The 57,671-nt window shown below is 43.4% G+C and carries 53 protein-coding genes (1 of these 53 only partly in view); 5 read left to right on the top strand and 48 right to left on the bottom strand.

The genetic code is table 11. From position 1 onward, the window contains the following. The 9 genes from proB to PGQ38_RS04405 all read right to left on the bottom strand — a co-directional run. Positions 1–51: the 5' end (the start) of a glutamate 5-kinase gene (proB, locus tag PGQ38_RS04440; RefSeq protein ID WP_173715582.1), read on the bottom strand. 807 nt of this gene lie to the left of the window's left edge; the window shows 51 of its 858 coding nt (coding positions 1–51); its start codon is at positions 49–51; the stop codon falls past the left edge of the window. 342 nt (positions 52–393) lie between these two features. After that, entirely contained in the window at positions 394–1,407 is a 1,014-nt protein-coding gene (locus PGQ38_RS04435) for a DUF3048 domain-containing protein (protein WP_226814800.1), read from the bottom strand. A 371-nt stretch (positions 1,408–1,778) separates the two neighbouring features. Next, a complete protein-coding gene (gene ybeY / locus PGQ38_RS04430) occupies positions 1,779–2,276 on the bottom strand; it encodes an rRNA maturation RNase YbeY (RefSeq protein ID WP_226840922.1) in 498 nt (165 codons plus the stop codon). A gap of 171 nt (positions 2,277–2,447) precedes the next feature. Then, a complete protein-coding gene (locus tag PGQ38_RS04425; protein WP_118578388.1) occupies positions 2,448–3,467 on the bottom strand; it encodes a PhoH family protein in 1,020 nt (339 codons plus the stop codon). A 76-nt stretch (positions 3,468–3,543) separates the two neighbouring features. Next, a complete protein-coding gene (locus tag PGQ38_RS04420) occupies positions 3,544–4,743 on the bottom strand; it encodes a sporulation protein YqfD (protein ID WP_195477558.1) in 1,200 nt (399 codons plus the stop codon). A gap of 17 nt (positions 4,744–4,760) precedes the next feature. Continuing rightward, the gene (locus tag PGQ38_RS20445; RefSeq protein ID WP_368356834.1) at positions 4,761–4,835 is read right to left on the bottom strand and encodes a DUF6783 domain-containing protein; all 75 of its coding nucleotides are present in this window, start codon (positions 4,833–4,835) and stop codon (positions 4,761–4,763) included. Positions 4,836–4,852: 17 nt separating this feature from the next. Beyond that, a complete protein-coding gene (locus PGQ38_RS04415; protein WP_118578390.1) occupies positions 4,853–5,119 on the bottom strand; it encodes a YabP/YqfC family sporulation protein in 267 nt (88 codons plus the stop codon). A 74-nt stretch (positions 5,120–5,193) separates the two neighbouring features. Further along, positions 5,194–5,742 carry a DUF2284 domain-containing protein gene (locus PGQ38_RS04410; protein ID WP_118578391.1) on the bottom strand — a complete coding sequence of 183 codons (549 nt, stop codon included), beginning with the start codon at positions 5,740–5,742 and terminating at the stop codon, positions 5,194–5,196. Positions 5,743–5,821: 79 nt separating this feature from the next. Then, a complete protein-coding gene (locus PGQ38_RS04405) occupies positions 5,822–6,763 on the bottom strand; it encodes a tRNA dihydrouridine synthase (protein WP_118578392.1) in 942 nt (313 codons plus the stop codon). 410 nt (positions 6,764–7,173) lie between these two features. Here PGQ38_RS04405 and PGQ38_RS04400 point away from each other — a divergent pair, with 410 nt between their 5' ends. Next, positions 7,174–8,331: a pyridoxal phosphate-dependent aminotransferase gene (locus tag PGQ38_RS04400; RefSeq protein WP_270430884.1), complete on the top strand. Its 1,158-nt coding sequence runs from the start codon at positions 7,174–7,176 to the stop codon at positions 8,329–8,331. Positions 8,332–8,572: 241 nt separating this feature from the next. On the opposite strand, the gene rlmH is transcribed toward PGQ38_RS04400, so the two are convergent. The 13 genes from rlmH to PGQ38_RS04335 all read right to left on the bottom strand — a co-directional run bounded on the left by rlmH (position 8,573) and on the right by PGQ38_RS04335 (position 23,463). Continuing rightward, entirely contained in the window at positions 8,573–9,052 is a 480-nt protein-coding gene (gene rlmH / locus PGQ38_RS04395) for a 23S rRNA (pseudouridine(1915)-N(3))-methyltransferase RlmH (protein ID WP_118578394.1), read from the bottom strand. After that, the gene (locus PGQ38_RS04390; protein ID WP_118578395.1) at positions 9,053–9,355 is read right to left on the bottom strand and encodes a Dabb family protein; all 303 of its coding nucleotides are present in this window, start codon (positions 9,353–9,355) and stop codon (positions 9,053–9,055) included. Positions 9,356–9,506: 151 nt separating this feature from the next. After that, on the bottom strand, positions 9,507–12,668 hold the full coding sequence (locus tag PGQ38_RS04385; RefSeq protein WP_270430883.1) for an FtsK/SpoIIIE family DNA translocase: 3,162 nt from the start codon (positions 12,666–12,668) through the stop codon (positions 9,507–9,509). A gap of 70 nt (positions 12,669–12,738) precedes the next feature. Continuing rightward, complete coding sequence (locus PGQ38_RS04380; protein ID WP_118578397.1) at positions 12,739–13,614, bottom strand: undecaprenyl-diphosphate phosphatase; 876 nt, start codon at positions 13,612–13,614, stop codon at positions 12,739–12,741. 271 nt (positions 13,615–13,885) lie between these two features. Next, entirely contained in the window at positions 13,886–15,283 is a 1,398-nt protein-coding gene (gene gltA / locus PGQ38_RS04375) for an NADPH-dependent glutamate synthase (protein ID WP_148462574.1), read from the bottom strand. Next, a complete protein-coding gene (locus PGQ38_RS04370) occupies positions 15,283–16,170 on the bottom strand; it encodes a sulfide/dihydroorotate dehydrogenase-like FAD/NAD-binding protein (protein WP_118578399.1) in 888 nt (295 codons plus the stop codon). Before PGQ38_RS04370 ends, gltA begins: the two co-directional genes overlap by 1 nt. 199 nt (positions 16,171–16,369) lie before the next feature. Continuing rightward, positions 16,370–17,104 (bottom strand): ClpP family protease, encoded by a 735-nt coding sequence (locus PGQ38_RS04365; RefSeq protein ID WP_118578400.1) that lies wholly within the window; start codon positions 17,102–17,104, stop codon positions 16,370–16,372. 53 nt (positions 17,105–17,157) lie between these two features. After that, positions 17,158–17,886 (bottom strand): YebC/PmpR family DNA-binding transcriptional regulator, encoded by a 729-nt coding sequence (locus tag PGQ38_RS04360; RefSeq protein ID WP_270430882.1) that lies wholly within the window; start codon positions 17,884–17,886, stop codon positions 17,158–17,160. Further along, positions 17,856–19,211, bottom strand: coding sequence for a hemolysin family protein (locus tag PGQ38_RS04355; RefSeq protein ID WP_173715577.1), 1,356 nt, complete (start codon positions 19,209–19,211; stop codon positions 17,856–17,858). Before PGQ38_RS04355 ends, PGQ38_RS04360 begins: the two co-directional genes overlap by 31 nt. 159 nt (positions 19,212–19,370) lie before the next feature. After that, positions 19,371–19,721, bottom strand: coding sequence for a type II toxin-antitoxin system PemK/MazF family toxin (locus PGQ38_RS04350; RefSeq protein ID WP_021926628.1), 351 nt, complete (start codon positions 19,719–19,721; stop codon positions 19,371–19,373). 211 nt (positions 19,722–19,932) lie between these two features. Beyond that, positions 19,933–21,099 carry an alanine racemase gene (gene alr, locus PGQ38_RS04345; protein ID WP_118578404.1) on the bottom strand — a complete coding sequence of 389 codons (1,167 nt, stop codon included), beginning with the start codon at positions 21,097–21,099 and terminating at the stop codon, positions 19,933–19,935. Between the two features lie 74 nt (positions 21,100–21,173). Beyond that, positions 21,174–22,730, bottom strand: a complete 1,557-nt coding sequence (locus PGQ38_RS04340; protein WP_270430881.1) for an NAD(P)H-hydrate dehydratase — start codon at positions 22,728–22,730, stop codon at positions 21,174–21,176. Between the two features lie 79 nt (positions 22,731–22,809). Continuing rightward, positions 22,810–23,463, bottom strand: a complete 654-nt coding sequence (locus PGQ38_RS04335; RefSeq protein ID WP_173715574.1) for a redox-sensing transcriptional repressor Rex — start codon at positions 23,461–23,463, stop codon at positions 22,810–22,812. Between the two features lie 278 nt (positions 23,464–23,741). Here PGQ38_RS04335 and PGQ38_RS04330 point away from each other — a divergent pair, with 278 nt between their 5' ends. Then, positions 23,742–25,655 carry an ABC-F family ATP-binding cassette domain-containing protein gene (locus PGQ38_RS04330; protein ID WP_118578407.1) on the top strand — a complete coding sequence of 638 codons (1,914 nt, stop codon included), beginning with the start codon at positions 23,742–23,744 and terminating at the stop codon, positions 25,653–25,655. 151 nt (positions 25,656–25,806) lie between these two features. Here PGQ38_RS04330 and PGQ38_RS04325 read toward each other — a convergent pair whose 3' ends face one another. The 3 genes from PGQ38_RS04325 to PGQ38_RS04315 form a co-directional block, all read right to left on the bottom strand. Then, complete coding sequence (locus PGQ38_RS04325; protein ID WP_118578408.1) at positions 25,807–27,012, bottom strand: NADP-dependent isocitrate dehydrogenase; 1,206 nt, start codon at positions 27,010–27,012, stop codon at positions 25,807–25,809. Positions 27,013–27,066: 54 nt separating this feature from the next. Next, positions 27,067–28,458, bottom strand: a complete 1,392-nt coding sequence (locus PGQ38_RS04320; RefSeq protein WP_118578409.1) for a 2-isopropylmalate synthase — start codon at positions 28,456–28,458, stop codon at positions 27,067–27,069. Positions 28,459–28,634: 176 nt separating this feature from the next. Beyond that, on the bottom strand, positions 28,635–29,471 hold the full coding sequence (locus tag PGQ38_RS04315; protein ID WP_270430879.1) for a S8 family peptidase: 837 nt from the start codon (positions 29,469–29,471) through the stop codon (positions 28,635–28,637). Between the two features lie 241 nt (positions 29,472–29,712). Here PGQ38_RS04315 and PGQ38_RS04310 point away from each other — a divergent pair, with 241 nt between their 5' ends. Together PGQ38_RS04310 and PGQ38_RS04305 are read left to right on the top strand one after the other, a co-directional pair. Next, entirely contained in the window at positions 29,713–30,999 is a 1,287-nt protein-coding gene (locus tag PGQ38_RS04310; protein WP_270430877.1) for a chloride channel protein, read from the top strand. A gap of 184 nt (positions 31,000–31,183) precedes the next feature. Beyond that, positions 31,184–32,560 carry an NCS2 family permease gene (locus tag PGQ38_RS04305; RefSeq protein WP_173773234.1) on the top strand — a complete coding sequence of 459 codons (1,377 nt, stop codon included), beginning with the start codon at positions 31,184–31,186 and terminating at the stop codon, positions 32,558–32,560. Between the two features lie 228 nt (positions 32,561–32,788). Here the strand turns inward: PGQ38_RS04305 and eno are convergent, their stop codons facing one another. After that, positions 32,789–34,087 carry a phosphopyruvate hydratase gene (gene eno, locus PGQ38_RS04300; protein WP_204452198.1) on the bottom strand — a complete coding sequence of 433 codons (1,299 nt, stop codon included), beginning with the start codon at positions 34,085–34,087 and terminating at the stop codon, positions 32,789–32,791. 253 nt (positions 34,088–34,340) lie between these two features. After that, complete coding sequence (locus PGQ38_RS04295) at positions 34,341–34,673, bottom strand: cupin domain-containing protein (protein WP_416386737.1); 333 nt, start codon at positions 34,671–34,673, stop codon at positions 34,341–34,343. Between the two features lie 148 nt (positions 34,674–34,821). On the opposite strand from PGQ38_RS04295, the gene PGQ38_RS04290 reads away from it, so the two are divergent. Continuing rightward, a complete protein-coding gene (locus PGQ38_RS04290) occupies positions 34,822–35,490 on the top strand; it encodes a DUF6198 family protein (RefSeq protein ID WP_204452202.1) in 669 nt (222 codons plus the stop codon). Positions 35,491–35,511: 21 nt separating this feature from the next. Here PGQ38_RS04290 and PGQ38_RS04285 read toward each other — a convergent pair whose 3' ends face one another. The 21 genes from PGQ38_RS04285 to PGQ38_RS04185 form a co-directional block, all read right to left on the bottom strand. Further along, entirely contained in the window at positions 35,512–36,810 is a 1,299-nt protein-coding gene (locus PGQ38_RS04285) for a serine hydrolase (RefSeq protein WP_204452204.1), read from the bottom strand. Between the two features lie 266 nt (positions 36,811–37,076). Continuing rightward, positions 37,077–38,060 carry a transglutaminase domain-containing protein gene (locus PGQ38_RS04280; protein WP_173769109.1) on the bottom strand — a complete coding sequence of 328 codons (984 nt, stop codon included), beginning with the start codon at positions 38,058–38,060 and terminating at the stop codon, positions 37,077–37,079. Between the two features lie 34 nt (positions 38,061–38,094). Beyond that, a complete protein-coding gene (locus PGQ38_RS04275; protein WP_118578418.1) occupies positions 38,095–38,319 on the bottom strand; it encodes an acyl carrier protein in 225 nt (74 codons plus the stop codon). Further along, positions 38,303–39,523 carry a diaminopimelate decarboxylase family protein gene (locus PGQ38_RS04270; protein ID WP_173769108.1) on the bottom strand — a complete coding sequence of 407 codons (1,221 nt, stop codon included), beginning with the start codon at positions 39,521–39,523 and terminating at the stop codon, positions 38,303–38,305. The genes PGQ38_RS04275 and PGQ38_RS04270 overlap by 17 nt, the downstream gene beginning before the upstream one ends. Next, entirely contained in the window at positions 39,524–41,041 is a 1,518-nt protein-coding gene (locus tag PGQ38_RS04265) for an amino acid adenylation domain-containing protein (RefSeq protein ID WP_270430874.1), read from the bottom strand. After that, positions 41,038–42,012, bottom strand: a complete 975-nt coding sequence (locus PGQ38_RS04260) for a hypothetical protein (RefSeq protein ID WP_173769107.1) — start codon at positions 42,010–42,012, stop codon at positions 41,038–41,040. The genes PGQ38_RS04265 and PGQ38_RS04260 overlap by 4 nt, the downstream gene beginning before the upstream one ends. Beyond that, positions 41,999–43,510 (bottom strand): MBOAT family O-acyltransferase, encoded by a 1,512-nt coding sequence (locus PGQ38_RS04255; protein WP_204452206.1) that lies wholly within the window; start codon positions 43,508–43,510, stop codon positions 41,999–42,001. Before PGQ38_RS04255 ends, PGQ38_RS04260 begins: the two co-directional genes overlap by 14 nt. Before the next feature lie 116 nt (positions 43,511–43,626). Beyond that, the gene (locus PGQ38_RS04250) at positions 43,627–44,391 is read right to left on the bottom strand and encodes a hypothetical protein (RefSeq protein ID WP_173715561.1); all 765 of its coding nucleotides are present in this window, start codon (positions 44,389–44,391) and stop codon (positions 43,627–43,629) included. A 38-nt stretch (positions 44,392–44,429) separates the two neighbouring features. Further along, on the bottom strand, positions 44,430–45,182 hold the full coding sequence (locus tag PGQ38_RS04245; protein WP_173715560.1) for a transglutaminase domain-containing protein: 753 nt from the start codon (positions 45,180–45,182) through the stop codon (positions 44,430–44,432). A gap of 20 nt (positions 45,183–45,202) precedes the next feature. Further along, entirely contained in the window at positions 45,203–45,841 is a 639-nt protein-coding gene (locus PGQ38_RS04240; protein WP_173715559.1) for a hypothetical protein, read from the bottom strand. A 51-nt stretch (positions 45,842–45,892) separates the two neighbouring features. Further along, a complete protein-coding gene (locus tag PGQ38_RS04235) occupies positions 45,893–46,918 on the bottom strand; it encodes an N-acetylmuramoyl-L-alanine amidase family protein (RefSeq protein ID WP_173715558.1) in 1,026 nt (341 codons plus the stop codon). Between the two features lie 193 nt (positions 46,919–47,111). Further along, positions 47,112–47,309, bottom strand: a complete 198-nt coding sequence (locus PGQ38_RS04230; RefSeq protein ID WP_173718665.1) for a hypothetical protein — start codon at positions 47,307–47,309, stop codon at positions 47,112–47,114. Between the two features lie 66 nt (positions 47,310–47,375). Beyond that, on the bottom strand, positions 47,376–48,845 hold the full coding sequence (spoIVA, locus tag PGQ38_RS04225) for a stage IV sporulation protein A (protein WP_204452207.1): 1,470 nt from the start codon (positions 48,843–48,845) through the stop codon (positions 47,376–47,378). A 154-nt stretch (positions 48,846–48,999) separates the two neighbouring features. Next, positions 49,000–50,688: a [FeFe] hydrogenase, group A gene (locus PGQ38_RS04220; RefSeq protein ID WP_118578428.1), complete on the bottom strand. Its 1,689-nt coding sequence runs from the start codon at positions 50,686–50,688 to the stop codon at positions 49,000–49,002. Positions 50,689–50,700: 12 nt separating this feature from the next. After that, the gene (locus tag PGQ38_RS04215; protein ID WP_270430873.1) at positions 50,701–52,572 is read right to left on the bottom strand and encodes an NADH-quinone oxidoreductase subunit NuoF; all 1,872 of its coding nucleotides are present in this window, start codon (positions 52,570–52,572) and stop codon (positions 50,701–50,703) included. Continuing rightward, on the bottom strand, positions 52,569–53,048 hold the full coding sequence (locus PGQ38_RS04210) for a complex I 24 kDa subunit family protein (protein ID WP_148462597.1): 480 nt from the start codon (positions 53,046–53,048) through the stop codon (positions 52,569–52,571). Before PGQ38_RS04210 ends, PGQ38_RS04215 begins: the two co-directional genes overlap by 4 nt. A gap of 293 nt (positions 53,049–53,341) precedes the next feature. Then, positions 53,342–54,316 carry a GTP 3',8-cyclase MoaA gene (gene moaA, locus PGQ38_RS04205; RefSeq protein WP_195699332.1) on the bottom strand — a complete coding sequence of 325 codons (975 nt, stop codon included), beginning with the start codon at positions 54,314–54,316 and terminating at the stop codon, positions 53,342–53,344. Next, the gene (locus PGQ38_RS04200; RefSeq protein WP_270413834.1) at positions 54,309–54,737 is read right to left on the bottom strand and encodes an MOSC domain-containing protein; all 429 of its coding nucleotides are present in this window, start codon (positions 54,735–54,737) and stop codon (positions 54,309–54,311) included. The genes moaA and PGQ38_RS04200 overlap by 8 nt, the downstream gene beginning before the upstream one ends. A gap of 223 nt (positions 54,738–54,960) precedes the next feature. Beyond that, positions 54,961–55,815, bottom strand: a complete 855-nt coding sequence (locus PGQ38_RS04195; protein WP_118578432.1) for a bifunctional 5,10-methylenetetrahydrofolate dehydrogenase/5,10-methenyltetrahydrofolate cyclohydrolase — start codon at positions 55,813–55,815, stop codon at positions 54,961–54,963. Positions 55,816–55,940: 125 nt separating this feature from the next. Continuing rightward, positions 55,941–56,570 (bottom strand): cyclodeaminase/cyclohydrolase family protein, encoded by a 630-nt coding sequence (locus PGQ38_RS04190; RefSeq protein WP_118578433.1) that lies wholly within the window; start codon positions 56,568–56,570, stop codon positions 55,941–55,943. A 110-nt stretch (positions 56,571–56,680) separates the two neighbouring features. Continuing rightward, positions 56,681–57,671: formate--tetrahydrofolate ligase (locus tag PGQ38_RS04185; RefSeq protein ID WP_270430871.1), on the bottom strand; the 991-nt coding region annotated here is incomplete at its 5' end.

Raw genomic sequence — 57,671 nt, 5'->3', positions numbered from 1 at the left:
AATCTTGATTACAATACGTTTTTTATCTTTCAGTCTTTCCCGATCATTCATTTTATTTGTCAACTCCGTTATTATGTTTCCATGTAGTTTTCATACATATCAATTTCTTATCTTACATCATTTTTTTCATTTCGTCCATGGTTTCAGGTAAACAGTTCTTAATTTCAGAAAAATTTCACATTTTAACGTGTAGAATTATTGTTTCTGTAAAATATTGCATAGTCTGAAAGAGCTCTACCGTGTTTTGATCGTCCTATCACTTTTGCAAATCAAGTCAAAACGCGTTCATTTGCATCATGCGCTCGTGCAGACAGGCTCTAGAGCATGTTTTTCACGTAAATACAAAAGAGGAACGCCTTATCTTATGACGTCCCTCTCCATTTTTAATTTATTTTACTGTAAAGACACAGAACCTACAGAATCATTCAGCACGATCTCGACCCATGTTTTTCCAGGATTCAGCTGAATCTCCTGATTATTGGAATCATAATAATGAGTGATTCCCCACTGGGAATCCTTTGTCCAGTGGATGTCGATTGCCTTGCCTCTGGTGATGTATTTGCCCTCACCTCCGGACTGGGTATCTACGTTCAGATAACCATTTGGATCATATGGAACATAGTTGGAATACTGTAAAATAATATTCTCACATGTCAGCTGATTACCTGTGTTCTGGTCAATATGCGGTGCATTAAACTGGAAGCGGCTGTACTCCTTAGTCTCTGCATTGTACTCAAACCACGGATGGTTATAAGCGAAATTATCAAGCTTCACAACATTTGCAGAAACTCCGTCATCCAGGGTTGTCTCAGTTCCTTCCGGTGCAAACTGGAAATGACCATTATAGTCCTCTTTATAATCCTGGCTATAGCCCTGGCTCTGGATTCCTGCCTGAAGATGGGAGAAATCAGTGTAAGCATTGTGCGGTGCTACACGGTCAGTGCTGCGATAGTAAGCATTTCCAAGTGTAAGTCCGTTCAGATTGTCGATCAGGTGCTGGTCCAGATACTGAAGTGCATATACAGCCTGTCCATAATGAGAATAGATGGCATCATACTCATTTGCATAGAACAGGAAGTAATCACGGCAGCTTCGCACAGAACCGATCCTTGGAATATTGTCATAGTCCTCGATGATCGCCATGAGACGGGTGATGCTTCCCTCTACCGGTGCTTCATAAATGACTCCTGCGTTCTCAGTTCCGCTCTGTGGAGCGCCATTGGTATCGTTGCCAAGCATAACTGCGATGGGACGTCTGTGGCCAATGCCGACAGATACATCCTCTCCGGTAAGATAACTCTTCACGGTATCTGTCCCGGCTTCCTCTGCCTGTACCGCTACTGTGGATCCTGCAAGTGCGCAGGAAAGCAACATTCCTGTGAGAAGTTTAAATATTTTTTTCTTCATGTCTTCTCCTCCTTATGCATATATATTTAACCTTCTAACTGAACAGAAACTGCAGAAACCGCCACTTATAAATACATCCGGAATGGTAATGCCACCTGCTGATGACATCACCTTATATGAAAATCAGTCGCTTTGCAACTGCCATCCGGAACTTTCATAGTAACTTATTCACGGCAAACGTTACTGTTCACTCCGTTCACAGTAACGCGCTTCGCGATGCACAGAAATCATGCTTTGCATGATTTCGCGCCGCAACTCTCGGGTTTTCTGTGAACTTTGTTCACAAAAAACACCTCGCGGAACGTTACCAGTGAACAGTAACCGGCAAACAGCAAAAGCCTCTCCAGTTATAGGGTCATGCACAAAAAAATTTAACGGGTAATTCCAAGTTCCTCCAGTGCCTTCGCCTGGCGTGCTTCCATATCTGCGGCTTCCTCCGGAGTCATGTGATCGTATCCCAGAAGGTGTAGCATACTATGTGCAACTAGGAAGCAAAATTCCCTCTTTACACTGTGTCCATACTCTTCTGCCTGGGCAGCAGCACGTTCTGCAGAAATCATAATATCTCCCAGAAGAAGCTCTCCACTGTCAAGATCAAAGCAGGACTCATCATCTTCAGCCACAGAATAATCTGCCGGTGTCTCAAATGGCAGCATTGGAAAAGAAAGAACATCAGTAGCTCTCTCAATGCCACGGAACTCTGTATTTACCCTTTTAATCTCTTCATTATCTGTGAGAACCAAATTTACCTGTGCATCCCATGGACATTTCTCCATGTCAAGCACCTTCTCTGCAACCATCTTCGCAAGCGCCGGACAGTCAAGTCCAAGGTCAAAATCGGTCTCGCATTCGTATTCTATTGTTACCAAAACTTATTCCTCCTGTATGACATCTGCCTGATTTCTCAAACAGGCGACACCATATGTTCAATTTTACTATTTTGTTTGAATTATTCTGTAAAATTCACATTTCAGTTTCAAATTAATCTTCCCACAGGATATTGATTGTCATTTACTGAAAATTTTGTCCTGGCTTCCCAATTACCGGCTTGTCCGCCGAACTGCCCGCTTCTGGGTCTTTTCCTGGGCTTTCGCTTCCTCTTTCTCAAATGCTTTAACAATGTCCTTCACGATCTTGCAGCGGACAACATCACGGTTCGTCAGGGAAATAGTAGCAATATCGTCTACATTTTTCAAAATAGAAGCACACTTCTGAAGTCCGGAATCCGTCTCTTTGGAAAGGTCGATCTGTGTTACATCGCCGGTAAGAATCATCTTAGAACCAGTACCAATACGGGTAAGTGCCATTTTCAAAATAGGAAGTGTGGCATTCTGGCTCTCATCAATGATGATCATACTGTTATTCAAAGTACGGCCTCGCATATATGCAAGAGGTGCAACCTCAATGATTCCCCGTTCTCTTAACTTCGCAGCCTGATCTGGCCCGAATACGTCATTTAGTGCATCGTAAAGCGGCTTCAGATAAGGATCAACCTTCTCCTGTAAATCTCCCGGAAGGAAACCAAGCTTCTCGCCCGCTTCAATGGCCGGACGGCTGAGAATGATTCTCTCAATCTCGTCATTCCGGTACAGCTCTGCCGCATAAGCAACTGCCAGGTATGTTTTACCTGTACCGGCAGGTCCGATACAGATAGTAACCGTATTGTTCTTCAAAGCAGTGATATAATTTTTCTGTCCAATTGTCTTAGTTCGAATTGGAATATTCTTATAATTCAAAGTCACTGCATCCCCCAGCACCTTGCGGGTGCTGTCTGCAATATCCTCCTCGCTGTCATCCTCTTCCTCGGTCTCATCCAGAAAACGATGGATCATATCCACGGAAAGCTGCTGCTGTTTTTCAAGAGCTTCCTTCATGGCTTCAATAATATTCACAGCTGAATGTATCCTGCCGTCATTAGTCCCACTTACGGTAATGCAGGAATTTCTCTGGGTAATGGATACGCCAAGACGATTCTCAATCACCTTGATCAGCTTATCATTGATTCCAAAAAGCTCCTGTAAAATATCTAATGAGTCAATCTCTATATTCGTGGATTTCAAAAACTGCTCCTCCTTGTGTCTGTTCAAAAATATCTCTGGGTAAAAGTATACCACTCTAAAGATTGTTTTTCAACACTTATGATTCCTGACTGAATTCTATATTCTGCTTCTTTCCGCTTTTTTCATCTACTGTCAATGTACCCTGCACAGTACAATTTGTACTGTCAAATGTGACAGACAACCGGGAATCTGCAATCCGGATTCCTTTATTCAGAAGTTTTTGTTCATATATTCTCAGCTGCTGCACTGCTTTCTTCTGAGCCTGTTCTTTCGTGTAAACTGTGCTCTGTATCTTATAAGGTGTTCGGGTGATTTTTCCCAGGGAAAAAGGAAGGACGAAATTCTCGGTAAGTTTCCAGGGGATTTCTTCCGTTGAGGTTATATATCTGGATTTTTTTCCTGTATCTGCGCCAAAAACGAAGTCACCAACACGAAAATACCAGCTGGTTTTTGAAGTGCCGCTTTGAACCTTTTTTTCATAGGAAAGGGGGACCTCCTGATAATAGGCAATCTGATGACGCACATAGATGTCTGCGTCTGCCGGAACGTATTCCACACGTACAACTTCCTGACTGTCGTTCAGGATCGGCACCTCGCCAGATACCAGAATATCACCTTGTTTGCAAATGTCTCCAGTTTTAACAAGTGGAGTTCCATTTCTGATAACCATATTCACAATTTTTCCATCCAGGTCGGAAATCAGATTGCATGGGGAGTTGGTTTGCTGGATATCTTCTGTGAGGTTTTCTTCCTGAATGGTAAGAAGAAGCCGGGTACCCTGAACCCTGGCAGAAACAAAAGTAATATCCGGGTAGTTTTTCCTGAGAAGGTCGGCAATCCGGGTACAGTTAACCTGATTTTTACGGATCCCATGGGTAATTCCCTGCTGGTTCAGAAATTCCAGAAGCTGAGGGGTGGAATTTTTTACATTTCCATCAATGTGGATATTCCAGATGTGGCCAGAGAGCCAGAGCAGCAAGACCACACAAAGAAGTAACCCGGCTGTAAAGCACTTTCGTTTTTGGATTCTGAGCAGTAAAAACGGCAGACCTCTTTTTTTTAGAATATGGATACGGACTCTGGTCTTTCTATGTATGGGAAGGAGTTTTCGGAAATCATTTATGGAAATGCGAGTTGTTATGTTTTTTTCTGACAGATAACGGATTCTTTCCAAAGAGACAGCTCTGGCGTGGCACAAATTCAGGAAGCGTTCCAGCTGGTCACCGGATACTGAAAGTTCTAAAAATCCATGGAGTATTTTTTCGGGGTTATTCATTTTAATCTCGCCTCCATTTATATTGGATTTACGATGTACTGCCGGACGGCAACTGAATTCAGGTGAAATATACCGCAAACCGGAGCTTGCAGACTGCGGGAATGATTTTTCAAACACGCTCTAACATTACCGACAAAATCTGCCCTTTTATTTCCATTTCCCAAGTAGTGTAATGAAATATTTCCAGATTTTTCCCTTGAAGGATCACGCGTCCCTGGCAGGTAACCACGATTAATTTCTCGCTTGTATAGGATAAGATGCTTTTATAATTTTCAATCTGTACCTGCGACGGTCCGGTAATCGTTATAATAGGGGCTTTACAGGACAGGTCACCAGGAAGTTCCATAGCTGTCATAAAACGTTCTGATACAGACATAAAAAAAGCCTCCCGGTCTTTATCTCTAGCTTATGCGGGAGGTTTTCTTTTCATTCTGATTTACAGTTAACAGATCACGCTCTCTGGCGAAAAAGCACCAGAGAAAACCACAGAATGGTATTTCCGCCAAGATTATATTCCATGGAATGATGCTCTACCAGCTCATTTACCACTACACCGTGACTTTCCAGGCAGGGATGCATTTTCTCAGGGAAGCGACAGGGCTTTCCGTCTAAATAGGCACAATGCTCGCAAAGATCGCAGGATTCAGTGGACAGGGTAAATGTCTCAAATCCCTCCCCTTTCAAAAATCCGGCTACCTCTGTAGTCAGCTCCTCGTGAGCATCTCGGGTGGCAAGCATTTCCGCCATGTTCATCACATCAGAAACCTCTGCCACACTGGAAAAAAGAATTCCATTTGGATAACTGTGGATTCGCTTCCCACATTCTTCCAGGCTGCCCACAGCAGGGGGACAGGCCCAGGTGGTGCCATAGCGCTCACACTCCTGTTTGCAGATGATCCGCACCCGCTCCCTTACCTCTATTTCAGCAGTATCCACAAGGCGGTATTCATAAATGGGATACTGAGATATAAATTCTTCAAAACGATCGGTATTTAACATGTTATTCCTCTTTCGAATTATTTATTGCTATTTAGCCCGCCAAGGGGGATCCTTTCAGCGTTCTAAATATCCAAAATACTTAATCTATCAAATCCTGCTCTGCAAACAAACTGGATACCACAGACGAATACTCTGACAGATGCTGGGATTTCTTGATTTTCTTGGCATATTTCTCATAATTTGTAAAATTAACGGCCATATAGCTCCATAATTCTTTCATACGGAACAGCACATTCCGTTCGCCGGAAAGAAGTTCCCGATACTCTTCGAAAAGACAATCATGGAATTCTCTTACTGTCTTTTTATTCGGACGAATGCCTTCCCGGATCTCAGTTACCAGCCCCGGATTCGTGATCAGCCCTCTTCCATACATGAAGCAGCAAGTGTCTGGAAAACGCTCTGTAATCCGCTTATAATCAGCTGCAGAAAACAGATTCCCATTATAGCAAAGTGGCATTTTCAGACGGTTTACAGCCTTCTCATAAGCTCCGAGCCGCGGCACTCCGCGATACATATCTGTCTGAATCCTTGGGTGGATGATCAGTTCATGAATGGGATATTTTTCATAAATGGCCAGCAGATACTCCCAGTCTTCCTCGTAGTGAGTTCCAATTCTGGTCTTTATGGAAATTTTCATATCAAGTTTCGAAAAAATCTGATCCAGGAACTGATCCAGCTTCTGGGGCTCTGCCAGAAATCCGGCACCCTTTCCCTTCGCTGTAACTGTTCCAGAAGGACAACCAAGATTCAGGTTCACTTCCTGGTGTCCGTAATCATCTTTCAAAAGCTGGGCAGTACGGATAAAATCATCTGCATTGCAGGTCAGGATCTGGGGAACCACGTACATTCCCTCATTCCGCTCCGGTGACACCTCGCAAATTTCCTGGAAGCTCAGGTTTTTCTTCGGCTTGGCAGAAATAAACGGAGTAAAATATTTATCCATGGGATGATAAAACCGGTGATAAGTCCGGCGGTATACAAAGTTTGTCACGCCCTCCATAGGGGCCATGTAGTCTTTCATTTATGTCCTCGCATGTCTTTTTATTCAAATCAAGGGGGGGGATTTTCTCAGCTGCTTTATTCAGAGCTTTCACCATGCAAAAAATTCCTTAAATTCTTCGAGAAACTTCTTCATTTTCTTTTCCTCCCTTGGTTTGATATAGCCAATTATACACGTTTCTCTATTTTTAGACAATGCCCGCTTAAGTGTCTGCTGCTATTTTTTTCTAAAATTTATACAAAAAAGAACTTTACCCCTAAATCTGGCAGTGCACGGCAGCCATCCATTTTCGTTTGCTATTAGCAATACAAATGTCTTTCCCGAAAATACATTTTTGTCTTGCACTCTGTTGTAGTACTGTGATAAAATAAACAGGATTTTAGCATAAACCTATTGGTTTGGCATTTTGAGAGAAAGAAGGCTTACTTACGATGAATTTTTCCAAAAGACTGAATTTATTTGGAGATGAAATTTTTGCCGCGCTCAATGAAAGGCGGCTTGAACTTGAGAAACAGGGAAAGAAGATCTACAACATGAGTGTTGGAACGCCGGATTTCCATACACCGGATCATATTAAGAAAGCACTGATGGAAGCTGCTGCTGACGATCAGAACTGGCGTTACAGTCTCCGCGATCTGCCTGAGCTTCTGGATGCGGTCTGTGCATATTACAAGAAGCGCTTCCATGTGGAAATCACACCGGATATGGTAATGTCCGTTTATGGCAGTCAGGAAGGCATGGGACATCTTGGCATGACTTTATGCGACGAGGGAGACGTGGTTCTTCTTCCAGATCCGTGCTATCCGGTTTTCGCAGCAGGAAGCAAATTAGGAGGCGCAGTTCCTTACTACTACCCGCTTGTAGCAGAGCATGATTTCCTGCCATATGTAAAGGATATTCCAGAAGATGTGGCTCGCAAATCCCGTTACATGGTAGTCTCTCTTCCATCCAACCCGGTAGGAAGCATTGCCACACCAGGACTTTATGAAGAAATTGTTGCATTTGCAAAAAAATACGATATTTTAATTATCCATGATAATGCATACAGCGACATTATCTTTGATGGTGAGGAAGGTGGAAGTTTTCTTGCCACTCCTGGTGCGCGGGAGGTTGGTGTTGAGTTTTTCAGCCTTTCCAAATCCTTTAACGTAACCGGCGCCAGAATCAGCTTTCTCATTGGAAATCCAGAAATCATCTCTGCTCTTAAAAAGCTTCGCAGCCAGATCGATTTCGGTATGTTCCTGCCAATCCAGAAAGCTGCTATCGCTGCTCTTGAGGGACCTCTTGACAGCGTAAAAGAACAATGCAGACAATACCAGGCACGCCGTGATGCTCTATGCGACGGACTTGCTTCCATTGGCTGGGAGAAGCCAAACGGCAAAGGAACTATGTTCGTATGGGCAAAGCTTCCGGGAAAACGCACGGACAGCATGGCATTCTGTATGGAATTAATGGAAAAAGCCGGTGTCATCGTTACTCCTGGCGCAAGCTTTGGTCCTCATGGGGAAGGATATGTGCGCTTCGCGCTGGTACTTCCACCAGAGAAAATCAAAGAGGCTGTGGAATCTATCCGTACAAGTGGAATTTAAGTACCACTTCCAAATTTATCTTCAAATATATTGCAAGCTTTAACAAACCGTACACCACACGTTTTGCGCGTTATGGCAGCAATCGCCAGAAACTTACACAAACGTCGGCTTTAGGTTTTGACTGATTGCTCGTGTAAACTAATAAACTCCCGGATGTTAGCTGTCTCGAACATGCTCTAACATCTGGGAGTTCTTGTGTCTGTAATTATCATTTATGGAACTTTACAAAAATGAAATCTCATTATTTATGATAAGGCTCATGATTCATAATCCGATATCCCCTGTAAATTTGTTCCAACAGAATCATCTGCATCAATTGATGCGGAAACGTCATTCTTGAAAAACTGAGCTTATAATCTGCCCGTTTCAAAACAGCATCAGAAAGCCCAAGTGATCCTCCGATCACAAAGGCAATGCTGCTTTTTCCCTGAACGCCTAATCTGGCAATCAGGTCAGAAAGCTCTACAGAATCCAGCATTTTACCCTCTATAGCAAGTGCAATCACATAATCTGTATCGCGAATATGGCTAAGAAGCCGATTGCCCTCCGTCTCTTTGATCTGACGGTTCAGCGCATCGGAAGCTTTATCCGGAGTCTTCTCATCTGGCACCTGGATAAAATTCAACTTACAGTAGCGGCCAAGGCGCTTGGCGTACTCTGCAATTCCGTCATTCAGGTATTTCTCTTTAATTTTTCCAACTGTGATAATACGAATTTCCATTTACACCTCAAAGTCCATTGCTACACGGTCGCATACATTTGGTCTTACGTAAGTGTCCGCAACATGAACATGATTCGGATTTACTGCATAGGCAGCCAGTGCCTCAGCGCTCTCCAGCTCAGTGATCAGGCACAAATCACGTGTGCTGGATGGAAGAAGGTCTGTAACAACCTCTGCCTTAATGAGCCCTGGCACAACACCAACCAGACCTTCAAGATGTTCTTTGATCTGTGCTTTTAATTCAGGCTTCTTCTCCTCAGGAATCTCTTCTTTAAATGACCACATTACCATATGTTTTACCATTTTTATTGTCTCCTTTACATGTATTATATTTTCTTAACTATTACTCCAATTCATACTTCTGATAATCCGTCCTCATAGTTTATTTTAAACGTATTTAGACAGGCTCTGTGCTATTATTTATATACAAATTTTCATAACATGAATTAATTTCCTATAAATGTTCTTCCACATATGTCTGGAATTCCTCCATAGACATAAGTACCTTACGTGGCTTGGTGCCCTCTTCCGGTCCTACAACCCCTGCATCGCACAGCTGGTCCATAATACGGGCTGCGCGGTTAAATCCAATCTTATACATTCTCTGCAGCATACCGATGGAAGCCTTTTCCTTCTCAATAATGAACTTACCCGCCTGCTCGAAATAGACATCCCGCTCATTGCCGCCGGAGCTTCCGCCAGCTGTAAGAACCGCATTGTTCATCTGCTGTTCAATCTTATTGTCGTAATCTGTCCGTGGATTTTTATCTGCAAGGAAATCCACAATATTGCTGACTTCGTCATCTGAAACAAAGGCTCCCTGCAGTCTGGCAGGCTTCTGGTAGCCCTGCGGATAAAACAGCATATCTCCTTTACCAAGAAGCTTCTCTGCGCCGTTCATATCCAGAATGGTTCTGGAGTCCACACCGGAAGTGACAGCAAAGGCAATACGTGACGGCATGTTCGCCTTAATAAGACCGGTAATAACATTGACAGACGGTCTCTGGGTAGCAATAACCAGATGGATGCCTGCAGCACGGGCCAGCTGGGCCAGACGACAAATAGCGTCCTCCACATCCCCTGGTGCAACCATCATAAGGTCTGCAAGCTCATCTACGATAATGACGATCTGACACATTTTCTCAGGGCGCTGCTCTCCCTCCGGGAACTTCATCTTCTCAATCTTGCGGTTAAACTCTTCCAGATTTCGTACCCCATACTCTGCAAAAGTATTGTAACGGTTACTCATCTCATTTACTGCCCAGTTCAGAGCCCCCGCAGCTTTCTTCGGATCTGTGACAACCGGAATGAACAGATGCGGGATACCATTATAAACACTAAGCTCTACCACTTTCGGGTCAATCATGATCAGCTTAACCTCGTCTGGCTTGGCTTTATATAAAATACTGATAATAAGTGTATTGATACAAACAGATTTACCAGATCCGGTGGAACCTGCGATCAGAAGGTGGGGCATCTTGGCAATATCTGCCACGATCGTCTTACCCTCAATATCTTTACCAGCAGCAAAAGCCAGCTTGGATTTGGCATTCATAAACTCCGGGCTCTGGATCAGATCACGGAGCATAACCGCACTGTGTTCTTTATTTGGCACCTCGATACCTACAGCTGCTTTACCCGGGATCGGAGCTTCGATACGGATATCCGGCGCGGCAAGATTCAGCTTGATATCATCAGAGAGACCTACGATCTTGCTTACCTTTACACCCATTTCCGGCTGCAGCTCATACCTGGTAACTGTAGGTCCGCAGCTTACGTTTGTAACCTTGGCATTTACTCCGAAATTATACAGGATTTCCTGTAATTTCTGAGCTGTCTTTCGAAGATGGGAATCAGAATCTCCCTGGGATTTCCCATTTCCACGTTTCAGAAGATTCACAGGCGGATACTGATATTCCTTTTTCACCGCCGCTTCCTGGGTTTTGATCTCATGCTGGATATTTACAATTCCGTTGGCAATCTCCTGCCTGGAAGACTTAGGATTCTTCGCCGACTGACGGGAAGTAGTTTCATCCGAAACTCCATTCCCCGCTGCCATTTCGTCAGAAGCTTCAGAAGAGTGGAAGCCAGAAGTTGCCGGAGATCCATGGGCAGCGCCACCTGCTGCGCCAGAAGTATCTCTCGTCAAAGCAACTGCATTCTGCATGGTAGCCATAGCTTCATTAAAATCCACTCCATCATAACTGTTTTCTTCTTCCTCTGCCTCAGCTGGTTGGTCACTGCTAACTGGATTTTTCATATAGACAGTACCGTCCTCTTCCGTGGTATCCTTTTCCATAGAATATGACGGTACAGGATCATCTTGTCCAGAGGAGGCGCTCGTATTCAGATCTGGCTCGTCTGACTGCTCTGGCTCAGAACGGTGAATTGCAAACTGCAGCTGTGTTTCCTCCTGTGATTCTCTGTCATCAATTGACAGATTATCATCCTGGACCCGATACTCACTGATATCCACATACTTTCCTGTATTAATCGGAAGATTCTGAGCAGAAGCACTCTCGGAAAATTCTCCATTCACTGTAGTCATATTCTCCAGTGATCCTGCATCTCCCGGATTCATGGCATTCTCTGGATTTAAAGGAAATTCCTGATCCACAGATTCCCCGCTTTCCTCGGAATTTCTATCTTCAAATAAATCTGTCCCTGCAAGAAAGCTTGTAGAATCCAGGTTTTCTCCTCTTCTGCCCCGGGTCTGGTTATTTCCACGCATTCTCATCCGGGAATTTGCCCTGGAATCATTTCCAGCTGTCCTGGAAGCCTTTTTCCCTTTCTGTTTGGCTGCCTTTTTCTCAAAACGGGATGGTTCTTCCACCATATCTGAAGCAATCCCTTCTTCGGCAAGTGCAGCTTCCAGCTCCTGCATCCTTTTCTCACGGCGCTCCTGGGCTGCCAGCTGGCGCTGCTGGACTTTCAGCTGCTTCTTCAGCTGACGCTCCGGTGCTCCCTCCTGATAGAGCGCCTGCTGCCCCTTCACAGCTTCCAGGATCTTATCATAAACCTTATACAAAAATCCCAGGAAAGAATGCTGCGTGATCAGGATCAAACATACCAGGATCACAAGTACAATGATCACATAAGCACCGATGGTTCCAAATGCGGAGATTGTAGAAATACAGATTGCGCCTCCAATGGCTCCGCCACCAGTACGATACTCAGAACTAATCCTGTAATATTCTGCAAGAGTTGTACTCTCTGTATAGCCTTCTGTAAAAAGCTGTGCCAGTCCACAGCAGATCAGAAACAGAACTGCGGCGGCGGCTGTTTTTTTATAAGCAAGCACATTTCCCTTATTGGAGATCAGAAATGCTGCCATAATAAAAAGTACAACGGGAAAAATATAAGCCATCAGTCCCATTACTCCCATGAGTACCTTGCTGATGCTTCCTCCGACATTTCCACCAAGTCCGACACAACTTACCATAAGAATGATCGCTGCCGCCATCAGCACCAGAAGTATGATTTCCGTCTGAAAGCCGCTGGATATTGATTGCTTTCCTGCTGTATTCTTTTTAGACTGAGTACGTGCGGAAGATTTTTTCTTCGCGGATGTACCACGTTTGGTTGTTGATTTCTTCGGCGTATTAGACGCTGCCATTAAAAAGTTCCCCCTTCATCAGGCAAATTTGTAACCGATCCGTGTTTCTGTAAGCTTTCCTGCCGGACAGTTATGCAAAATTGCTAATAAGCGCTATGGCTCCTGCCACAAAACAGTAAAATGCGAAATAGCGCAGTTTCGCATGCTGCAAAATGCGGAGCAGATTGCGTATCATAAAATATCCAACTACTCCCGCCACGATCATACCAAAGACATAGGTAAATCCAAGAGACACACTCATCTTTGGCGTGGTAAACTGTCCAAGCTCCAGAAAAAGAGAGCCCAGAACTGCCGGAATGCTGATAAGATAAGAATATTTCACTGCAAATTTCCTGCTGAAACCGCATAATAAGCCTGCACAAATCGTCATTCCACATCTGGATATACCTGGAAATACGGAAATCCCCTGACAAATTCCAATCCACATGGCATTGTCATAAGTCACATCTTTCGGTGTCTTGATTCCACCGATATTACTGAGGTCTGTCACAAGAAGAAACACTCCTGTCACAAGGATACATGCTCCTGGAAGAAGCGGGGAAATCGCCGCTCTTGTCACCAGTCTTCTGCAAATGTATCCAAGCAATGCTGTGGGAATAAATGATACAGCCATAATCGCTGTAAATTTACGGTATGTTCCGTGCACCACTCTGGCATAGTGGAGATTCTCACCGGTTTTCCTGTTGTGAAAATAGATATTTACATTCCCGATTATATCCATGATCATGCCCAGAAGCTCCTCTCCGATCCGGCGAAGATCCTCATGGAATGCAAAAAAAACTGCCACCATCGTGCCTATGTGAAGAAGCACTTCAAAAAGGACTGCAGTGTTTCGTGTAATTCCCATTGCATTTTCTATGGCTGCCAGATGTCCGAAACTGCTCACAGGAAGAAACTCCGTGATTCCCTGAACAATTCCTAATAAAATCGCCTGTAAAACTGACATATTCAATATTTCCTTTTCTTTGGGATAAGACGGGCCGCGAAAACCCGTCAAGCGTACCTATTATACCACAAAGCAGGCAAAGATACAACTTTAATCGAACGACTGTTTTGTCTGCAGATTGCAGGAATGATTTTTCAAACACGCTATAATATATAGAAAAAACCCTGCCTGAGATTTCAAACCGAAATCCCAGACAGGGAACTCATACCTTCTTACTTCTCAGAAAAAAGGTGCATATATTTGTTACTGTCCATTTTGAGGCCAGCAGCTTTTATTTTGCATATTTGCTCTTAATATACTCATCGATGCCGCGTGCACCTGCTTTACCTGCTCCCATAGCAAGGATAACAGTGGCAGCACCTGTAACAGCATCTCCACCAGCATATACGCCTTCTTTTGAAGTCTTACCAAACTCTTCGTCAGCAATGATACATTTTCTCTTGTTTACATCAAGACCGATGGTTGTAGAAGAAATCAGCGGGTTCGGGCTTGTACCAAGGGACATGATAACAGTATCAACGTCGATGGTAAACTCAGAACCAGGAATCTCAACAGGGCGTCTTCTTCCGGAAGCGTCCGGCTCGCCAAGCTCCATACGGATACATTTAATACCGGTTACCCAGTCTTTGTCATCTGTAAGGATCTCAACAGGATTGCAGAGAAGATCAAACTGTACGCCCTCTTCTTTTGCGTGATGAACTTCCTCTTTACGTGCAGGAAGCTCTGCTTCTGAACGACGATAAATAATATGTACCTCTGCGCCAAGACGAAGTGCAGTTCTTGCAGCGTCCATAGCAACGTTACCACCACCAACAACAGCAACCTTCTTGCCATGTGCGATTGGAGTATCATAATCCTCACGGAATGCTTTCATAAGGTTGTTACGTGTCAGGTACTCGTTAGCGGAGAATACACCGTTAGCCTGCTCACCCGGGATTCCCATGAACATAGGAAGTCCGGCACCGGATCCGATAAATACAGCCTCAAAGCCCTCATCTTTAAGAAGCTCGTCGATTGTTACGGATTTACCAATGATAACGTTGGTCTCAATCTTAACACCCAGAGATTTTACGTTCTCAACCTCTGCTGCAACTACTTTGTCTTTTGGAAGACGGAATTCCGGAATACCATAAACAAGAACTCCACCAGCTTTGTGAAGTGCCTCGAAGATTGTTACATCGTAACCCATCTTTGCAAGATCTCCGGCGCAGGTAAGTCCGGAAGGACCGGAACCGATCACTGCAACTTTATGTCCGTTCTTCTGTGCAGCCGGAACTGGTTTGATACCATTCTCCTTCGCCCAGTCAGCAACGAAACGCTCCAGTTTACCAATGGAAACAGCTTCCCCTTTCAGACCGCGGATACATTTACCCTCGCACTGTGTCTCCTGAGGACATACACGTCCGCAAACAGCCGGAAGAGCACTGGACTCACCGATGATCTGGTAAGCTTTTTCAAAGTTTCCTTCTTTTACTTCATGAACGAAGCCTGGGATATTGATAGATACCGGGCATCCTTCCATACATTTTGCTTTCTTACAGCCAAGGCATCTGTTTGCTTCTTCCATTGCCTCTTCTTTATTGTAACCAAGGCAAACCTCTTCAAAGTTAGTAGCACGAACCTTAGGAGCCTGCTCTCTGACTGGTACTTTCTTTAATACATCTGCCATTATTTGTCACCTCCACAATGTCCGCATCCGCCGTGATGGGTATCGCCTTCCTGAAGCTTCAGAAGAGCACGTCCCTCTTCGGTCTTATACATCTGTTGTCTCTTCATGGCAAGGTCGAAATCAACTTTATGTCCATCAAATTCCGGTCCGTCTACGCAGGCAAATTTCACTTCGCCGCCAACCATTAAACGACAGGCTCCGCACATACCGGTTCCGTCTACCATGATCGGGTTCATGCTGACAACTGTAGGAATGTTCAGTTCTTTTGTTAACAGGCAGACAAATTTCATCATGATCATCGGTCCGATTGCAACGCAGAGATCATACTCTTTGCCCTGATTCTGCACAAGGTCACGAAGTACATCTGTACCCATACCTTTACGTACATAAGAACCATCATCTGTAGTAACATACAGATTACATACTTCTTTCATCTTGTCCTCAAGAATAAGGAGATCCTTTGTCTTGGCACCAACAATCGCATCAGCGGTAATGCCATGCTCGTGAAGCCATTTCACCTGAGGATATACAGGAGCTGTACCAACACCACCTGCTACGAAAACGATTTTTTTCTTCTTAAGCTCTTCGAGATCTTCATGGCAAAGCTCAGATGGCTGTCCCAGAGGTCCAACAAAATCTTCGAAGTAATCGCCTGCTTTCAGCTGAGCCATTCTGGTTGTTGAAGCACCAGCCGGCTGGAAAACGATTGTTACAGTACCTTTCTCTGCATCATAGTCGCAGATTGTAAGCGGAATTCTCTCTCCTACTTCGTCCATTTTCACGATGACGAACTGGCCAGGCAGACAATGCTTAGCCACACGAGGAGCTTCCACATCCATAAGAAAAACATTTGCAGAAAGTTTCTCTGCGTTGAGTATCTTATACATAGTTCCCTCCTGAAGTACTATATTTGTTGCTGCTCACTCCGCGGGCAGTAACCTATATTTAACCGTCACTTCATGTATATGTCCGCTGTATGGACACTTGTGTCGGTCATATCCTATAACACTATAGCACAAAAAGACAGGTTAGTAAAATAAAATTCTCCTGTTTTTCTTATATTTTTTCCAAAAAATGTATAATTTTTCATTTTTCAGGGGATTTGCTTTTCTCTTTCCCAATTAAATCATATAATTTCCCAAGAGCTTCTTTCATTCCTCCAACTTCATCGATTAGACCTTCTTTCACTGCCTCCGGACCTTCTAACATAGTTCCCACATCTTTTACCAGCTGCGTAGTGTCCAGCATTAGTTCTTCCAGTCTTTCCTGGGACATGTGAGTGTGACTGGAAATGAAGGTGGTGATCCGGTCCTGGATTTTCTCCATGTTGCGGTAGGACTGGGCGACGCCAATAAACATGCCATTTGTGCGAACAGGGTGGATCACCATGGTGGCACTGGGAACTACAAAAGAATAATCTGCAGATACAGCCATGGGAACACCAATGGAGTGACCGCCTCCAAGTACCAGGGACACTGTGGGCACGCTTAAAGAGGCGATCATCTCTGCAATGGCAAGACCAGCTTCCACGTCACCGCCCACAGTATTAAGCAAAACCAGAAGCCCGTCCACAGACTTGTCATCCTCGATCATGGCAAGCTTTGGCAAAACATGCTCATATTTGGTAGTTTTGCTGTGAGACGGCGCCGATTCGTGCCCCTCTACCTCACCGATGATCGTCAGAAGTTCCACTTTGTATTTATTGGAATTCTCATTTAAAATAACCTGTCCCATATCACGGATCTGCTTATTTTGCTGTTCTTCTTTTTCTACAGATTCTTTTTTTTCACTTTCTGCTTCATTATCCTCTCTTTGCTGCATAAAAAATACCTCCACACAATCGTATGGAGGTAGTATCTGCAAATCTGATTAAATTATTCGTCCCAGTTATGCCATACATCTGTTACATCGTCGTCATCATCCAGAAGATCAAGGATTCTCTGGATATCCTTAAGGGATTTCTCATCTGTCAGTTCAACAGTTGTCTGCGGGATCATGGCAACCTGTGCCTCAAGAAGCGGAATACCTGCGGCCTCAAGAGCCTCGCGTACTGCACCTAAATCATCCGGAGCAGTGAGAACTTCATAGCTGTCCTCTTCTTCGTTGAAATCCTCAGCACCTGCATCAAGAGCGGTCATCATCAGTTCGTCAGCGTCCATCTCGCACTCTTCCTTGTCGATGATGATCTGACCCTTCTGATCGAACATATAGGATACACAGCCCTGGGTTCCAATGCTTCCGTTACCCTTTGTAAAAGCGTTTCTTACATTGCTGGCTGTACGGTTCTTGTTATCAGTCAGAGTCTCAACGATGATGGCAACACCATTCGGACCATATCCTTCGTATACAGCTTTCTCATAACTGTCTGCGGAATCAGCACCGGCTGCTTTCTTAATACCACGCTCAATGGTATCGTTTGGCATGTTGTTTGCCTTTGCCTTTGCAATAACGTCACGAAGCTTACCATTGTTGTTCGGATCCGGACCACCTGCTTTAACAGCCATTACGATCTCACGACCGATGATGGTAAAGATTTTTCCTTTTTTAGCATCGTTTTTTTCTTTCTTGTGCTTTATGTTTGCGAATTTTGAATGTCCTGACATTTCTTATCCTCTCCTTTTGGTTCTTTTTTTATCTTTTCGGCCCGCACCTTTCCGATGGTTTTGTTGCCAAGGGAAAGAATTCTGAAACGGTAGCCGTTTACAACAATTTCTTTATCCAGATCATCTTCTGTGGGAATATGTCCAAGAAGATTCGTCAGATAACCATTTAAGGTCTCAAATTCCACTTTACCGAAATCAATTCCAAGCTCTTCCGCTACATCTTCCAGATACGCCAGTGCGTCAATGATCACACTGTTATCCTTCTGCGTCCGGAACGTACTGTCGTCTTCATCGTATTCATCCAGAATATCTCCTACGATTTCCTCCAGAATATCTTCCATTGAGACAATTCCTGAAGTCTGTCCATACTCGTCCACTACCACTGCCATATGAATTTTCTTCATCTGCATGGATTTGAAAAGATCACTGATTCCCCTTGTCTCCGGAATAAAAGAAGCTTCTCTGATCAATCCCGGCAGATCCTTAAGGGGTTTGAACTTCGCCCAGGAATTCCTGGTGAGAAATTTCAAAGCATCTTTATAATGAATAATTCCTACTATATTATCTATCGTCTCTCTAAATACAGGATAACGGGAATTTCCTTCCTCAAGCATGGTATCCACAATGGTCTGAAGATTGTCCTCCTCATCAAATGCGATCACATTCTTGCGATGCGTCATAATGTCCTTGGCTTCAGTGTCCGTAAACTCCATGATATTCTGGATCATCTCTGCTTCGTTTTCCTCAATGACACCTTGCTCATGGGCTTCATCTACAATGGAAATGATCTCTTCCTCCGTCACCGGATCCTCTGACTGATTAAAAGCAACACCAAATGGCCTTGCTGCCAGCTTGGCAATAAAGGTTACGCACATAGTAAAAGGATACAGGATCCTGGTAAAAAATCCTACAATCTTCATATACCGATATGCATATTTTTCCGGGTGATAGGTTCCGATTCTCCTGAATGTAAGAATACCAAGAGACGCAAGCAGAATGATCACCAGTGCAAGCACCAGGATCAATGCAGCCAAATGCTTTATGTAGGGATGAAAGGTCTCGGTAGCCCATGGAACGATAAATGCTCCGAAACAGACTCCGGAAGCCATAACAATCAGCGGAATCGCATTGACAAATGAAACAGGATTGTTGATCAGGGAAAGAAGAAAGACTGCTTTCTTATCTCCTTCCTGCGCCCGTTTCTCCACTTCGTTTTCGCTCAGATTGTGCACTGCAGCTGAAAATCCATAAAAAATACCATTCAGCCACAAAAGCAATAATAAAATGACAAAGCCCGCCAGGGGCATACTACTGCCAGATTCCATATATTAAACCTTTGTTCCTCCTAGACAGCGTTACTGCTTATTATCTTCACAGTAACGAAAACATACTGCTGCTTCCTTATTCCACAGCAGCACGAATGTGCAATTGCGGCAGTCAATGCCGCTGAGACTTTACAACTATATCACTAAAGTTTCTTTTCGTCAAGAGAATGTAAGCTCCAGGCTGATTTCAAGAGCATGGTTCACCTTGTCAAGCATAGGACCGTCCAGGTGACATACTTTATCTTTTAATCTTCTCTTGTCAATGGTGCGAAGCTGTTCTAACAAAATTACAGAATCTTTTTCAATTCCATAGGCCGATGCATCAATCTCAATATGGGTGGGCAGCTTCGCCTTGTTCATTTTGGATGTAATCGCTGCGCAGATCACGGTAGGACTATGTCTGTTGCCTACATCATTCTGAATAATAAGTACCGGTCGGATACCTCCCTGCTCGCTTCCCACCACGGGCCGAAGATCCGCATAAAAAATATCCCCTCTTTTAATTACCACACAATTCACACTCCGTTTTACTTTTACTTTTCTGAAAATAAGTATTTCCAACTTTTTTCATGTGTATACATGTGTGGTATTTTTCCCGTAATTCGTTACGGGTTCTTATAAAAGCCGGTAACGGAACCCTTTCCGTCTATATTGTTCTTACCTGACGCATACCTGCAAAAGGCTTTCCAAAGGATACGCGTCACAATTTGTCTGGGTATGCTCAGTCAAAATATGTCAGCTCGCCGCACTCTTTCCCATCGCGGATATAGATTCTTGGCACACGTTTGCTGATATTACATACAAATTCATAAGAAAAACGGCCGGACAGATCTCCCAGTGTATCTGCACTGATAACCTCATCCCCATCTTTTCCAAGCAGTGTCACTTCATCCCCTGTCTTTACATCCGGGATTTCTGTCACATCTACCATAAATTGATCCATACAGACTCTGCCACAGATCGGCGCTTTTTTTCCATGAATCAGAACCCAGCCTTTATTAGAAAGCATTCTTGGGTATCCATCTGCATATCCAACAGGAATCGTCGCCATCTTTGTAACATGATCTGTCGTGTAGGTTCCACCGTAGCTTACCTGAACCCCCGGCTCCACATCTTTCACGTAGGAAACATGACTCTTTAGGGACATTACAGGTTTCAGCATTACAATGTCTTTTTCCACTTCCTCAGAGGGATAAATTCCATAAATGGTAATTCCGGCACGGACAATATTCAGGTTGGCTTCCGGTACACGGATTATTCCGGCACTATTGGAACAGTGATGCAGTGGAATATGGATTCCATTTTTTTCCAGAAGATCCGCAAAATCAAGATATCGTTTCAGCTGAACCATTGCCGGGGTACGGTCGTATTCATCTGCTCTTGCAAAGTGAGTGAATAAACCTTCAATTTCCACATTGGGAAGAGCTGCAATTCTGCGGATTTCCTCCAGACTCTCTTCGCTGTCCTTAAATCCGATCCTGGTCATGCCGGTATCCGCAGCCAGATGGATCAGACCTTTTTTGCCCGCTGCTTCAGCAGCTTTGTTAAATTTCCTGGCAGTCTCATAATCACAGACGGCCATGCGCACATCATTTTCAGCAAGTTTCTTATAATATTCTTCAAATACCAGTCCCAGGATCAGAATCGGTCTTGTGATCCCGGCTTTTCGAAGCTGTAATGCCTCCTGGGCTGTAGCCGCAGCAAATCCCCATATATAATCAAATTCCTCAAGCATTCTCGCAATAGGTACTGCACCGTGACCATATGCATCCGCTTTGATCACTGCGATGATCTTTGTTCCCTCTTTTATGTTCTTCTTCATCTGTTCAAAATTATATCTGATTGCATCAAGAGAAATCAATGCTTTGATTCTGCTGTATTTTTCCATAACATTTTCCTCGATTTTCTAAATTTATCAGAGCATGCCTCAAAAGGCGTTCTGCAAAATGTACGTCACAATTCTCATCCTTTACTCTGAACTTCTGCCAGTTTCAAAACTTCCGGCAGGGCTTCGATCATATCCTTCGCCGTCATGCCGTGAGATCCTTTTTTCTCTCTGGCAATATCACCGCAAAGACCGTGAATATACACCGCCATGGCAGCTTTATAGGAAAGCTCCTGTTCTTCCTCACAGCTTAAATACATGCAGAGAACAGATGCGATAATACCGGAAAGCACATCTCCGCTTCCTGCTGTGGCCATTCCCGAATTACCAGAAAGATTCAGATACAGCTTTTCATTCCGGTCAGTCACTACTGTACATGCGTCTTTCAGTACCAGAACACCGCCACTTTTCTCTGCATACTGATAAGCACGGGCTACAGGGTCTTCCTTTAGTTCTGATACATCCAAGCCGCAAAGACGGCTCATCTCGCCCATGTGGGGTGTGAGAATGGTCTGTTCCCCTATGAATTTCATCCACTGTGGATGCATTGCCAGAATATTCAGACCATCTGCATCCAGTATAACAGGCTTTCCTGCTTTTGCTCCGTTTTCCAGGAACCAAAGCATTCTTTCCTTTCCTGAGCCTTCAGTTCCAAGTCCTGGACCGATCACCAGCACATCACACCAGTTTAAATTTTTCTTATTGGCTTCCTCATCAAATTCGCTGGTCAGCATTGCCTCAGGCAAAAGGCTCTGTAAAGGAATCCGGTTCTCTTCCACAGTCTGGATTTTCACCATCCCGGCACCTCCATGAAGTGCTGCACTGGCACTCAGACAGGCTGCTCCGCACATTCCCTTCGAACCCGCCACAAGAAGAACCTTGCCAAATGTTCCTTTATTTCCCCATGGTTTTCTTGCCGGAAGAGTTTTCATATCAGATTTTTCTATATGCCAGGCAGCCTTGCTTGCAAGCTCACTGCCATCACGGTCCCGGTCATAAATTCCAATATCCGCCACCACAGTTCTGCCAGCATAAGCTCTTCCCGGATATAGACAAAGCCCACGTTTTTTATACGCAAATGTTACGGTAAGATCTGCCTCAAAAGCAGTTCCAAGAACAGCTCCCGTATCTCCATGAATGCCAGACGGAATATCCACCGCTGCTTTATATGCAGGAGCTTCATTCATATGGTCAATTATCTCTTTGTAATTCCCGGTAATCTCCCTGGAGAGTCCAACGCCGAAAATTCCGTCTACTATAACAGTATATTCATCCCATACAGGGTTATTCATTAACGGTACCTGGTAGCTCATGGCAATGTCCCACTGGTGTCGGGTTTCTTCTGTCATTTTATCCGGATTTCCTGCAAGATAAATCTCAGAACGGATCCCTGCCAGATGCAGAAGTCTTGCAATGGCAATGCCGTCACCTCCGTTATTGCCAGATCCGCAGACGGTCAGAATCCGTTCTTTTTTCAAATTTCCAGAACCGTTTTTCTTTTCCAGATATTTCCGGATCTCTTCTGCTGTGGCAAGTGCTGCCCTCTCCATGAGAACCAGAGAGGGAACATGCATATTATGAATGGTGCCATGGTCAAGCAGCTTCATCTGACTGCAGGTTACAACTTTTTTCATAAGACCACTCCTAATGCAAAACTGCCGCCCGGTCTCCTGTAAATCCTTCAGCGAGACAAGCAGCAGTCCTCTTTGACTTTTATTCTTTGTTTTCTTTATGTTCGTTACGATACTGGCTTAAGTTGTAAGACAGAGCCATCAGGCTCTCGGACAGATGAACATTCTCCACGATCACATCCTCCGGGGCGTCAAGATCTGTATGGGCAAAATTCCAGATTGCCTTGATTCCATTGTCAATAAGAACCTTCGCCATCTCCTTGGCCTTATTCTTCGGCAGGGTTAAAATAGCAATCTCCACCTGATTCTCCCTGATAAATTCCGGGAGACTGTTGATCATCCGAATCTCAATCCCGCGAACAGAAATCCCCTCCAGAACCGGGTTTATATCAAAAATTCCAACCAGACGGAAGCCACGTTTTTCGAAGTCTCCATAATTGGCAAGTGCCTGTCCCAGATTACCTGCGCCCAGGATGATCATGGGATGAATGGTGTCCAAACCCAGTATTTTACCAATTTCTGTATAAAGATATTCTACATTATATCCATATCCCTGCTGTCCAAAACCGCCAAAATTATTTAAGTCCTGTCGGATCTGTGAAGCAGTCACATGCATTTTTTTACTCAGGTCGTTGGAAGATATACGTTCCACCTTCTCTTCCATCAGCTCCCCCAGATAGCGATAATATCTTGGCAATCTCTTAATTACCGCCTTTGAGATCTCTTTTGCATCCAAAATGTTCCCCTCCTTGTTTCCGCTGCCTGTATTTTTCCGCTAAAAACGCATCGCGGAACATTACCTGTAAACGGCAGCCCGCGTAACACTATGTCAATTATACCGAAATGTTATTTTCTTGTCAATTAAAGTTGTGCAGAATTACAAATTTTTGCAAATTTTTTTGTGATTTGACAATTATTCTTTCAAAAAATAAATTTTTCAAGTATAATATACTATTGAACATTCTAATAATGCTGTTTCTGTGTATACAGAACCGCCTTTTTAAGGAGGAACTTATGATTTTATCATGTCAGAGCATCTGCAAATCTTTTGGGGAAAAGGTGATCCTGCAGGATGCTTCTTTTCACATAGAAGAACGGGAAAAGGCCGCTCTCATCGGCAATAACGGTGCGGGGAAAACAACTCTTCTTCGTATTATCATGGAGGAGATTTCCGCGGATTCCGGTCAGGTGGTCATTGCCAAGGATAAGAAGATCGGTTATCTGGCCCAGTACCAGGATATCCACGGTCATCACACCATTTACGAAGAACTGATGACCACCAAGCAGTACATTTTGGATATGGAGGACAAGATCCGTTCTCTGGAGCAGGAAATGAAATACGTAGCAGGAGACAAACTTGAGAGCCTGATGAACAGCTACACCCGCCTGACTCACCAGTTTGAGTTGGAAAACGGCTACGCTTATAAAAGTGAAATCGTAGGCGTTTTAAAAGGTCTTGGATTTGAAGAAGAAGACTACGGCAAACAGATTGAGAACCTTTCCGGAGGTCAGAAAACCCGGGTTGCACTTGGCAAGCTTCTGATTTCCAAACCGGATATTCTCCTTCTGGACGAGCCTACCAACCATCTGGATATGGAGAGCATTGCATGGCTTGAGACCTATCTTCTCAACTACCCGGGTGCTGTATTTATCGTTTCCCATGACCGTTATTTTCTGGACAAGGTAGTTACCAAGATCGTGGAGATCGAGGCTGCCCAGATGAGAATGTACGAAGGCAACTATTCCGCTTATGCCCTGAAAAAAGCGCAGCTACGTGACGCCCAGTACAAGGCTTACCTGAACCAGCAAAGAGAAATCAAACATCAGGAGGCTGTTATCACCAAGCTCCGCTCCTTTAACCGTGAGAAATCCATTAAGCGTGCTGAGAGCCGTGTAAAAATGCTGGACAAGATCCAGCGCATTGAGAAACCAATTGAAATTGATAACCAGATGCGTATTTCCCTGGAACCACGTTTTATCAGTGGAAATGATGTACTTACTGTAGAAGGACTTTCCAAGGCTTTCCCAGGACAGACTTTGTTTACAGATATTAATTTTGAAATCAAACGTGGGGAGCGTGTTGCCCTGATTGGCAACAATGGTACTGGTAAGACCACAATTTTGAAGATTCTCAATGGAATTGTGGATGCTGATGCAGGACGCTTTGCCTTGGGTTCCAAGGTTCAGATCGGATACTATGATCAGGAACACCATGTTCTGCATATGGAGAAAACTATTTTCCAGGAAATATCAGACACATATCCGACTCTCACTGAGACTGAAATCCGCAATATGCTGGCTGCTTTTCTTTTTACAGGAGATGATGTGTTTAAGCTGATCTCCTCTCTCTCTGGTGGTGAACGTGGCCGTGTTTCCCTGGCGAAGCTGATGCTCTCAGAAGCCAACTTCCTGATACTGGATGAGCCTACCAACCATCTGGATATTGCATCCAAGGAGATTCTGGAGGAAGCACTGAACAGCTACACAGGAACTGTCCTCTACGTTTCCCATGACCGTTATTTTATTAACCAGACTGCTACCCGCATTATGGATCTGACCAACCAGGCCATTGTCAATTATATCGGTGATTATGATTACTACCTGGAAAAGAAGGAGGAGATGACCCGGATTTATGCTCCTGTTCAGGAGACCGCCGCTCAGGAAGTTAAGGAAAACGTCTCTGAAACCAAACTCACCTGGCAGCAGCAGAAAGAGGAACAGGCTCTGAAGAGAAAACGGGAAAATGAGCTGAAGAAAGTGGAAGCACGGATTGAAGAACTGGAAACAAGGGATAAAGAAATTGATGAAACCATGGTTCTGCCAGATATCTGTACGAATGTGGCAGAATGCACGAAGCTCAGCCGGGAAAAAGCCGCTATAGCAGAAGAACTGGAAGGGCTTTATGAGAAATGGGAGGAGCTGGCATAAATTACCAGTAACCTGCTCTTTTGAGCCTTACATTTCATATTTATTTCAAAAACAGGAACGAATTTCGAATATAAATATCCGAAACCGTTCCTGTTTTTATAACAATATTAACATTTTTACTTTAAACAACTTATTAAAGCTGTCTGTTTTATTACATGGCCTCAAGCTTCTCTCTGATTGCAAGAATAAACTCGCGGCTGTTAAGGACTTTTACATCTTTTAAAGAAGTAATCAGTGCCAGGTCTTTGGTCATCTGTCCACCTTCGATAGTGGAAAGGGTTGCTTTCTCCAGTTTATCTGCGAACTCTATAAGCTCCTGATTCTGATCCAGCTCACCCCTTTTTCGCAGAGCACCGGTCCAGGCGAAGATTGTTGCTACAGAGTTGGTGGAGGTCTCCTCTCCTTTCAGATGACGATAGTAATGTCTCTGTACAGTTCCGTGAGCTGCCTCATACTCATAATATCCATCTGGAGAAACCAGTACAGAAGTCATCATTGCCAGAGAACCAAATGCAGAGGAAATCATGTCACTCATAACATCTCCGTCATAGTTCTTACAGCCCCAGATAAATCCGCCTTCTGCTTTCATTACGCGGGCTACTACATCATCGATCAGACTATAGAAGAAAGTAATGCCTGCGGCCTCAAATTTTTCCTTAAACTCAGCTTCATAAATATTATGGAAAATTTCTTTAAATTTGCCATCGTATGTTTTGGAAATGGTATCTTTGCCGCCAAACCACAGATCCTGTTTCGTATCTAAGGCATAATTAAAGCAGCATCTTGCAAAGCTGGTAATGGATTTGTCCAGGTTATGAACACCCTGGATCACGCCTGGAGTATCAAAGTGATGGATCAGCTCCGTTCTCTCCTCGCCGTCTTCTCCTTTGAATACCAGCATAGCATCTCCTGGTTTGTCAATGTACATCTCGGCATTCTTATATACATCGCCGTAAGCATGACGGGCAATGGTGATAGGTTTCTTCCAGTTCTTCACACATGGCTCGATTCCCTTTACCACAATGGGAGCACGAAAAACAGTTCCATCCAGGATTGCACGAATAGTTCCGTTAGGGCTTTTGTACATTTTTTTCAGATTATACTCAGACATTCTGGCTTTATTCGGGGTAATGGTGGCACATTTAACAGCAACTCCGTATTTCTTGGTGGCTTCCGCTGCATCTATGGTTACCTGGTCATCAGTCTCATTTCTGTATTCCAGTCCAAGATCATAGTATTCTGTCTTCAGATCAATAAAAGGAAGAAGAAGCTCATCCTTGATCAACTGCCACAGAATTCTGGTCATCTCGTCCCCATCCATCTCAACAAGAGGGGTCTGCATTTGAATTTTACCCATTATTACCTCCTAGTATATGTTTTGTGGTAACTGTGAACTATGTCCGCAGCAACCCTATTTTAACGTAATTCCAAGTCTCTGGCAAGTCTCTGCTACAATTGCTTCAAGTTCTGTATCACAAAGCACAGTAACACGGCCATCCTCATACTGCTGGTCAACCCAGGACTTGATCATCTTTACAAGCTCGCTGTTCTTATCAACCTTCTGGTCGCCCTTCAGGCGATAATGGCTGTCGATCCAGTGTGCGATTCCGGCAGCTCCGGAAGTATTGGAAACGGCAACCTCAACCGGGCGGTTCAGGAATTTCTCGGTATCAAATACATTATAGATTTCCTCATTTTTCAGAAGTCCGTCGGCGTGGATACCAGCTCTTGTTACATTGAAGTTCTTTCCAACGAAGGGAGTTCTTTCCGGTATGTGGTAGCCAATCTCTTTCTCATAGTACTCAGCAAGCTCTGTGATAACCGTTGTATCCATACCACCAAGGTTTCCGCGAAGCTGTGCATATTCAAATACCATTGCCTCAAGAGGTGTATTTCCGGTACGCTCTCCGATACCAAACAAAGAAGTATTAACACCACACGCACCATACAGCCATGCTGTTGTGGAGTTGCTGACTGCCTTATAGAAGTCGTTATGTCCATGCCACTCGATCAGTTCAGAAGGAACGCCTGCATGAACCATAATACCATAAATAATACCAGGTACAGAACGAGGGATCACGGCACCAGGATAGTTAACACCGTAGCCCATGGTATCACAGCAGCGAACCTTAACCGGAATGCCGTACTGCTGGCGAAGCTTCATCAGCTCAAGGCAGAATGGGATAACATAGCCATAAATATCAGCTCGTGTAATGTCTTCAAGATGGCAACGGACAGAAACACCGATTTCCAGACATTCTTTTACAATGCTTAAATAATGCTCCATCGCCTGTTTACGTGTCATTTTCATCTTATAAAAAATATGATAATCGGAACAGCTTACCAGGATACCGGTCTCTCTCATACCCATATCGCGGACAAGTTGGAAGTCCTTCTTATTTGCACGGATCCAGCTGGTAACCTCAGGGAACTCATAGCCTCTCTCCATACATTTCTCAACAGCATCACGGTCTTTCTTACTGTAAAGGAAAAATTCAGAAGCACGAATCCTTCCTTCCGGTCCGCCCAGCTTATGAAGGTAATCATAAATCCTTACGATCTGCTCAGTGCTGTATGGTGCTCTGGACTGCTGGCCATCACGGAATGTCGTGTCGGTGATCCAGATGTCATCTGGCATATGATGTGGAACGACTCGGTCGTTGAATGCAATCTTCGGTACTTCAGAATATGGAAAAAGATTTCGGAATACATTGGGAGTTGCAACATCCACAAGCGGATACATATGCTCCTCTAACTGAAGCAGGTTTGTGTGGCGATTCATAGAAACACGTCTGTTTTCCATAGATATTTCCTCCTCATCTCTTGGAACTCTTGCTGTCCATTTTACTCACTTAAAGCGACTTCGTCAAGTGCTTTTATACTGTAAAGTGATAATTCTTTATCAAAGTTTGTGTATTCTTTTTCGTACATTTCTTCAAATCACTTAAGCAGAAATCCTTTTCACACAATTGGCTGCTTTTACATTTCCAGAAACTTTCTGCGGTTAAATTTCCCCCACCCTTGCAGGTTTTGAGGCAGTCCCATATCCTCTGCGCTATTCATCAGCATAGTTTTGATATCCGTATTGGTAAGTGCAGAATTTTTTTCCAAAGCACAAGCAATGGCACCTGTCACCAGAGGCGTAGACATAGAGGTGCCGCTTTTCACACCATAAGAATAAGGTTTTCCAGGCACGCAGGACATGATCTTATTTCCAGGCGCCACAATATCCGGCTTGCACACGCATTCCGCCGTTGGTCCTCTCCCTGAAATAGCACTGCGCCCTTCCAACAAATCGCTGGAGCCCACTGTGATCACTTTTTTGCTGCTTCCCGGAGCTGTGATACTGCCCGGCCTTGGTCCCTGGTTTCCGGCAGCTGTGACCACTACCACTCCTTCATCCCACAGCTGCTCCACACTTTCCAGAAGCCTGGCATGGTTTCTTTTTGAGTTACAGGTAGTTCCCACAGAAATATTTACCACCCGGATCCTGTACTGCTGCCTGTATTCCCGAATCCACCGAAGAGCCCGAAGCACGTCATCCTGACTGCCCGTTCCATAACGGTCAAGCACCTTCAGGGCAATGATTCCGCAGCCTGGTGCTGCGCCTCTGTATTTTCCCATGGAAGCAGTGCCATCTCCTGCCACCAGCCCGGCTACATGGGTGCCATGTCCATTATCGTCATAAGGCCGCCTTTTAAAAGCCAGGAAATCATAAAAAGCCCAGATCCTGCCAGTAAAATCTATATGCTCATAAATCCCGGTATCCAGAATACACACACCGATTCCTTTTCCGGTATAAAAGGATTTTTCCATTATTTTCCCCGATAAAAAGAAACTTATAATAAATTATGTTTCCATTTTCCAATCTGCTTTAAAATTATAGACAATTTTTGAAATTCTCAAAAATTTTTGTCGCTTTTTCTGAGCGTATATAGTATAATGAAAATACGCATAAATTCGTATTTATAAAAGGAATTTTCCAGTAATATCAAACAATTATTTCAGGTGACAAAATGGAGTAAGTCACAACTATACATGAGAGGACGAAAATACTATGGAAAAAGACAACAGGCAGACTCCGGAGGACAAATTTCGCTATTACTCCGGAGCTATCAGACGTGACATGGGGAACCTGCTTAAGTGGCTGCTTCTGGCAGTGGTGGTAGGATGTATAGCGGGAGCTTTCAGTACTTTATTTTCTTTTGTGCTGAAGGCAGTGACCGGTTACCGCAAGGCACATCTGTGGACCTTTTTTCTCCTGCCCCTGTTCGGACTTTGCATCGTATTTCTTTATGAAAAATTCGGAAAAGACGATGGCGGCACGAATCAAGTCCTTTCTACAGTCCGTTCCCAGGATGATGTGCCCTGGAGATCCGGTCCGCTGATTTTTATTTCGACTGCATTAACACATCTTGCCGGTGGTTCAGCAGGACGTGAGGGTGCAGCTATTCAGCTGGGTGGCAGCATTGCCAATCTTCTTGGCAGATGGATCCATCTCGATGAGGAAGACCGTCATGTGATCGTTATGTGTGGTATGAGTGCTGCTTTCTCTGCACTATTTGGCACACCAATGGCTGCAGCTGTTTTTTCCTTGGAAGTGGTCAGTGTAGGGGTTATGTATTATACAGCTCTTATGCCCTGTATGATCGCATCTTTGATCGCATCCCGTTTTGCGGCTGGTATGGGCGTTACGCCGGAAGCTTTTCACGTAGTAAATATTCCTGCACTTTCTCTGGAAACAGGGCTGAAAATGGGCGTTGTAGCCCTTGGATGTGCAGTGATCAGTATTGTCTTCTGTATTATTTTAAATGAGACAGCCAGATTCTACGGCCAGTTTTTTTCTAATAAATATGCACGGGTAGTGGCCGGTGCCGTTCTGGTTATTTTTATTACACTGATTCTTGGAACTACGGATTACATGGGAGCCGGTGCTGAGCTTATTGAGAAAGCAGTGGAGACCGGAGACACCGATTATATGGCTTTCTTCTGGAAAATGCTCCTTACCGCACTGACTATGAAGGCTGGTTTTCGCGGAGGCGAAATCGTTCCGTCTTTCTGCGTAGGCGCCACTTTCGGATGCATGGCAGGACAGCTGATAGGGCTTTCTCCCTCCCTTTGCGCAGCCTGCGGAATGGCTGCTGTTTTCTGTGGTGTGACGAACTGCCCGATTACTTCTATTCTGATTGCCTTTGAAATGTTTGGCTTTAAGGGAGTGTCCTTCTATCTGATCGCCGTTTCTATCAGCTATGCGGCTTCCGGATATTATGGACTGTATAAAGATCAGACAATTGTATATTCTAAATACAAAGCCAGATATATAAACAAACACACAAAGATGTGACAAGCCCTGAAATGATAATATTCATTTTGCAGAGATTTTTTCGAAGCTCTATCCTCTGTCAAATGTTCACTACCTGAAATTTGCAGGAATCCGCGTTGCGGGCGTGGCAAAGCAACATCCAAAACATTCCTGTAAAATATAAAAAACGGCACACAAGCTGCCGTAAAAAGAAGGGGGTACATTTATGAACCTTGAAAAACTTTTTCACCTGAAGGAAAACCACACTGACGTGAAGACCGAAATCATGGCCGGTATTACCACATTCATGACCATGGCTTACATCCTCGCTGTCAATCCCAACATCCTTTCCGCTGCCGGAATGGACCGCGGTGCAGTCTTTACTGCTACTGCACTTTCATCCTTCATTGCAACCTGCCTGATGGCACTGTTATCCAATTACCCGTTTGTCCTGGCACCCGGTATGGGACTGAATGCATACTTTGCATATACCGTAGTTCTTGGAATGGGTTATTCCTGGCAGCAGGCTCTGGTTGCTGTATTTGTGGAAGGTATCATCTTTATCCTGCTTTCCCTTACCAATGTACGTGAAGCAATCTTTAACTCCATTCCTATGACACTGAAACACGCAGTTTCTGTTGGAATTGGCCTTTTCATCGCATTTATTGGTCTGCAGAATGCAAAGATCGTTGTAAACAATGATTCCACACTGGTAAGCATGTTCTCCTTTAAGGGCTCCATGTCAGATGGTTCTTTCAATTATCTTGGAATCACTGTTCTTCTTGCCCTGATTGGCGTACTGGTTACCGGCATTCTTCTTGTAAAGAATGTAAAAGGCGGTATCCTGTGGGGCATCCTTATTACATGGGCGCTTGGAATCCTCTGTCAATTTGTGGGGCTTTATGTTCCAAATCCGGATGCAGGTTTCTACAGTCTTCTCCCGGATTTTTCCAATGGAATTTCCGTACCGAGTATGGCTCCTACCTTTATGAAAATGGATTTCGCAGGAGTTTTCTCACTTGACTTTATCGTTATCATGTTTGCATTCTTATTTGTAGATATGTTTGATACTCTGGGAACTCTGATCGGTGTTGCTTCCAAGGCAGACATGCTGGACAAAGACGGTAAGCTTCCAAAAATCAAAGGTGCTCTTCTTTCCGATGCTGTTGGTACTACTGTAGGTGCTATGTGCGGTACTTCTACTGTTACCACATTTGTTGAGAGCGCTTCCGGTGTTGCAGAGGGCGGACGTACAGGTCTTACTTCACTTGTTTCCGCTATTTTGTTCGCACTTTCCCTGTTCCTTTCCCCGATCTTCCTGGCGATTCCTTCCTTCGCCACAGCTCCGGCTCTGATCGTGGTTGGATTCCTTATGCTGACCTCTGTTACCAAGATCGACTTTGACGACCTTACAGAAGCGATTCCGGCATTTATCGCAATCATTGCAATGCCGTTCCTGTACAGCATTTCCGAAGGTATTGCACTTGGTGTTATCTCTTATGTTATAATCAATGTCTGTACCGGAAAAGCTAAGGACAAAAAGATCAGCCCGCTTATGTATGCACTGGCTGTTATCTTTGTTCTGAAATATGTGTTCCTGTAATAACAGAATGAAATAATTGTACGGTTTGCAGTAACATTATTCACGGAACATTACCTGTAAATCGCAATAAATAATCCTAAAAATCCCCCTGCCATGGAACCACGCTTTCCTGGCAGGGGAATCTTTCTATAACACTACTTAAGGGGGTATAAGGTAGATTACATCTGTGAAATCATCTCGTAAATCTGTTACTGTTCACTTTGCAGTCAGTAACCGCTTTGCGGAACATTAGCGTTTTACATTGAATGCGCTCATTCCCGGATATACTGCTGCATCTCCAAGCTCTTCCTCGATGCGGAGCAGCTGATTGTATTTTGCAACACGCTCTGTTCTGGACGGAGCACCGGTCTTGATCTGGCAGGTATTTAATGCTACTGCAAGGTCAGCAATCGTAGTATCCTCTGTCTCACCTGAACGATGGGAAGAAATTGCTGTATAGCCAGCCTTATGAGCCATCTTGATTGCCTCAAGAGTCTCTGATACAGATCCGATCTGGTTCAGCTTGATTAGGATGGAATTGCCGCATCCAAGAGAAATACCTTTGGAAAGTCTCTCTGTATTTGTTACAAACAGGTCATCACCTACCAACTGCACTTTATCTCCCAGTTCTTTGGTAAGCTTCTTCCATCCTTCCCAGTCTTCCTCATCAAGCGCATCCTCGATGGAGATGATCGGATACTTGTCAACCAGCTTTTTCCAGTGGTCAATCAGCTCGTCAGATGTGTAAACAGTACCGGCCTTTGGAAGCTTGTACTCGCCAAGTTTACCAGTCTTCCACTCAGAAGAAGCTGCGTCCATAGCGATCATAAAATCTTTTCCTGGATCATAGCCTGCATTCTTAACAGCCTCAAGAATTGTCTCAATTGCTTCTTCATCAGATTTCAGAGCTGGTGCAAAACCACCCTCATCACCAACAGATGTTGCAAGTCCTCTTGATTTCAGAATAGCTGCAAGAGCATGGAAAACTTCTGCACACCATCTTAAGCACTCTTTGAAGCTTGGTGCTCCAACTGGCATGATCATGAACTCCTGCACATCAAGTCCTGAGGAAAGTGCATGGCAGCCGCCGTTTACAATGTTCATCATCGGTACTGGCATACGGTTTCCGGAAATACCACCGAGGAAACGATAAAGCGGGATATCAAGGGATGTTGCAGCTGCACGGCAGCATGCGATGGAAACAGCCAGGATTGCATTTGCACCAAAGTTTGATTTGTCCTTGGTTCCGTCAGCTTTGATCATCGCCTTGTCAATTGCATAAATATCGGATGCATCCATTCCTGAGATTGTGTCGTTGATGGATGTATTAATGTTCTCTACAGCCTTTGTAACACCTTTTCCAAGGTATCTGTTCTTATCATTATCTCTAAGCTCCAGAGCCTCAAATTCGCCTGTAGAAGCGCCACTGGGAGCAGCTCCTCTGCCGATGGTTCCATCTACCAGATAAACCTCTGCTTCTACTGTAGGATTTCCTCTGGAATCCATAATTTCTCTTCCAATGACTTTCTCAATTTCTAAGTAATCCATGGTATGTATACTCCTTTCATTTTTCAAAGGAACTCCTTCGCGAACTGCTTCCCGGAAAAGTCCAGCCGCAATCCGCATCATATTATGTCAGCGGTCTTTCTGCCATAATAAGGAGTCCAAATGATTTACACCGTTAGGTTAGCTATTCCTAACTATGCTGATTAGTATACACTAACCATCATGGGATTGCAAGAAGATTACATGATAATATTTTTCAGTAGTTGTCTGTTCTAAAGCGTATTTGAAAAATACTCTAGAAAATTACCACAAGAAGCATTTTAAATTTCTCTTTTCCCATAACTGCGTGAGGACGCTTCGCAGGCATTACAATAGACTCACCTTCATGTAATTCGTACTTCACACCATCAATAGTGATTTCCCCCACACCATCCAGACAGGTAACAAATGCATCTCCGCCAGACTCATGTGTACTGATCTCCTCCCCTTTATCAAATGAGAAAAGGGTAACACTCACTGCCGCATTCTGTGCAAGTGTGCGGCTCACAACCTGTCCCTCCTGGTAAGCTACCTGGTCTTTTAATACCAGCACTTCTGCTTTACTTATATTTTTCATCTTATCCATGATAAAAAGCCTCCTGCTATAACTGTTTTTCGTAACTATACTATAAATTTTCGTGATATTCAGTTGTTATAACAACAAATCTGTTTTTTATTGCATTTTTTCACATCCGTAGTATAATATGCAGGAATCAACATGACAGGAGGCTTTTCACTTGAATACACAAACTACACAAAAATCTCTCCCAATCTACCGGGGAGAGCTTGCACTTCTTCTTGCGGTTGCCATCAACAGCTTCGGCGTTGTCCTTATGCTCTATTCCGGGACAGGAATTTCCGCTATTTCCAGTGTTCCCTACGCTTTTTCCTGCGTCTTTCCGAAGATAAGCCTTGGAACATGGACCTACATATTTCAGGGACTTCTGGTACTGGCGCTGATGATCCTGCGGAAAAAATTCGTAGTCCAGTATCTATTCAGCTTCGTAGTAGGATTCGTTTTCGGGGAGCTGCTTGATGTACATGAATTATGGATAAATGTTCTTCCTACAGCAATTGGCTGGAGAATTTTTTATTTTATTGCAAGCTACATTTTGATCTGTATTGGAATCGCTATTTCCAACCGCTGCAAAATGCCTATTGTCCCTACTGACCTTTTCCCAAGGGAACTGTCCCAGATCACTTCTGTGGCATATCCAAAAATCAAGATCAGCTTCGATGTAATCTGCCTGATTATCACTGCTGCCCTCACCGGATTCGGTCTCGGGCATATCAAAGGACTTGGAATTGGTACCGTTGTAGCCGCCTTTACCATGGGAAAAGGCGTCGGAATCGCAGGGAACCGGTTGGATAAACATATGGACTTTACCCTGTTTCTTGCGAAATAGCAGGATTTTATACATACTAATTTAATTCAGGCGCTCATATACCATACCGGATATTTCCTTTATCCCATTAATTCCTGTATATTCGCCAGCTCGTGCAAACACAACAATCACATAATCTGTCTTTTTTCCATATACAATCGCCGCATCATGCTGATAGCTGTCTGTCTCCCCGGTCTTATTTCCAGACTTAACGCCTGAGGGGAGACCTGCAGGAATTTTATACCGCCTTTCCTGCGCCAGCAGAAGATTTAGCATCTGGTTCGAATACTTACGCGAAACTGCCTGGTTTTTATAAATCTTTTCCAGCAATTTTCCTACATCTTTAGCAGAACTTCTGTTACTCCCAAGACCATCCCGCTGATAACTACTGCTGCTGGGATGAAGGGTGTGATGCACTCCGGTACTGGTATATCCTTTCTTTTTCAGGTAATTATTAATATAATTACATCCGGAAGTAAAACTGCCCTGTCCTACAGTCCGAACCAACTCATTGTAGCTCTCATTGTCACTGATTGTTATCATGCTGTCCAAAAGACCGTTCACATAGCTGTTAAGACTGATTTTTTTCTCTGCAGCACCGGCATAAACAGCTTCCATCACAAAAAGCTTGATCACACTTGCCGGATACATGCTGGTCTCATTTATGGAAAGGACATCTCCTGTTTTTAAATCTTTCACATAAACAGACCAGTTCCCACTGTATCCTTTCAGTTTTTCATTTATTTTTATTCTCAGTTTGCTTAACTTTACCTCTTCCTTCGCGCATTTTTTCCCTTCTGCATCTACATACAAGGTGCCGGAAATCTTGCGGTTTGTGGCAATTGTGCCATGCTCCGTCAGATAATAACCTTTGTACCAGCGGTTTGTATACAATTTTCCATTTTTGTTCAGGGCGAGCTTCTTTCCCTTAAACACAATCCAACCAGCCGTCTGTTTCAGCCGTCCGGCTGTTTTCCCAAAATAATAAGAGCCTTTAAAGCGTGTAGTCCCAATTTTCGTATCAAGAGCATGAAATTTTTTCCTTTTGTCTATTCGTCCATCTGTCCAAAAATAATAATAACCACTGGCAAGTCCCACATTGGATGGAATTGAAAGATATGCGATTCTTTCCGTCCCTTTCTTATTCTTCATCTGAATGGATGTAGACTGAAGATACCATTGATCTTTCTTTTTTACAAGTTTAGCCTTGTACTCGTTATTTACTTTTACTGTCCAGCTGTTCTTTGTGGCAGCCTCTGTCTGTAATGTTGGTGAGATAATAAGAAGTCCACATGAAAAAGCAATTCGCACAACCCAGACTTTCCATTTATGTATTACCATTCTCTTTCCTATTTTTCTTTTCCCCTATAACTTCAATGCAAAACAATTAATGCAGAAAGTAATTTTCGCGTCTGCACACCCCAATTTATTAACAAATTTGTCTGAACGCTCTCATCAAGTTGCAACCTAATGAATTTTTGTATACGCAAAGAGCGGAAAAGAAATAATGCATATCTTCTCTTCCGCTCTACATGATGTCAGATATTTAATTATTCAAAGCCCTCTTCAAAATGCTTCACATTTCGCCGATGTGACGTATCCGTCAATTATGACGCAAATCTCACAATGCTCTTAATCTGATGATTGATGTCGTAGCTGCTGCTTCCGTATACACCTCTGTACCATCCTGCAAACTGTGCCTCCGGATCATAGTAGCATCCGTCAATAATGACCCAGCCATGACTGGTAAGGCCATCTGCTGCACCATCTCTGGTACCGGATACACGTCCAAGAACTACATAAGGATTATAGCCAATCTCTCTTGCCATTGCAGCAAAGGTGCAGGCAAAGCCATAACAGTCACCGCCACCTGAAACCAGCATATTGTATGCTACCTCTCGCTGCCAGCCTTTTTTATTAAAGTCTGGCCAGTAGCCGGAATAGTAGAAATTACTGCTGCTGGTAAGATAACACCAGCAGGCATACAGCTTCTGGGATTTACTCATCCCCGGATTGGTGATCCTGGAAATAACATTCATAAGCTCTATTTTTAGTTTTGCATTTACATCGTTATCTGCATATCCCTTGCGGTTAAAGGTAACATTGGAAACTGTTTTATTCTTGGTAAGACGACCTTTTACATCGCCCCGGTAAAGACGGTTTCCAAGTTTAAAGAATCCAACATATGCATGACCCTTTGTGTCTACATAATAGGATGTCTTTCCTACTTTTACAATTTTGGCCTTAGTGGGACGAATCAGTTTGCCTTCCAGATTAAATACATATATGTATTTACCAATTCTTTTCCCACCTGTAACCGCCTTTCCGTTCGCGTCAAAATAGTAACGGTTTTTGTGAATGGTTTTCCATTTATTTTTCAGTTTATTACCCTTTTTGTCGTAATAAACATATTTCTTTCCTTCTTTTACAAGACCTTTCTTTCTAGCCGGTGCTGCCGTAGGCTGAACCGGAACTGCAGTCACAGTTGGAGCTGCAGTCACCTCTGGGGTAATTTCAGAAGCCTGGGCAGGTACGCATACAGCCATAATACTGATTGCTATAACTGCCAGAAATTTGCTTATCTTTCGCATACTCTTTCTCTCCCAATAAATCAGTCTCTTGTAATCAGCCCTTCAGACGGCAAACCATCTCCCAAAGAGCAGCTGCTGAGTTAAAGTTCTCCGGTACGATATCAGCCGGTGTAATGGTGATATCAAATTCGTCCTGAAGCTCGCTGACAATAGATAAAATTGCGAAGGAATCAAGAATTCCATCATCGATCAGTGTCTCACAGGTTTCATAATCCGCATCTGGCTGGATTTCCTCAAGAATTTCAATTAATTTGTCCATTTTTCATTTCCTCTCTTTCCGAATTAAATTCATCTGTGTGTAATGCCTCCCGAACCAAAGTAAGACATCCCTTATGCCAGAAATAAATTCTTGGCATCGGTCTGCTCAGGAATAAATAAATTCCCTCTGTCACGGAATATGCACCTACACGTTCAAATATGAGCATATCACTAATCTGTGGTTTTTTCAATGGAAAAAGCTTTACGATCACATCACTTACAGTGCAAAGCGAACCGCATAAATTCCACTGTTCCTCATCACCCTCTGTGCGTATATTTCCCGTATGATCGGTCTGTATGCAATGAGGCAGCTTCATAGCCATCGCCTGGCCATAATAATTCAGATGATTAATACCGCCATCCACAATAGCATAATTCTGACCATGATTCACCTTCATATCCACGATAGAGGTAATATAATAACCACACAGATAGGTAAGATACCGTCCCATCTCCAGTATTACATTTCCTCCAAAGGTAAGATTATCCAGAAGCCTTCCAAAGCCACCCAGAAGCTCCTCAACAGACTCTTCCTTATCCTTCACAAAATAAGGCGCAAACAATCCCGGTCCGTACTCAAGCTCCTCTGCCTGATATCCATAATCTTTCTTAAGCTCGTTCAGAAAGGCATCCAGACTTTGAAGCTCCTTTTCCATCTGTGAAAGATTTTTCTTCTGAGTACCTGAATAGAACTGAAGTCCCAAAATGTGAAGTGCAGTATACTCCTGGCGCCTGGAAATAATCTTGCGAATATCTTCTTCATCCACGCCAAACTGATTGCCACTGGTCACACGGATCAACACATCAATCGTCAGCCCCAGTTCTCCCGCTATCCTCTGCAAATTCTTCAGATGCTCCAGAGATTCTACTGTATATACTCCCTTTCCACCGTATGTTTCAAGTACATATCGAATATCAGAAGGATTTTTATATACACCTGAAAGCACGATCTTTTCCATTGGAACAGAGACACGCTCACAAATGCGAAATTCTCCAGGAGAGCATACTTCGAAAAGATCTACATGCTTCATCATTGGTCTTGTAAGAAAAGGATTGGCCTTCATGGCATAGCAGACTCTCGCTTTACCTGCAAGCAACTCCTTAATCTTATTTACATGTACAGCCAAAGCATCCAGATCAAATACATAGGAAGGCGTAGGATTCTTATCTTCTATAAATTTCTGCAAAAAATTATAATCCGCCATTTATCTTCCCTCCTGATATCTGGCTGTCAGCTCTTTCCTGTCAATCTTGCCATTCTTTGTAAGAGGCATAGTATCCACTTGGACAAATACATTCGGCACCATAAAGTTTGGTACATATTTCACAAGGGAACGTGACAGCTGCTTACGATCGATATCACCCTCATAAAAAGCAACGATTTTATTTTTTGCCTGATCGTAAATACACAGACTTCTTCGAATCTCAGGAAGTTTATCCATTGCTGTCTCAATCTCACCAAGCTCAATTCTATGTCCCATATGCTTAATCTGGAAGTCCTTACGTGTAGCGAAGCAAAGCTCCCCGTTTTCATTGTAGAAAGCAAGGTCTCCTGTACGGTAAATAGGCTCCAGATATCTGTCATTCAAAGGGTTCTGAACAAATGCCTTCTTTGTCTGTTCAGGATTTCTATAATAGCCAAGTGCAAGCGCACTACCTGCCACACAAATCTCACCGTTTATCCTCTTTTCTTTAACCAGATGATCTTCTTCATCCAGAAGGAAGACTTTTTCGTTAGGAAAGGCTTTCCCCATTGGAAGCACATCTCCCGGTTCAAAGTCTCTGTCAACAATATAATATGTACAATTACAGGTAATCTCTGTAGGACCATAAATATTTACAAACATAGTATCTGGAAGATATTTTCTCCAGATATTAAGATGCTTAATAGGCATAACCTCTCCAGAGAACAAAACCTTTTTAATCTTGTCTGGCACCTTATAGGTAAAACCATTCAGGGTACTGATAATGCACATAGCAGACACAGCCCATACGATCGTGGTAACCTCTCTCTCAACCAGAAAATCAAGAAGATTCTTAGGAATAGAAAAATACTGTTTGGGAATGATCTGCACAGTGGCCCCGGTTTTCAGGCCTGAATAAATATCCTTTACAGAAACATCAAAGTCCCATGGTGCCTGATTTCCCATTACATCTTCGCCTGTAATATGAAACAGCTCTGTAAAACAGTCAATAAAATCAATTACAGAACGATGCCCCACAACAACACCCTTTGGAACTCCTGTGGATCCCGATGTAAAAATGCCGTAAAGCGGATCTGTATCTAATGCCTGATCTCGAATACTCTTCAGAACAAAACTGTCTTCTGGTGTTTTTTCCAGTTCCTCAGTAAGAAGAATTGTTCCCTTAAATTCCAGCTTTTCCAGATCCTTCTGGTACTTACTGGAAGTAACAATCACATTACTGTCAAGAATATCCAGAATCTGCGAAATTCTTGCAGCCGGCTGCTTAGTATCAAGAAGCACATAGAAACATCCAGCATAAACAGCCCCCATAAACATACCTATGGTATCCACACTTTTTTCCATAAAAACCGGCACCGGATTTCTCGGAGCAAAATGTTCTGCAAGGGCAGTCCCAACTCTTCTTGCCCGGAGGCGTAATTCCTCAAATGTACATGTAGCGTCAAGATCTGCAAATGCTGTTTTGTCCGGATATCTGGAAGCAGAACTTTCAAGATATTCCAAAATACTTGTTATCATACACCCTCTCCTTTCAGAATATTAGCCAGAACCTTAGAATACTCCTTTGCAGCATTTCCATTCATATGACCATCAAAATCCGTATAGTCTGAAAGATCATGGGAAAATGCTTTAAAATACTGGGTATTAAAGTTCAGATATGTTACTTCATGCTCATCAAAATACTGTCCAAAGTATTTCCATGCAGCATTATAGTTATCGCTATATGCCTGTAAGGTATTAATAGGAATCGGCGTAGTTACTGCGACAAACTGGATATCATTTTCCCTGCAAAAATCGATCAGCCGTCCAAGATATTCCATATTCTGAGGGTTTACCTGTTCCTCCTCAAAGAGCTTCAAATCCTTCATTTTCAGCTTGGTAGTATCCACCGGATACCTCTCGATAAGACCGCTTTCGTGGTACTCCTGGGTATCACTTTTCAGATGGGCAATATCGTAATCCTTATTCCATTTCTGAGTGAAGGTTTCTTTCACCTTGCTAAGCTCATATCCAAGAGAATACTCATACCAGGGAAACAAAACAGTGCGGAAATTGCATTTTGCAATAGAATTCCAGAAGTATTCAACCTTAGCTTTTGAAAATGGAAACTCATGATAAAATAATAGATAGTTATTTCCCTCTTCTTTCTCAGAAACAAAATATCCCGGATCTACCTCATAAATGATTCTTGCAGGCTTCTGTTTCTCTGCAATCAGTCTGGCAATATAATAGGCATCAATTCCATATTCTCCCCCTACACATACATTATGACCGCTTCTGCCTGTGATTTCCTCCATCACAGCCGGATCGATATCTGTCATTCCATGGGATGTTCCAAGAATAATGTCATCATATTGGTTACTTACCACTGCATGAATGTCATTTCTCATAAAGGTACAAGGATAAAGAGCCATATCCAATCCAGCAAGAAGCGTCACACACACAGCAACCACTACTATTGTTTTTATAATTTTCTTAAAATTGTGCATAAATAAAACCTCTCGCTACTGCTGTGGAACCGAACAAACCTATGGATATCAGCATGCAAAAATAAATGGCAACTGTAACAGGAAGAGGAAGCCTGGCAAGAGATTCCCGAATCTTCACGCCACGTTCTTGAAGGAGACTTATCACAAATAATATTACACAGCCAACAGCTATAATCACAAGAGCATATGGAGTAAAAGAAGTCCCCTGTTTACCTGCCGGAATCAAAAGCAGCTGGGCCGGAGCAAATTGTGTGATAGACTGCTTCATCATATGAAATGCCTGTCTAACGCTGTCTGCCCTATCAAAGTACATACTGATCACAACCAATACAAAAGTACGGATTACAGTGAACAGATAATACCAGGTTTCCTTACCGGAAATGTGAAGCTTCTTTTTCCATTTACGGTAATTCTCTGCCATAAGTCCGCTGAAGGCAATAATAATACCATTATACATACCGTATACAATATATTTCCACGCAGCGCCATGCCATACGCCTACAACGAAGAATACGATCAGATTGGCCACGCAGATAGGAAGGGTGCGGCCAATTTTCTTGCCAAACACCTTTTTGCCCCATTTTCCAAATTTACCCATCCAGCCGGATAAGGTCACCGGGTAAAAAACATAATCCTTCATCCAGGTTCCAAGAGTGATATGCCAGCGATGCCAGAAATCCGTGATAGATACAGCAAAAAATGGGCGCTTGAAGTTTTCATCCAGTTTAATTCCAAACATAGAGGCAATACCGATCACAACATCCATTCCTCCAGAGAAATCTGCGTAAAGCTGGATCGTATAAAACAAAACTCCAAGAAGTGCCACCCCGTTATACTTTGCCGGATCTTCAAAAATAGCATCTGCAAAAGCAGCGGCCCAGTCCGCAAGGATCATTTTCTTAAAAAAGCCCCAGAGAATCCGCTCAAAACCTCTGATTATATTATTTCCCTCAAACCTGTGTTCAGCATAAAGCTGATCTGCCAGGCGGCTATATCTGCCGATAGGTCCCTGCAGAATCTGAGGGAAAAAGGATACGAACAATGCGTATTTCAACGGGTGTCTCTCTGCCTTGCATCTTTTCCAGTATACATCAAGAAGATAGCCTGAGGACTGGAATGTATAGAAGGAAATTCCAAGGGGAAGCAATAGCTGTATCCCTCTCAGATTCAAATGCAGCAATGCATTGATATTTTCTAATGCAAAGTTGGTGTACTTGACGATTCCAAGCATACCAAAGTTAAGAATCAGACCAAGAATCAGAAGTTTCCTGGCACCCTTATGGTTTTCTTTTCCTTCTGCTTTTTCAATAAGAAGAGCCATCAGCCAAGTGACAAGTGTGGAAAAAAGAATGAAGACAACATAACGTGGACCACCTGCTATGTAATAGAAATAACTGAAAATAAGAAGAACGATCCACTGAGATTTACGGGGCACTATATAGTAAATCAATATACTTGCCGCCACAAAAAGTAAAAACAGGTTAGATACTAACGACATATTTTTCTCCTAAATCGGACAAGAGCTCCCCACTGCTTTTCTCAGTGCAAGAGCCCTGTCCTGTATTAATTCTTCTAGATATCTGTCCATTACGACAGACACTGCTTTGCCCCAAATCAGCCTAAGAGACCATTATCAAGACATCCATCGCCACCATCTTCACCACCACTGTAGTCATCACCGCCGCTATAATCTTCTCCACTATAATCGTAAGAATAATCATTGCTGTCATAGGATTCAGCCGGCTGGGAAGCTGCTGCCTGTGCCGCTGCTGCATCTGCTGCAGCTTGATCTGCAATTGCTTTCTCAGTATCGTAGGTAGTCTTCTTTTCTTTTGTGCTTTTCAGCTTATAAGTACCATACACGATTCCGTCCTTCTCACGTATCGTAAGTGTTCGAAGATCTTCCAGAACGATTCCGTGAACATCTGCTGATGTTCCATCCTCAAAGGTAATACGCATATCGTATGTAGGAGCTTTATCCTCTGCGGTTTCGTCTGTATTCTCTTCTGCATTCTCTTCAGTTTCCTTAGAAAAATAAATTCTCTTTTTTTCTTTTAATTCAAAGGAATCATCCTCTTCCATCATATTTTCAGTAAATTCTGTCTCATCAGCAGTCTTGATCGCAAGTCCGATAATCTTCTTAGAGGTAGCATTTCTCAGTTTAAATGCTATACAACCATCCTTCTTCTCACCAACTGTCTTTAAATTTTCTTTCTTCTTAGCAGTAGTATCTTTATCTTCTGCTTCCGTTTCCTCTGTTTCTTCTTCCTCATCAGAATCCGCAGCAGCTGCATCCGTACTCTCAGCTGCAAAACAGCTTACCGAGGATGGTACAGCCAATACTCCCACTAATAATGCCATTAATAGTTTTTTCTTCATTCAAAACATCTCCTTAATCCTATTATTTTAACTTGTAGTTAACAAGAAATTCGTTTTACTTTCTTAAGATTGTATTTATAAAGTCCAAAACCTTTACCCAACATTTTATAAGTAAACTTATATCCACTATGATGTTTTACATTACTATTCCGATATGTATATGCAAAGTTTGGATCATACGCATAAACTGTTTTGCCTATTTTAATTTCACACCAACCATGAGCGCCATTCTTACCATTTGCCTGCGGAACAGTTCCTTTTACCATCTTTACATTTTTATAGCCTTTTACCTTCGCCATCATACAGAAGGTTGCAGCCATAACATAGCAGTCGCCTTTACCATTTTTAAATCCGTAGGTTGCATAATATTCAACCTGATTCTGTCCTTTTTTCGGCTTTCCTACGCTTCCCCAGTATTTAATCTTGGTGGAGCTCCACTTGAAAGCTTTCTTAAGGTCTCCCCCACACTTATCAAGGCGTGCACCAGCCAGTCCCTCTGCTGTGGATACTAAAGTAGCAACACCTTTTTTGTCGATGCGGTAATACTTCTTTTTGACTTTATAACCATATTTATTCTTAACCAGCTTGCCGTTTTTATAGCAATAGGTTTTACCCTCATTTACAAACAGTCCATTCTTCGGAGGCTGAGCCGGAGTTGGAGTAGGAGTAACTACCTCAGTTGTCTGTGCTGGTGTTATGTTGGTTTCGCCCTCTGCAAATACAGGGGTAACCATTGTAAGTGTCATAGTAAGGGACAGCACTGCTGCCATTGTTTTAGTAAACTTTCTCATACTTATTCTCTCCTGATATTTTATCGTGCCTGAACACCATATACGATTTCTCCGCCAGTTGTCTTCTTTCCAAGCTGTACGAAAATGTTAGCATAGGTTAATTTAAGATCTTTACTGATACCTGTCATACAGCTGGAAAGTGTTTTGGTCTTGGAAGGTCTGCCAAGAAGCTTACGAAGGACTGCTCCATCTGCCATGTACTTGCTTGCCGCCTTCAGCTGGTTACTTTTCTTTGCGACACGGACACCCTTCTTGTCAAAGTAGTAAGGAGTACCCTTAGCATCTGCATATACGCCTTTTTTCACTTTAAAGCCATTTCTGTCAAATCCGTAGTATTTCTTTCCAATCTTTTTTACTACAATATTCTTCTTACAGCCAGATACCTTCGGGGCAGCGTAAGCAACGCCATTCTTACCAAAATACTGCTTTTTGTCTGGACTCCAGCAATTCTTCTGCATCACACCATTCTTATAAAAATAAGTCCTGGAGCCTTTCTTAACGATACCATCCAGAAGTGCTGGTGTAGGAGTAGCAACCGGAGTTTCAACAGCAGATGTCACATTATTACTGCTGTCTACAGCCTCGGCATTTACAATTACCGGTATCTGGAGCATAAATGCACACATGGCTGGAAGAAGTAATTTTTTCCATTTTCTCATTTCTTGATTCTCCTTTTATAAATATTATATTTTTAAAGCAGACAGACTGCCTTAAAACTTCACCTTTGATCGCACTGAATAAGCGAAATGTGTAGAAGCACCAAACAGTGGTCCCATGTTATCATAATATAATCCGTCGATCATTACGAATCCATGGTCTCCTGTAGTGGCGATCACATAAGGCTCATAGCCCAATACCCTGGCACATGCTGCTACTGCACTTGCAATTCCATAACAGCTTCCGGCAAGATTATTATCGAACATATAGATTGCCGACTGATATGGCCAGGTCTGAGTCTTAAACTCTGCATCTGTAGGATTGATCCATGGTTTAAAATCAGTATATCCCATCAAATAGTTAAAACAGATTCTAAACTTCTGACTATTGGACATATTAGGGGAGGTATGCTTTTCAACAAATTTTTTCGCCTTACGCATACATTCTGCTTTCAGAGAAGAAACCCTTATTGCAACACCATCTGAATTGATCTCGTACTCTTTGCCTTTAATCTTATAGCTTATTTTATTCCTGATCAAAACACCCTTGGAATTAAAATAGTATTTCTTATTATGGATAGTCTTCAGACCGGTTACACGATAACCCTTTTTGCCTATATAGTATTTCCGTCCTTTTACTGTCAACCATCTGCCAGCTGGTACAGGCGTACCATTCTTACGTATATAGTAAAACTGTCCATTATCCTTTACCCATCGTTTCGAGGCAAGGACACCGTTAGATAAATAATAGCGTTTCTTCTGCTTAAAGGTCTGCCATCCGGAATAACGAATACCACCTTTCTGAAGATAATATTTCTTACCCTGGATCGTAACCCATCCAGACTGCTGAAGGAAACTACCATCCTCCTGCCTCCACTGGTATCCCTTTTCCACAGATACCCAGCCAGGTTTCGGCTCGGGCTGAGCACTTTCATTCTCATCTCTTATCTCGGCTCCGGTCTCCTGGGAAACAGTTCCTGTCAGATTATCCACTGCAGGCTCTGCATATACCAGCTGTAAGGGCTCAATAGCAAGTGCAGCTGTTATTAACAAAATCAGCACACGACCTCTCTTCTTCATATAATTCTCCCCTTCCACTTGATACCTCATTATATCGCATTACTTTATTTAATTGTAAAAGCAGTTTTCCATATTATAACAAAATCGAGTATAATTTTCCACTTTTAGAGCGTAGAATGTATAAAATTAACTTTTTCGTAAAGACTTTTATATAAACTTTACAAGGAGGTTTTTATGTTGCCTGTAATTTTACTTATTGTTTTATTTTTTGCGTTGCAGCTGCTTGTACTTTTCTGTTGTGTTGCGGCGGGAAATGATCCTTATTCACAGTTTCTTTCAGACGAGGAACAGGTGGAATATCTGGCGCGCTGGAAAAAAGAACATGGATATAAATAATCTTTGATAAGGAAAGGGAAGCACCACAGTTTTCCGTATATTGGTAAGTACCCATAAAGTATTTTCATATATGAAAAAAAGGCAGTGCTTATAACAATACTGCCTTTTTTCATAAAAATCCCTATATGATAATACACACAAGACCGCCTTTACTGTCATTTACGATTTTCTGCATGGTATCCTGAAGCTTCACCTGGCTTTCCTCTCCGATCATGGTCAGCTTGCTGCGGATGCCATCCTGTACCAGCTGTTCAATGGATTTTCCGAAAATATTCGTCTCCCAGATGCTCTCTCCTCTTGCATCGCTTTCTCCAATATAAGTAATCAGGTCTTTTGCCTGCTGCTCCGTACCTACGATCGGAGCAATTTCAGTTTCAATATTTGCTTTGATCATATGAATAGACGGACTCTTTGATTTAATTTTCACACCATATTTATTTCCCTGGCGGATCACAGCCGGCTCTTCCAGCTGAATCTGGGAAAGCTCTGGTACAACTACACCATAACCGCTGCTATTTACTGCATCCAGTGCATCTTTAACCTTTACATACTTTTCCTTCATTGCAGCAAGCTCCTTCATCGTATGGATCAGCTCATACTCACTTTCCATGGGAATTCCACTCATATCGCTAAGCATCTTATAGTAATATTTATCATCTATCTGAAGCCGTATCTGAATGGTTCCATCAGAAAGACCTACGTGATCCAGAAGAGTATCCTGTACATAAGGACCTTCCAGTTTTACCGATTCCCTGGTAACATCACGAATGTGTAAAAGCTTCTTCATGCACACTTTGATCTGGGAAAGGATCTGGCTTTTCAATTCGCTGTCTGCAGGCAGCATTTCCACCCATTTGGGAATAAAAAACTGCAGCTGGGTAATGGGAAATTCATATAGGATTTTTTCCAGGAGCAATGCGACATCTTCTTTTTTCAACTGCTCACAGTTAACCGCAATAACTGGTACCTGGTACTTCTTCTGAAGCCCGTTAACCATCTGAGTGGTTTCTTCTTTATAGGGAAACTGAGAGTTTACTACAATGAGAAATGGCTTTCCCTGTGTTTTCAATTCAGCCACAGTCTGTTCCTCGGCCGGAACAAAATTTTCCCTTGCTATTTCTCCAAAGCTTCCATCGGTGGTGATCACAAGACCGATCGTAGAATGTTCCTGGATAACCTTTTCTGTTCCTGCTTTTGCAGCTTCATGAAAGGGGATTGCCCTGGAAAACCAGGGTGTTTTTACCATCCTCTCTTTACCATCCTCAACGTTTCCTCCAGCATCCTTTACAAGAAAACCAACACAATCGATAAGCCGCACTTTCGCCTTCCTGTCTTCGCCAAGATCAACTGATACAGCTTCTTTTGGGATAAATTTGGGTTCCACAGTTGTGATCATTTTTCCGGAACCACTTAATGGAAGCTGGTCCCTGACCTCTTTCTGCATTTTTTCATCCATTCCGGGCAAAGCCACCAGTTCCATAAATCTGCGGATAAATGTTGATTTTCCTGTACGAACAGGGCCTACAACGCCTATGTATATATCGCCTCCGGTTCTAGCCTGTATATCACGGTAAACCTGAAAATTTTCCATACAAAAAAGCCCTCCTGCCTGATTATTTAAAGGTCTGCAAGATTTGTTTACAGCGTAATGCTTATATTCTTCCTCTAAATAATATGCAGTCGGGCTTTTTATTATACCAGTCTTAATTATTCTCTGGAGCGTGTCCAGCTACTATACATCAGCATCAATAGAAATCATTGTGGAGCAGTTTGTGCTCTTTTCCTTTGAGCAGTCCCTGATACAGTTCCAGAACCATAGGGTTCTCATCGGATTTCTTGATCAGCATAGTATTGTCAGCATTATACAAACCTTTCGCTCTTGCAGCTTTGGTTCTGTCACCGGCCCGTACCGGCTGGCCACCGCCCATAATACAGCCACGGCGGCATGCCATTACTTCAATGAGATGATAGTTTGCTTCGCCGTTCTTTACACGTTCCATAACGGTTCTTGCATTTGCAAGACCACTGGCCACACATACATTGATATCCATTCCCTTGTATGGAACTGTGAATTCTTTGATTCCTTCATCTCCACGGACACCACACTCAGAAATCTCCCGCATGGTCTCCTTGGAATGATCCGGGCTTAAGCGGCGTAGAACCGCCTCTGTAACACCGCCGGTAACACCAAAAATAACGCCTCCGCCGGAGCCAAATCCAAATGGCATATCACATGCTTCAGGCTCTAACTGTGCAAAATCAAGGCCAAAGTTATCGATCATGCGCAGCAGCTCTGTGGTTGTAATTACAATATCCGTATCCTGTTTCTCATCAGTAAAACTGTTCGGACGGATTGCCTCAGCCTTCTTGGCTGTACATGGCATAATAGATACCATAACGGTCTTTTTACCCTTGGCATTCTCCGGATCACGGAAGTATTCTTTAATAACTGCAGACATCATTCCCTGTGGGGATCTACAGGTAGACAAATTCGGGATATAATCCTTATACTGGTCTGTAATAAATTTCACCCATGCAGGGCAACAGGAGGTAAGAAGTGGAAGTTTCTCCCCCTTCTCAACTCTTTTTAGAAATTCTGCTGACTCCTCCATAATAGTAAGATCGGCGCTGAAAGTAGTATCATAAATCTCGTCAAATCCCATTCTGTGGAGTGCATTGACAATTTTGCCCATTACGCTCCGTCCCTTCGGAAGACTGTAATGATCACCTACCGCAACACGAACTGCCGGCGCAATCTGTGCTACTACACGTACATCAGGATCTGCAAGAGCTTCCCAGACTTCATCCATATGCGTCTTAATGGAAATGGCACCTGTCGGACAATATACACGGCACTGTCCGCAGTTTACACACTGGGTTTCTGCGATTTTCTTATTAAACGCAGGAATTACAATAGCCTCTGTTCCACGGTATGCAAAGTTCAATGCTCCGATTCCCTGAAGCTCCTCGCAGGCACGGACACAGTCACCACAGAGGATACATTTGTTCGGGTCACGGATCAGAGATGGTGAACTGTCATCAATCTCATACTGCTCTCTTGTATTCTGAAAACGGATGTTATGTACTCCAAGACGGTGAGCCAGCTCCTGAAGCACGCATTCTCCACTCTTTACACAGGTTGTACAGTCACGGCAATGTGCTGCGAGAAGCAGTTCCACAATCAGTTTCCTGTATTTTTTGATCTTACCTGAATTTGTATAAATTACCATTCCATCCCTTGGCTCCTCAGAACAGGAAGCGAAGGTTCTTCCTCTGTCATCCTCTACTGTACACAGACGACAGGCTCCAAAAGTGGAAACCTCTGAGTGATAACAAAGTGTAGGAATATTAATGCCTGCCTTGCGGATTACGGTCAGGACATTTTTTTCATCTGTAAATTCGACTTTTCTGCCGTCAATCGTCATTGTACCCATAATCTGTCCTCCCTACATTTCCACATATATTGCATCAAAGTTACAGTTATCCTTACAACTGCCGCACTTGATACATACATCATTATTAATATGATAAGGTGATTTGATCTTGCCGGAAATTGCCCCGGCAGGACAGTTCTTGGCACATTTTCCGCAGCCAATACAGAATTCCGGATTAATGTGGAACTGACGGAGTGCTGTGCATACCTTTGCCCGGCACTTCTTGTCCCGGATATGCTCTTCGTATTCCTCGCGAAAACGCTTCATGGTACTGAGGACAGGAAGAGGTGCACTCTTTCCAAGTCCGCAAAGAGCCATGCTCTGAACCATTTTGGCAAGCTCTTCCAGCTCGTCAAGATCAGACATCTCCCCATTGCCTGCTACAATCTTCTCCAGGATCTCCAGCATACGCTTGGTACCCTCACGGCATGGAACGCATTTTCCACAGCTCTCCCGCTGGGTAAAGCTCATGAAGAAACGGGCAACTTCTACCATACAGGTATTCTCATCCATGACAACAAGACCGCCTGATCCCATAATAGCATCAAGCTTCTTTACAGAATCAAAATCAAGAGGAGCATCCAGCTGGTCTTCTACAAGACATCCGCCAGATGGTCCGCCAATCTGAACGCCTTTAAATGCAGCACCGCTCTTCAGACCGCCGCCAATATCATAAATAATCTCACGAAGTGTTGTTCCCATTGGAACTTCAATAAGACCTGTATTCTCAATTGCTCCGGTCAGTGAGAAGGTCTTGGTTCCCGGGCTTCCCTCTGTTCCGATGGTGTGGAACCAGTCAGCACCCTGTATGATAATCTTCGGAACATTTGCGTAAGTCTCAACGTTATTTAATACAGTCGGCTTGCCCCACAGACCTTTCTCAACAGTACGAGGTGGTTTTACACGAGGCATACCTCTGTTTCCCTCAATGGAAGAGGTAAGGGCAGAACCTTCACCACATACGAAAGCTCCTGCACCACGATTAATATGCAGATGGAAATTCACACCGCTGCCAAGGATATGATCTCCAAGGAGACCATATTTCTCAGCCTGGGAAATAGCAAGACGAAGTCTGGCTACGGAAAGAGGATACTCTGCACGAACATATATGTATCCGTTCTCAGCGCCAACTGCGTAAGCGGCAATGATCATGCCCTCGATCATCTTATACGGATCGCCTTCCATAACGGAACCATCCATAAATGCTCCCGGGTCACCCTCATCACCGTTACATACTACATATCGAGTTTTCTCAGCCTGTCTGGCTACCTGAGACCACTTCTTGCCTGCCGGGAAGCCGGCACCTCCGCGTCCGCGAAGACCAGATCTGGTAACTTCATCAATTACATCCTGGGGAGTCATCTCTGTAACTGCCTTGGCAAGAGCAGAAAAACCGCCTGCTGCAATATATTCGTCAATGGATTCCGCGTCAATCTTACCACAGTTTTCAAGAACGATCCTAGTCTGACGGTTAAGGAACGGGATATCCTCAGGCTTCGGACAGACTTCATCTCCATGGCGGTAAAACAGACGATCTACAGGATGTCCAAGGCGTACAGTTCGCTCCACGATCTCCAGACAGTCCTCTTCCTGAACATGTACATACTGATATCCGTATGGTTCAATCCTTACAAGCGGTCCCAGCTCGCAAAGACCCTGACAGCCAGTCTTGATAACGCCTACGTGAGGGATATCTTTCTGCATTTCAATCTCTACACCATCGATACCTTCACAGAGTCTTACCATCTCATCATAGATCTTCTGAGCACCGGAAGCCATACATCCGGTACCGGAACAGACAAGAACACGGCATGTGAAGTTCTGGATATTCTGTTCGATCTCAGCTTTTTTGCTTTGCAGCTCTTCTTTACTGTTAATCCTCATCCGTTCTCACCTCTCAATCTGTTAATAAGCTCTACTACCTTCTCCGGTGTCATCTTGGCATGCACTTCTTCATTCACCATACAGGTGGGAGCAAGCCCGCAGGCACCAAGACAGGATACGGTCTCTACAGTGAACATCATATCATCTGTGGTATGCTTCTTATTGCTTAATCCCAGTTCTTTCATGAATGCTTCTTTAACCGGGATTGACTTTCTTACATGACAAGCTGTGCCATCGCATACCTTGATAATGTACTTTCCTTTCGGTTCAAAAGAAAAGTTCTCATAAAAGGTTGCAACACTGAAGGCCTTCGCTTCAGTAACGCCGATCTGTCCGGCTACGTAGGTCAGAAGTTCTGCAGGCAGGTACCGATATTCCGCCTGGATATCCTGCATGATGGGGATTAATGAGGCAGCACACCGCTCATAATGCTCAATAATCTCATCTGCTTTCTTGTAATATGACTGATCTACCATTTTGTTAACCTCCTTACTTGCCAGATGCCTCCAGGTCTTTTGTCCCCGTCCTCCAAAGCTTCCGGCTTTGCGTATTTTTTAACAGACATGACTATTTTGTAATGAAATTATATATTTTTTTGTTCATTTTGGCAAGTAAATATGAATAAGTTTATTAATTAACAATATTTTTGCACAATTTTGCATCTGGAATTATATTGAAATATACAAAAAGCCGGATTGCATAAGTTGTACAAGTAATACAACATGCAAATCCGACTTTTCTAAGTCGTGTTTTCTTTTGTTTTTCAAAATCATCCACCGATTTGAGCCATGATGTGGGATTCTTCGTTTCCCTTCTTATGTTCCTGAAAATTGTGGCCTACAGGCTTTTCATAAATAACTTTTTCTATCGTTTCTTTAAGTATCCCATCAGAACAACCACTTCGAAGCAAAACCTTCAGATCTGCTCCGTCCTCAAATTGCAGGCAGCCTTTCAGAAATCCGGTAGAAGTAAGCCTTACCCGGTTGCAGCTGTCACAGAATTTGTGGGACAGAGCACTGATAAATCCGATCCTGCCTGTAAACTCCTCCAAGGTATAATAATGACAGGGGCCATTTCCAAGTTTCTCTTCCGTCGGTGTCATTAACCCGTATTCCTTCTCCAGAACAGCCTTTATCTGTTCCTCTCCCCTGGCTGTAAACTCCTTGCCCAGACCGATTGGCATCATTTCAATGAAACGCACATGAAGAGGATTCTCCCTTGCAAGAGCTGCCACCTGTAAAAGTTCCTCGTCCGACTGAAAAGTGGGGACACAGTTCAGTTTCACTTTCAGGGAAGGGTAAGAAAGTGCTGCCCTAAGTCCCTTTAAAACCTGGTGAAAATCGTCCCTGCGGGTGATTTTGCGAAATGTGGTTTCTTCTAAAGTATCCAGACTGATGTTTACAGCATCCAGACCGGCCTCCATCAGTCCCGGAAGCTGTTCTCCCAAAAGGATTCCGTTGGTGGTCAGTGTAACCTGACAGATCCCTGGAATGGCTTTCAGTTCTTTTACTAATGGGGTGCAGATTCTGCGGACAAGAGGCTCTCCTCCTGTCAGTTTGATCCTGGAAATCCCAAGTTCACTGGCTGCCTTACAGATTCTCACGATTTCATCTGTATTCAGAAGTTCTGTCCTTGGAATCTGACGGATTCCATCTTCCGGCATACAGTAGATACAGCGGAGATTGCACCTGTCTGTCAAAGATATCCGCAGATAGTCAATATTTCTTCCGTATCTGTCAAGCATAAACCATTTCATCTCCCTCAGAGATCATACCGCCTTTGATTACTCTGGCAAAAACACCTTCGCGGGGCATAATGCAGTCTCCCATGATTTTGAAAATCTCGCAGCCGTTGTGACACTGCTTTCCAATCTGCGTGATTTCCAGAATCACATCGTTGCATTTCAGACGGGTTCCTACTGGAAGGGTCTTAAAGTCAAATCCCTGTACGATCAGATTTTCCCCGAAAGCACCATCCTTTACTGGTGCGCCTTTCGCCTTAAATTCTTCTATTTTTTCATAAGACAGAAGGCTGACCTGACGGTGCCAGTTTCCTGCGTGGGCGTCATTCTCCAGTCCATAATTTTCAATCAGTTTTACAGTGTGCACATTGACCTTCTGAGTTCCTCTTTTAACACTGATGTTCACTGCCATCACTTTTCCCATAATGAGTTACCTCCATATATCTGTACCCTCTATAGTACAATATCTTACGGAGAAAAGCAAATTTTTTGTAATAGCAAAACAAACTTTTGCCGCAATAAGGATTTCAATAAAGTTTTCTGCAACAAAAAAACTCTCCAGTTTTTACCCTGAAGAGTTTTTCTTCCGCTTGTACACATGATGTACTTCAGGTACATCGTTCTATTAACTCTAAACCAATTAAATATTAAGCGTTCACTTTGCGCATAGCAGCCTCTACAACATGTCCAACCAGGACAGATGTTGTAACGCTTCCAACTCCGCCAGGAACTGGTGTAATAGCATCTACGATCGGCTCTACTGCTGCGTAGTCAACGTCTCCGCAGAGCTTACCTTCTGCATTTACGTTGATTCCTACATCAATAACTACCTGTCCTGCTTTTACATAATCAGCGCCAACAACGCCAGCACGGCCTGCTGCTACGATGATAATATCCGCTTCGCGTGCCACAGACGGCATATCCACTGTTCTTGTGTGGCAGATGGTTACAGTTGCGTTTTTCTTAACAAGCATCATAGCTGCCGGTTTACCTACAACAAGGCTTCTTCCGATTACTACTGCCTTCTTGCCTGTGCAGTCGATTCCGTAATGATCAAGGATTTCCATACATGCCTGTGGTGTACATGGCGGGAAACCGATCTTCTTGCCTGTAAAAACACCAGACATGGAAAGGTCTGTCATACAGTCAACGTCTTTCTCAGGAGCAAGTGCATTCTCGATCACAGCCTGATCCAGATGTTTCGGAAGCGGACGGAACAGAAGTACACCATGGATATGATCGTCTTTGTTTACCTTATCAATGACTGCAAGAAGCTCGTCCTGAGCAACATCCTCCGGAAGAAGAATTTTCTCACATGCAACGCCTAATGTCTCACAACGCTTTGTTGCACCTTTCTCATAGGAAATATCACTTGGATTCTCTCCTACACGGATAATGCAAAGTGTGGGGTTAACGCCTTTTTCCTGAAGAGCTGCCACATTGCCTTTGATACGCTCGTTTAATGCAGCAGTTACTTCTTTACCTAATAACTGTTTTGCCATTTTTAAGTAATCTCCTTATATTATGATAAATCCAGTCATGCTCATACCAGTTTCATGGTAATACAGCATTTCGAGACCGCCAAAAGGACTTACAGGATTTTGCTCCTGCCAGTTCTTTTCTATCTTTATTTCAGTCTTCCAAGTACGCTGTCAAATGTCTCGTCTGCAAGCTTGCAGTATTTTTCAAGCATTGCATCAGCCTTTGCATTTAATTCTTCCGCATACTCTCTGTCTGCCATGGACTTTGTGTTAATATAAACGTTCAGACTTGCACCTTTTAATGCAGCTTTGCAGAAGGTTGCAGCTACACCAGCGTCACTGATGGCAAGCTTGGAGCCTTTTGCAGCAAATTCCTTGATCAGGTCAAGTGCCTCACAACATTTCTCCATAATTTCCATAGGAACAGAGCAGGCATCTTTTAATACGATTGCCATAACTCTTGCTTTTTCAGCTTTCTCTTCTTCTGTTTCTTTCGGCATTCCATATGCTTTGGAAAGCGGCTCGAATACTTCAGCGTCACGCTCGATCAGACGAAGGAAATCTTTCTGAAGCTGGTCGCATTTACCTTTCAGCTCCCACATTTCTTCCTCAACATCAGCATATTTCTTCTTGCCAACAGTAAGGCTTCCTACCATGTTTCCAAGTGCAGTTCCCACAGCACCTACCAGTGCAGATGCTCCACCGCCGCCTGGAACCGGGGCTTTAGAAGCAAGAACTTCTACAAATTCTGTACATGTACTTGTTGAAAATCCCATTTTCATTGTCTCCTTAATCGTTCTTGTTCTTCACATCACAATATATATAAACTGTGTTTTTATGTGATCAGGCGAACACTTCCACCCGCCTGATCTTCACTTTCTTTTAATTAGAACAGACCTGTAATTTTACCAGTCTCGTCAACATCGATTTTTTCAGCTGCCGGAACTTTCGGAAGACCTGGCATAGTCATGATCTCACCTGTAAGAGCTACGATAAATCCTGCGCCTGCTGAAATCTTCAGATTACGAACAGTTACTTCGAAGTCAGTTGGAGCGCCAAGCTTGGTCTGGTCATCTGTTAAGCTGTACTGTGTCTTTGCAACACAGATCGGGCAGTTGCCAAATCCAAGAGTTTCCAGCTGTTTTGCCTGTTTCTGGGCATTTGCTGTAAGAACAACTTTCTTGCCGCCATATACTTTCTGAACGATCTGATTCAATTTGTCTTCAATAGATCCTTCAAGCTCATAAGAATATGAGAAATCATTTGGCTCCTCGCAGAGACGGATTACTTCCTCAGCAAGCTTCAGGCCGCCTTCGCCGCCCTTTGCCCATACTTCAGAAAGAGCAACATTAACACCAAGTTCTTTACATTTTGCTTCAACAAGATCAAGCTCTGCCTTAGTATCTGTCGGGAATGCATTGATTGCAACAACACATGGAAGTTTGTATACATTCTTAATATTGTCAACATGTTTCAGAAGGTTCGGAAGACCCTTCTCAAGAGCCTCAAGATTCTCATTATTCAGATCTGCCTTCGCAACACCACCGTTATATTTCAGTGCGCGGACAGTAGCAACGATTACAACAGCACTTGGGTGAAGATCTGCCATACGGCACTTGATATCAAGGAATTTCTCTGCACCAAGGTCTGCACCAAAACCAGCCTCTGTGATCGCATAATCAGCAAGCTTCAAAGCCATCTTGGTAGCTGTTACAGAGTTACATCCGTGAGCAATATTTGCAAATGGTCCACCATGAACAATTGCAGGTACATGCTCCAGTGTCTGAACAAGGTTTGGCTTCAGAGCATCCTTAAGAAGTGCGGTCATAGCACCTTCTGCATGAAGGTCACCTGCTGTTACAGGCTTCTGCTCTGAT

The organism is Blautia faecis, from assembly GCF_027662325.1.
GTDB lineage: Bacteria > Bacillota > Clostridia > Lachnospirales > Lachnospiraceae > Blautia_A > Blautia_A faecis.
This window is presented reverse-complemented; position numbering and strand designations above follow the sequence as displayed.

Excerpts from the sequence above, each read along its gene's own strand:
- PGQ38_RS04435 (WP_226814800.1), bottom strand. The coding sequence starts at position 1,407 with ATGAAGAAAAAAATATTTAAACTTCTCACAGGAATGTTGCTTTCCTGC.
- PGQ38_RS04420 (WP_195477558.1), bottom strand. The coding sequence starts at position 4,743 with ATGAATAACCCCGAAAAAATACTCCATGGATTTTTAGAACTTTCAGTA.
- PGQ38_RS04415 (WP_118578390.1), bottom strand. The coding sequence starts at position 5,119 with ATGTCTGTATCAGAACGTTTTATGACAGCTATGGAACTTCCTGGTGAC.
- PGQ38_RS04410 (WP_118578391.1), bottom strand. The coding sequence starts at position 5,742 with ATGTTAAATACCGATCGTTTTGAAGAATTTATATCTCAGTATCCCATT.
- PGQ38_RS04405 (WP_118578392.1), bottom strand. The coding sequence starts at position 6,763 with ATGAAAGACTACATGGCCCCTATGGAGGGCGTGACAAACTTTGTATAC.
- PGQ38_RS04400 (WP_270430884.1), top strand. The coding sequence starts at position 7,174 with ATGAATTTTTCCAAAAGACTGAATTTATTTGGAGATGAAATTTTTGCC.
- rlmH (WP_118578394.1), bottom strand. The coding sequence starts at position 9,052 with ATGGAAATTCGTATTATCACAGTTGGAAAAATTAAAGAGAAATACCTG.
- PGQ38_RS04390 (WP_118578395.1), bottom strand. The coding sequence starts at position 9,355 with ATGGTAAAACATATGGTAATGTGGTCATTTAAAGAAGAGATTCCTGAG.
- PGQ38_RS04385 (WP_270430883.1), bottom strand. The coding sequence starts at position 12,668 with ATGGCAGCGTCTAATACGCCGAAGAAATCAACAACCAAACGTGGTACA.
- PGQ38_RS04380 (WP_118578397.1), bottom strand. The coding sequence starts at position 13,614 with ATGTCAGTTTTACAGGCGATTTTATTAGGAATTGTTCAGGGAATCACG.
- gltA (WP_148462574.1), bottom strand. The coding sequence starts at position 15,283 with ATGGCAGATGTATTAAAGAAAGTACCAGTCAGAGAGCAGGCTCCTAAG.
- PGQ38_RS04370 (WP_118578399.1), bottom strand. The coding sequence starts at position 16,170 with ATGTATAAGATACTCAACGCAGAGAAACTTTCTGCAAATGTTTTTCTT.
- PGQ38_RS04365 (WP_118578400.1), bottom strand. The coding sequence starts at position 17,104 with ATGCAGCAAAGAGAGGATAATGAAGCAGAAAGTGAAAAAAAAGAATCT.
- PGQ38_RS04360 (WP_270430882.1), bottom strand. The coding sequence starts at position 17,886 with ATGTCAGGACATTCAAAATTCGCAAACATAAAGCACAAGAAAGAAAAA.
- PGQ38_RS04355 (WP_173715577.1), bottom strand. The coding sequence starts at position 19,211 with ATGGAATCTGGCAGTAGTATGCCCCTGGCGGGCTTTGTCATTTTATTA.
- alr (WP_118578404.1), bottom strand. The coding sequence starts at position 21,099 with ATGGAAAAATACAGCAGAATCAAAGCATTGATTTCTCTTGATGCAATC.
- PGQ38_RS04340 (WP_270430881.1), bottom strand. The coding sequence starts at position 22,730 with ATGAAAAAAGTTGTAACCTGCAGTCAGATGAAGCTGCTTGACCATGGC.
- PGQ38_RS04330 (WP_118578407.1), top strand. The coding sequence starts at position 23,742 with ATGATTTTATCATGTCAGAGCATCTGCAAATCTTTTGGGGAAAAGGTG.
- PGQ38_RS04325 (WP_118578408.1), bottom strand. The coding sequence starts at position 27,012 with ATGGGTAAAATTCAAATGCAGACCCCTCTTGTTGAGATGGATGGGGAC.
- PGQ38_RS04320 (WP_118578409.1), bottom strand. The coding sequence starts at position 28,458 with ATGGAAAACAGACGTGTTTCTATGAATCGCCACACAAACCTGCTTCAG.
- PGQ38_RS04315 (WP_270430879.1), bottom strand. The coding sequence starts at position 29,471 with ATGGAAAAATCCTTTTATACCGGAAAAGGAATCGGTGTGTGTATTCTG.
- PGQ38_RS04310 (WP_270430877.1), top strand. The coding sequence starts at position 29,713 with ATGGAAAAAGACAACAGGCAGACTCCGGAGGACAAATTTCGCTATTAC.
- PGQ38_RS04305 (WP_173773234.1), top strand. The coding sequence starts at position 31,184 with ATGAACCTTGAAAAACTTTTTCACCTGAAGGAAAACCACACTGACGTG.
- eno (WP_204452198.1), bottom strand. The coding sequence starts at position 34,087 with ATGGATTACTTAGAAATTGAGAAAGTCATTGGAAGAGAAATTATGGAT.
- PGQ38_RS04285 (WP_204452204.1), bottom strand. The coding sequence starts at position 36,810 with ATGGTAATACATAAATGGAAAGTCTGGGTTGTGCGAATTGCTTTTTCA.
- PGQ38_RS04280 (WP_173769109.1), bottom strand. The coding sequence starts at position 38,060 with ATGCGAAAGATAAGCAAATTTCTGGCAGTTATAGCAATCAGTATTATG.
- PGQ38_RS04275 (WP_118578418.1), bottom strand. The coding sequence starts at position 38,319 with ATGGACAAATTAATTGAAATTCTTGAGGAAATCCAGCCAGATGCGGAT.
- PGQ38_RS04270 (WP_173769108.1), bottom strand. The coding sequence starts at position 39,523 with ATGGCGGATTATAATTTTTTGCAGAAATTTATAGAAGATAAGAATCCT.
- PGQ38_RS04265 (WP_270430874.1), bottom strand. The coding sequence starts at position 41,041 with ATGATAACAAGTATTTTGGAATATCTTGAAAGTTCTGCTTCCAGATAT.
- PGQ38_RS04260 (WP_173769107.1), bottom strand. The coding sequence starts at position 42,012 with ATGCACAATTTTAAGAAAATTATAAAAACAATAGTAGTGGTTGCTGTG.
- PGQ38_RS04255 (WP_204452206.1), bottom strand. The coding sequence starts at position 43,510 with ATGTCGTTAGTATCTAACCTGTTTTTACTTTTTGTGGCGGCAAGTATA.
- PGQ38_RS04250 (WP_173715561.1), bottom strand. The coding sequence starts at position 44,391 with ATGAAGAAAAAACTATTAATGGCATTATTAGTGGGAGTATTGGCTGTA.
- PGQ38_RS04245 (WP_173715560.1), bottom strand. The coding sequence starts at position 45,182 with ATGAGAAAGTTTACTAAAACAATGGCAGCAGTGCTGTCCCTTACTATG.
- PGQ38_RS04240 (WP_173715559.1), bottom strand. The coding sequence starts at position 45,841 with ATGAGAAAATGGAAAAAATTACTTCTTCCAGCCATGTGTGCATTTATG.
- PGQ38_RS04235 (WP_173715558.1), bottom strand. The coding sequence starts at position 46,918 with ATGAAGAAGAGAGGTCGTGTGCTGATTTTGTTAATAACAGCTGCACTT.
- PGQ38_RS04230 (WP_173718665.1), bottom strand. The coding sequence starts at position 47,309 with ATGGGTACTTACCAATATACGGAAAACTGTGGTGCTTCCCTTTCCTTA.
- spoIVA (WP_204452207.1), bottom strand. The coding sequence starts at position 48,845 with ATGGAAAATTTTCAGGTTTACCGTGATATACAGGCTAGAACCGGAGGC.
- PGQ38_RS04220 (WP_118578428.1), bottom strand. The coding sequence starts at position 50,688 with ATGGGTACAATGACGATTGACGGCAGAAAAGTCGAATTTACAGATGAA.
- PGQ38_RS04215 (WP_270430873.1), bottom strand. The coding sequence starts at position 52,572 with ATGAGGATTAACAGTAAAGAAGAGCTGCAAAGCAAAAAAGCTGAGATC.
- PGQ38_RS04210 (WP_148462597.1), bottom strand. The coding sequence starts at position 53,048 with ATGGTAGATCAGTCATATTACAAGAAAGCAGATGAGATTATTGAGCAT.
- moaA (WP_195699332.1), bottom strand. The coding sequence starts at position 54,316 with ATGCTTGACAGATACGGAAGAAATATTGACTATCTGCGGATATCTTTG.
- PGQ38_RS04200 (WP_270413834.1), bottom strand. The coding sequence starts at position 54,737 with ATGGGAAAAGTGATGGCAGTGAACATCAGTGTTAAAAGAGGAACTCAG.
- PGQ38_RS04195 (WP_118578432.1), bottom strand. The coding sequence starts at position 55,815 with ATGGCAAAACAGTTATTAGGTAAAGAAGTAACTGCTGCATTAAACGAG.
- PGQ38_RS04190 (WP_118578433.1), bottom strand. The coding sequence starts at position 56,570 with ATGGGATTTTCAACAAGTACATGTACAGAATTTGTAGAAGTTCTTGCT.